The following is a 42,112-nucleotide window of genomic DNA, read 5'->3' on the forward strand; positions in this document are numbered from 1 at the left end:
CTTGGTGGATACGCTACTACGTAATCACCAACTCTATATGCCACCGAAGGAGGCTAAAGAGACTGAATAAATAATTTTTATTCAATGCGCATATCCTTCTCAACCTAAAATTTTTAGGATTTTAGGCTAGTCTTATTTGAGTGCGTCTAAAAACAAGAAACATAGTGATAAATCAAATTAATTTATCCTTGACTTAATACCATTACGCTTTATTTATCGAGTTGATTATATTCTTCATCAGAAACCGGTTCACACCATTCACTTTCGCCTTTTGTGATAGCAATGTGTGAAAACCAACTGTCCTTGGTTGCTCCATGCCAGTGCTTTATCCCTTCATGAATTGCAACCACATCACCAGGTTTAAGCAACTGGGCCGTTTTGCCTTCTTCCTGATACCAACCTTCACCAGCCGTGACCAGCAAAATTTGAAAACCATTATGGTGAATGTGCCAATTATTTCGACAACCGGGTTCAAAGTTAACGTTTGAAACCCCAACATCAATGTTGTCATCCTTGGATACTAATGAATTTAAGTAACTGTTTCCAATAAAAACATCTGCGTACTGAGTATTTAATTTTCCAAAGCCGAATAAGTTATTTTTGACTTCATTTTCATTCTTTCCCATTGCGAATCCCTCCTTCATTTTTAATTGTACTGGTTATCAATTATGATTTAAAATACTTATATCAAATCAATTACAATGTCTAAAATGAATGGATGATTTTTATGGAAACACGTATTTTGAAGTATTTTTTAACCGTTGCCAAAATGCAAAATATTACCCGGGCCGCTCAAGAATTACATATTACCCAACCAACATTAAGCCGCCAGTTAAAGCAGCTTGAAGATGAATTGGGAACTCAATTATTGATTCGTGGAAAACGCGAAATCACGTTGACTGCCGAAGGAAAAATGCTCGAGCATCGTGCGCAGGATATTTTGACCCTCATCAACCAGACCACCAGTGAAATCCAAAGTTTTAATCACCATGAACTTAGCGGCACGATTAATCTGGGATACGTCGAAAGCAACGTTTCCTTCCTTGTTGACGATTTAATTGCCGAGTTTCAAGCCAAATATCCATTGGTGAAATTCCAAACTTACAGTGCGATTGGGGATGACATTAAGGATAAAATCGATACGGGAATTTTAGATCTCGGATTTGTGATCACTCCCATCGAAACCGCGAAATATAATTACCTCAGTCTCCCGATTTATGAACGTTACGGCGTTTTTGTTAATCAGACACATCCGCTTGCACATCAATCAACCATCACTGCCGATGACCTAAGAGACTATCCAATCATTTATCCTTGGCGGAACATTCTGCAAAACGAATTAAATGCAGTTGTTGGGCTCGATCCCCAAAAGCTGAATATTAAAATTACAGCGAATTTATCTCCTAATAGTTTGCCGTTAATCCATCAACACGATTACTGTATGTTGGGAATTGATAGTATTAATCGGTTTAACCCATATCCAGATATTGTTTTCGTTCCATTTGAAAACTATTTACAAACCAGCCACCGTTTGATTTGGCGGAAAAATCATCATTACTCTAACTTAGTAATGACCTTTATTGAGTTCGTTAAACAACATGTTTCACGTGAAACCCAGGCTAGTTATTAATCTCCTGCGCTGCAGCATGAACCTTTTGAATGCTGTTGATTACTAACGGGAAACCAATATATGGCAACATATTAATGATCATCCAGATAATCAGCGATTCACTGTTACCAGCCTTAAGACAGCCTTTAGCGTGCGCTTTAATTTGAAAGTCAACGTTCAGTGTAATTAACGCCATCAATTCATATAATTCGCGTTCGACCACCGTTAATGTTTCATGCTGATAAAAGTCACCAAAAAAGTGGCTTGTTAAATGGTCAGCGACAAAATCACCTGCTCCATCGGGAAGATCAGCAAGTAAGTTTCGAATTTCAGTCCCATAAATCTGAGCTTGAACTTCTTTACCAAATTGCGGATTATCTTGACGTTGCATTTGACGATTTGCAGGGATTACTTGATGCGCAACGGTCAACGCCGCCTGGACTTTACCAACCCCAACTACTGGTTCGAGTTGATAAATAACTTCCAAAATTTTTTCACTGTTTATTTCCTGATCAATGGCCACTTGAACATGCGACTTGATTTGTTCTGGAATTCCTTGAACGGTGAATGCAATAATTGGAAGCATCGCTTTTTGTTCTTTTGAAATCGGCGTTTGGTCAAAGTCTTTCAAATAGTTATTCAAAATTGCATTGAATTGTTGATCCATTTTCATTTCTATCCCCTATCCTTTCTTAATTAGGCTATGTTAAACTATATTGTGTTTATTTACACTGTGTAATTTAAATCACAATTTCACAATAATTTACACAGTGTAAATTGTCAATTAAAATATAGGAGAAGATCTTACAATGACATTTCAACGTGCACGCAACGACGAACAACGGCAAATTCGAATTAACCAAATCACAACGGCAATGATTGAACTGATGGAAGACTTGCCATTCGATAAAATCACAATGAAAAAATTAGGCGAAAAACTATCTTTTACTCGTAACAATTTATACCAGTACGTGAAATCCAAAAATGAAGTGATCCTGCTGATCATTCAACAGGATTTTGTTGAGTGGGCCAATACCCTTCACGATAATCTTCAGCCACTTAAGACCCCAACCCTGAGTGCCTTTTGCAAGGTCTGGGTTCAAGCTGCCGTTAAGTACCCGCGGATTCTTCACTGGTTCCCTTTGCTTGGAGAGTTAATTGAAAAGGACGTTACGCTTGAAAAGTTAATTCCATTTAAAAAAAGTTATTTTAAAATTTTAGAAGCAGTAAAAAAAGACATTATCAAAGTCCTTCCCAAACTGGATTCTGCACAAGCTGAACGGCTCGTATACTTTCATTTAAGAGTGCTTCCCCATCTTTTCCACCTTTACAATGAATCAAGCGTTCAAAAGGAAGCAATTAAACAAGCCGGCTATCCGGGACCACAAGGAAGCTTTGAGGAACAAGCTGAAATTGAAATTCAAATTTATGTAAATGGACTTTATAATACTGAAATTAGTTAGAAAAAAGCGCGGAGATGAAAAATTCCATCTTCGCGCTTTCTTATTAATTATTAATTCTATTTCATTAATACAACATGCAAACCGGCAGCTAAAATTCCACCAACGATTGGACCTACCATTGGAACCCAAGCATATTTCCAATTAGCGGTTCCCTTATTTGGAACTGGCAAGATCGTATATGCCAACCGTGGACCCCAGTCACGCGCCGGGTTAACCGCAAAGCCGGTCGTGCCACCAAGCGCCATCCCAATTGCGGTAATGATCAAACCAACGATCAATGGCTTTAATCCTTGAGTAAAGTTGCCTAAATCAAGCAACGTAAAAATGAAAATGAATGAAGCGATCAATTCGCTAAAGAAATTAAAGACTGGACTGTCAATTGCGGGAGCCGTTGCAAAAATTCCAACTGAATTGCCATCTGCTTCATCTTTTGAAGCCTTAAAGTGTGGGTAGTATTGAATTAAAACAAGTGCTGCTCCGACAAATGCTCCCAAAAATTCACCAATTAAATATGGCAACACTTGACTCCATGGGAACAAGCCGCAAATTGCAGTTCCTAACGTAATGGCCGGATTAATAAAGCCTTTTGAACCTAACGTTCCGGCAACGTAAACCCCAAACGTGATTCCAAGACCCCAGCCAAGGGATACAAAAAGCCAATTTTGACCCCGACTGAAGGTCCCCTTTAAGTTGATTCCAGCACCGACGCCGCAACCAATGGCGGTCAAGATCATCGTGCCGAAAAATTCACCGATAAATCCATGCATAATCTCCTATGCCTCCCAATTTAATTTTGAAAATCAATTCTCAATTTCAAGAACTGAAATTAATTTTCACAACATAAAAGATTATAGCTTTTTGTTTCAGAAAATTCGATCAATCACCCTTTTCTTAAACAACTTTAAGAAATTTAATCAGGTATGATAAAATAAAAATAATCAAATCATAGTAAATGGGGAATAATAATGAGTTTTACAATTTATTTAACCCGTCATGGGCAAACAATTTTGAATAAATATCGCCGCTTTCAGGGATGGTGTGACGCACCCTTAACTGATCAGGGAATTGAAGATGCCAAGAAAGCTGGTCAACGGCTTAAAGACGTTCAGTTTGACTTTGCTTACAGTAGTGATTCACCCCGCGCAATCCAAACCCGCGACATGATCATCGCTGAAAATCAATTTAAAGCGCCTGAAACGCACGAATTACCAAACTTCCGGGAACAATCCTTTGGCTACTTTGAAGGCGCTGATTCCGGCCATATTTGGACAATGGTGGGCCTTCCGCACGGGTGTAAAACGTATTATGAGATCTTAGATAAACTGGGAGCCGCTGCGACCCGCGATCTTCTTCACGAAGCTGACCCATGGGGCGACGCCGAAGATGACCAAACTTACTGGAACCGAATCGCAGCTGGTTTCGAATACCTTAAAGAACATCACGGGAACGGTGAAACATTGCTTCTTGTAAGCCACAGCTTGACGATTCGGACAATTGTTGACCACTTCGCGCCGGAATACAATGCAACCGTCAACGGTCCTAAAAACGGATCAGTAACCAAACTGGTTGTTGATGACCACGGCAAAATTTCAGTTGAATATTACAATCATTACTAAAATAAGCACGCAAATTGCGTGCTTATTCTTTTACCACCGAACCGAAATTCGTTGATTTTCATGTTTATCGTTTTTAATTTCATCAACCAATGCCCGCGCGTAATCGGCATAACTGATTTCGCTCTTGCCATTTTTATCAAACGATAAATTATCACCCGTTACAATTACATAATGTCCTTGAGATTCATCGGTCGGTTTAAAGTTAACCGCCGGACTAACATACGTCCACCTTAAATCCTTGCTTATCCGTAAATTATCAAAAGCAACACTCATCGCCTTTGCTACTGGCCGTGCCTTTTCAGGGAAATTCTTCGTATCTACTAATTGCATGTTCATTTCTGGATCAGCAATCAAACTGCCTGCCCCACCAACTACAATCAACCGAATATCTGTTTTTTGCAAAATCGAAATTAAATGTTGCATTGATGAAACGTGAAGACCAACCGCATCTGCATCCCAAGTTCCAAAAGCATCAACGATCACATCAAAATCCTTTACATCGTCAGTTGTTAAATCAAACAAATCTTTTAACAATACATTTTGAGCTGCGGTTTGATTTTCATGCCGAACAATTGCGGTCACGTCAAATCCTTCTTCAACGCACCGTTTAACGATTCGCCGGCCAGCCCGTCCATTGGCGGCGATAACTCCAACCTTCATTTTAAGTCCCTCTTTTCATTCATCTCTATATCAACCATTTTAACTGATATCTTCAAATTATGAAAAGATAAATTATTCAAACATTAATTTTAAAGTCTTGCCAATTCCATCATGATTGTGATCAGCAACCGTGATCTGATCCGCATATTCCTTGATCTCATCACGAGCATTCCGCATTGCCACTGCCGTCCCGGCAACCTTAAACATTGACAGGTCATTTTCTTCATCACCAAAAACGATCACGTCTTTCAAATCGACGTTTAACCGCTGAGCAAGATGATGAACCGCATTCCCTTTACTTGAATCTTGCGGTAAAAACTCAAGAAAAATCGGACCGCTTCTTACAATCTGAAATTCGTCAAAATACTTTGCCGGAATTTGTTTTGCAACCGTGGTAATCCTATCCGGTTCATCAGTCCATAGACATTTCTGAATATTCTCCCCTTCTAAAAAATCGTAATTATCAGTTTCAAACGGTACCAATTGACTGTCGCGAATATCCTCCAATGCTTGGGCATTCATTTGCGAACTGACTGCATATGATTTCTGGGATGCGGCAACTAAAGTATCGCCGACCCTTAGTTGCTTCGCCAACTGATCAGCTTCAATGGCTTGATCAGCTGACAAATAATGGGCATCAATTGATTTCATCGTTGCTAAGTCAAAGACGTTGCCCCCGTTAAAAGTAATTGCATATTCATCCGGCATGGCCCACAATCCAAGCGTCATTAAGTAATCCTTTAAGCCATTGATCGAGCGTCCGGAACATAAAACAACTCGATGTCCTTGAGCAATCAACTTTTTTAATTCATGTTTGGTTTCCGGCATGATCTCCTTTTGGTCATTTACCAACGTTCCGTCAATATCCGTTACGATCAGCTTCTTTTTCATAACCATCCTTCTCTTTTGAAATCGTTTACAATTAATTTAACATTAATGGATTTCAATCTCAAGATTCAAAAAAGAGGTCGTGACTCACGTCACAACCTCTTAGTAGAAACATAGTCAATTAATTAACTTCATTTGCAATTGCTTGTTCAACTGCACTCTTTTCGGCTTCAACCAAATCAACTTTTCCTTTGATCAAGTTGACATCCATTTCAATTTCACGTCTCAATCCTGGAGTGTCCAATTTTGGTTCGTAGAATGCTTTGAATTCATCATACCGTTGCTTTGTGTAGAAGGTATTAGCTGTCACGGTTACGTAAGTATGGAATTCCATGTCGCCACCCAATGTGTCGATCAACCAATCCCAATTATCACGCATCCAATCCCATGTAGCTTGTTGAGCTTCGCTGTTACCAAGCAATCCAACATACCATTCACGCAAATCTTGCGGCTTAATTGTGTCAGCATCCTTGAAGCATTCAAGAATTTCTTGAATTGCAGCTTTATCAGATGTTGCAGTCAATGCAGTGCTTAAGTCGCGTTGATAAATTCCATCGCTTGTCTGCCGGTATTCGTTCAATAATGTCTTGATCAAGTCTTCGTTACCGTAATTTGCAACTTCACTCATCATGACATATGGCCGAACGCTTGCTGGAATCGTTGCAATGTGATCTTTGTGAGCTTCAAACATTGCGTGGGCATCCTTGATGGCCTTTTCGTTCTTTGCATACAAAGCAGCCTTCACGATTGTTGGCCGGCCTAATACGGCATCGTTATCGTCATCATCTTTTGATTCGATTCCAAGAGCAGCGTACTTGGCAGCACTTAATTCATTAAATAATGTCCGTAAGTTCTTTTCGTCTTCTGAACCTGGTTTAACAAATTTCTTCAAGTCATCAGCAATTTCAAACAATGCGTCATTTACAATGTATGACTTGTTCTTTGTAAAGTGGCTCATCAATGGAACAAGGGCTGAGTATGAAATTTCGCGACCCTTAGCCAACAAGTGCATATCTTGCAATAATTCGCGTTGACTGATTGCATCCAATTCATCAATGTGATCCAAAATGTCGTTTAACAATGTTTCATCGTACTTAACGATAAAGTGTGAGTTGTTGCCGACATTCAAAACAAATGGCTTATTGCCGTTCTTTTGCTTCAATTCAGCATAGTTTCCAAGATCAAGGGTTTGATCCTTCATTAATTCTGGAACAGTTTCATAGTTGCTGTTCAACGGAATTTGCCATTGCCGACCTTCATCCTTGCCTTCGCCAATGAAAAATTGTTTTTGTGATAATTGAAGGTTGCCATCAACGATCTTTGCCGTTACAACTGGATAACCTGGTTGGTTCAACCATGACTTCATTACTGCACTGACGTCCATTCCAGAAGCATCGCCAAGGGCTTTCCATAAGTCGTCCCCAACCGCATTACCGTATTTATGAGCATCAAAGTAATTCTTCAAGCCCTTCCGCAATGCGTCATCGCCGATCATTGAACGAACCATAACTAACATCCGTGAACCCTTAGCGTACACGATCGCACCATCAAAGATTGCGTCAATGTCAGCGGGATCTTCAACTTCAACGTGAACAGGTTGAACGCCGTCAATTGCATCCCGGTTTAATGCCATTGGAACTTCCTTTTCTTGGAAGACTTCCCACATGTGCCATTCAGGATGAATTGCATCGCTTGAAACATATTCCATCATGTTAGCGAAACTTTCATTCAACCATAAATCATCCCACCACTTCATTGTGACTAAATCACCGAACCATTGGTGAGCTAATTCGTGGGTAATATCCGTTGCATTGTGTTGCTTAACACTTAATGAAGCATTCTTCGGATCCAATGTTAAGAAAGCTTCCCGGTATGTGATCAGGCCCCAGTTTTCCATGGCACCGGCTGAAAAGTCCGGTAATCCCAATTGCCATGAATGCGGAAGCGGATATGGTGTTTCATAGTACTTTTCATAAAATTCAAGGGCATTCTTGGTGATGTCCAATGCAAAGTCAAGTTCGTCTTCCTTGTGAGCTGGTGAAGCGTAGACCCCGATCTTGATTCCATCATCGGTCTTGGTGTGTTTGCTTACCATTTCACCAAATGCAAAGGCGATCAAGTATGATGACATCCGCTTCGTCGTTTCAAAGTAGTGAACCCCGTCCTTGCATTCCTTTTCAGGCATGTTGGCTAAAATTGTTTCACCTGGTTTTTCATCATATTTGATTGCCAGGTCCCAAGTTGCCTTTGCTTCCGGCTCATCAATACATGGAAATGCTTGCCGGGCAGCTGTACTTTCAAATTGAGTTCCGACAATTTGTTTCTTTTCACCATTAACTTCGTAGTATGACGGATAAATTCCCATCATTGTGTCCGTTAATTGAGCATCAAATTCAATTTTAACCGTTGTTTCGCCGGTTTGACCACAGTTAACGGCAACGGTTTCTGCCTGATCATCAACGTTAAAATCAACGTCTTCGTTATTTACCTTAACGGCTGTAATATTCAAAAACTTCTCATTAAATTTGATATTTGGCTTAACCGCTTCGCCTTCCATGGTTACTTTCCCATTGAAAGTCTTTGTTTCACGGTTAATGTCTAAATAAACATCATAATGAGTTGGTTTGAATAGGTCGTATAAATGTTCTTTTTTGGTCATTTAATCACCCCATCATATTTAAGTTGAACATTTTACCAACTACTTTGAGTATATGCCACATCAAAATATTTTTAAAGAAAATATTGTAGGCTTCAATTCCTAATTTGCAAGCAATCAGGTCCCTTTTATTCTTTGATTTAAAAAACATCCTAAAAATCATCTTCTAATTCTTAAAAAAAGACTAAACTATTTCGGAATTTAACTTTTTTGGATTATGTTATATTATATTGTGTATAAGAGAATTATGAGGGAGACAAAAAGGCAGTAAGTTTTATTTCAAAAATAGAACTTTTTACAAAGCAAAGAACAATGAAAAAGAATAAATTATTATATGGAATTCGTCAGATATTCCTTGGAATCGCCTTTATCATTGGACTTGTTTTGCTTTTTAATAAACCAATCACCAATTACCTGATTGAAAATTATCATCCGGTCATCTTCGGTGATGAGGTTCGAACTGAAAAGAAAACGAAAGCACCATATGATTGGGCGAGCGTTAAACCGTTAAATCTTTTTGCCGTTGCGAAAGCACGGGCATACCACCCACAAATCAAAGTCGTTGGTGGAATTTATAATCAAAAACTTGGGTTAAACGTTCCGATTGTTAATGGGGTCGATCAAACAATCTATTCGTTATGTGCTGGTACCCTTGAACCAAATGAAAAAATGGGTCAAAGCAACTATTCAATTGCTGCGCACAACGTATCATCAAGTAAAGATGCGTTATTTGCCCCAATCTATCAAAAGGCAAAAGTCGGTGATACATTGGACATCACGAATTTCCATAAGGTATACACCTACAAGATTTATGCCAAGGCACCTGTTTCACAGCATAACAACACAATTCTTGAAGATTCAAGTCAACCAAACTTGACCCTTGTTACGTGTGGGAACGCTAACCAAAATTCAAAACAACGGTTTGTTTACCAAGCAAAATTAACAAAAACAAGTAATTACAACGATGTTCCTGCCTCAACCAAGGCATTTTTAAATGAGAAATACACCCTTAAATCATCAAGATGGAATATGATTTATCTGCACATGTTGGGAACAGGAAAACATCAGAAATAATCATTTAAGCGGGCAGTATGCCCGCTTTCGTTTTTTTTTACGAGATGTAAAAATAATTTTATATAAAATTACAGCCATAAGGGGGATTTTTCTTTATGATTGGAGGATTTGAGCTTTATTATCCAGTCATCATGTCTTTTGTTTGGATAATCGGCGCAATTTTCTTTAACTATTGTGAACGAACATTTACGAAATTAAGATCTAAAAAGCAGAATAACGGACCTTCCGTTGAAGTTTTCATGTCGTGTTATAACGAAGAAGCCGTTCTCGAACGTTCGATCGACTCCCTCGAACAAATCACCTATCAAAACTACCGTGTGGTTTTGATCGATGATAAAAGTTCTGATAACACCCTTCAAATTATGCAAAAACTTGCGCAAAAGTACCCAAATATTGAGATTAAAGCCCAAAAGAAAAACATGGGCAAGGCTGCTGCCTTAAATCGTGCCTTAAGCGAAAGTAAAGCGGATTATATTTTGTGCGTTGACGCAGACACAATTTTTAAAAAAGATTCATTAAGTTATCTTGTTGCTGTCCTTTCTGCTGATCAACGAATTGCGGCGGTTACTGGACGTCCAATTGTCAAAAACGTTTCAACGTTAATGGGTAAACTTCAATTTCTCGAATACATTTTAAACATTGACATGATCAAACGCTCACAGTCGTTTTTCCTTGGCCATATCATGACAGTTTCCGGAGTGTTGACCCTTTTCCGGCGTTCAGCCCTGGAAGACGTCGGCGGCTGGAGCACGGAAGCAATGACCGAAGACATTGACGTTACATGGAGGTTATATGATAAAGGTTACTATTGTACCTATCAACCGCGGGCACTATGCCAAATTTACGTTCCCGAAACCGTTCGCGGATTTGTTAAACAACGTGTCCGGTGGGGCCGCGGCGGCCTTGAAGTCTTACGGGACCACTTCAAGATGATTCCAAACCTTTCATGGGGCCAGCGTTTCTTAGCCCTCGATATGTGCTTTAGTTATGCATGGGTTTTCCTCGTTTCATTTGCAATTTTCAAAATCTTCTTTGAATTTATTTTCGTTAAGAACTTACGAATCAATCTTGGAATTTTAGTAGCCTATTACGGCGTGACTCTGCTATTTTATGGTTTTTCTAAATTATTTAATTGGAAAAACACTTATATTAAGTACAAGAATTACTGGCTTTACTTACCATTTTTCTTCTATGCTTATTGGTTAAACAACATTGTCGTTGTCTTTTCCGCATTCTATCACTTATTTGATTCTGTAAAATTTGCTGCATGGGGAGCGTCTGATCGGGGGAAGATCAAATGATGGCCAAACTCAAAAAAATATTTGAATTTTTATATTATATCATTGGAAATATTATCCAAATATTCATTGTCGTTGTATTCGTTGATTTTCTTTGCCATCGGTTTAAGGAATGGATGATTGATTTTTACGTTGCAACAAATTGCAATTACCGAACCATCGACTCAATGTTTGTTATTTTACTTGTTTCAGCAATTTTAATCATCGCTTTTGGAATTGCACGTTATATTTGGTTTAGATTTCGTTATTTAAAAAGGAATAAACAATTGAAAAGAAAGAGTAAGATCAATGAAAAAAATTAAGAACTTTTTTCAACGAAGCTGGCATTGGATTTTTATTGTTTTATGTTTAATTGTTATTGCTATTTCTGGATGTACAGAATATAAAGATTATCTTCAGCAACAGCATGTTGATCGAGAAGTCAGCAGTGGTAAACTTTCGAACCAGCAATTGCATGAAAATGGAATTTTAGTTTTGTGCTATCACCGGGTTGTAAATAATCGGCTGTTTGCAGATCATTTTGCTCTTGCCTTATCAAATAATGACCAGTTGCATGAATACAGCATGCCTGTCAATAAATTGAAATATCAAATTGAATATTTAAAAAAACATCATGTCAGAATTATTCCGGTAGCGACTGCTGTTGAATTAATCAAACAAAATCGTCCTTTGAAGCATAAATACGTCGTTTTAACCTTTGATGACGTTGACGAGACGCTTTCAACAAATGCCTGTCCTGTGCTTAAAAAACTTGGAAACATTCCATACACTGTTTTTATCGTTACCAGCAACACTGGAAGATATGATAACGGGACCCGTTTTGCAACATGGCACCAGCTTCGAAACGTCTTGCATAGTTCAAATGCAACCATTGGCGTTCACACTAATAATATGCACTATCTCGTAAAAAATAAACCAGTTTTAAAGTATGCTCGAAATTACAATCGGTTTAAGAAAGATTACCAAAAATCTGAAAAAATCATCAAAAAGCATATTGGTCATAAAACACCCTACTTTGCCTATCCATATGGGGAAGGAACGCAACGGGAGCAAAAATATCTCGTTGATCATGGCATGACCACCTTTTCACTCGATAATGGAATCGTAACGCCGGGTTATGATTTAAATCAGCCGCTTCCACGAACAATGGTTGATGACCATTCATGGAATGATGTAATAAAGAAATGGGTGGATACAAGTGCAACTAATTAAAAAGAAGTTTCATTTGCTTATCAAAACCATTAATTGAATCATCAATATCGGAATCATCACCATCATCAGTACTTGTTTTTACCGTCTAAATCAAATTACTGGGTATGCTGGTGATGATTTTCTTTATCATTTTATTTATCATGGTGAATGGCCAACCAAACATATTAGTGCAATTCACAACGTTTTTGAGTGGATTCAATCAGTTATTAACCAAACTCAAATGTGGAACGGACGGTTTATTGCTCAGGGATTAGTTCAGCTTTTTATGCAGTTTCCAAAAGAAATTTTCAACATTGCTAATCCAATTGCATTCATTGCAGTTGGATTACTGATCAATTTGCTTGTTCGGCGGAAAATTCGTGAAGTTAATCCGATTTATCTATTATTAACGTATTGTACAATGTTTTATTTTCTTCCCGACTTTGAACGAGCCGTTTTATGGCTTTCCGGAAGTTTCAATTATCTTTGGATGCCATTGATTTATCTTGGATACTTTTGATTTTTACGTTGGCAGTAATTCCGCGAAAACATTCCGGAATCTTCACCTTTTTTATCATTATTCTTGCCTTCCTGACTGGAGCAACAAATGAAAATATCGGTCCTATATTTATAATATTAACGTACTTCTACTATGCATCTTCATCTAATTCTGAATTTCGACAATGTACTTATCCATCAACCTTTAGTTGCATTGCCGGATTTATTATCTTAATTACCCACAATACTGGTGAAGCGGCCTCAGAAAAAGGACGTGCATTTCAAATTAGATTAATTATTGAACAATTAGTCCAGTATGATGGGATTTTATTGACAATTGCACTTAGTTTAATTCTCATTTTGTCGATTCAAAATCATTTTCGCCGAATTGACTTAAATAACGACATCCTGATTGCTGAATTATTAACCGCTAGCGCCCTTGCAAGTGTTGGTGCGTTGATCTTATCCCCGCAGATTCCGCCGCGAACCTATTTCGGAAGTGTAATTCTGTTAATTACTGCTTGCCTGGTTGGATTAAACCGCCTTGTTCAACTAACTAAAATCACGTGGATCATTCCAATTGGATGTGCATGCGCCATTAGCGGCGTTGCTTTTCAACGGTATGTTGATGTTTACCCGCCACTTGTATCAAACTATGAACGGTTCTATACGGCCGAACAAGCCGCTTTAAATGCTCAAAAATATCATCGAAATGATATTTACGTTCCTGGGCCTGCAATTACAGTGCATATCATGAAACGGCATATCTTGAAGCTGGAAACGAAACTGATATGCTTTGGGAAAATACATGGATGGCGAAATACTATGGCTTAAGACACGTTTATTTGGATAATCAAACGCCAATCAAACCAATTCCTGCAAGTCTAAAAGAATATCCATGGATTATCAGAAAAATTCAAACTTTAATTCATTAGATAAAAAGGAAACCGAATTATCTTTTTTCAGCTTCCTTTTTTATAAAACAAAAAAACCACGTGCTTTCACACGTGGTTCTCTTAACGTTTCATATAATAGATCAGAGAGTCAATGAATAAGTAGATAACTGTTATGTTATCAGTTTGCTGTCAGATTAGTGACGACGCTTTAATTCTGCGAAGCCAAGACCCATAGCAGCAGCCAAAGCACCCATACCTGCTACAGCTGCAACATTGCTTGATGTTTCACCTGTTTGTGGCATTGTGTTCTTTGATGATTCTGACTTAGCTGATGTTGTCTTAGCAGCTTCGCTTTCACTGTATGTGTATGTGATTGGTGCATTGAAGTTTGCTGATGACTTCTTAGCAGCCTTTTCTTCGCCGCCGACAAACTTAACAGCTTTCTTAGCTTCAGCCTTCTTAGCAACTGGAGCAGCCTTCTTTTCTGATGAAGCAGCTTTTGGCATATTAGGAACATCTTTCTTAACATTACCATTATTATCAAAGATAGTCATTCCAGGTCCTAATGTATCTTTGTTTGTGTTTGTTGAAGGCTTTGCTTCATTGCCTTTGTTTGTGTTTGTTGAAGGTGTTACTTCAGCAGGACCGTTTTGAACATCGTTAGGGTTGTCAGCTGGTTGTGCTGAGTGGTGCTCATTGTTTGTGCTGTTGTTTGAAGGTGTTACTTCAGCTGGGCCGTTTTGGATATCATTAGGATTATCAGCTGGTTGTGCTGAATGGTGCTTTTGTGGCAATGCAGCAACCATGTCGCTGGCTGTCTTAAGAGCATCATTTGCATTTGTAACAGCTTGTTGTGCCTTTGTTAAAGCACTCTTGGCGTTGTTCATTGCAACTTCGTCCCAGTGTTCGTTTGCTTCAGCTGTGTTCAAAGCATTTGCTGTGTCTTTGTATTCTTTCTTTGCCTTGTCGAATGCTACTTGTGCCCAGTGAGCATTTGCATTTGCTGTGTTCAAAGCATTTGCTGTGTTCTTGTATTCATCTTTTGCTTTGTTGAATGCTGTTTGTGCAGCATCAGCAGCCTTCTTAGCAGCTTGTTCTTTGTCTTGAGCATTGAGCAATGCTGTTTGAGCGTTGTCAAATGCCTTTTGTGCAGCCTTCTTGCCCTTAGCTGTTGTAGCATCGCTTAATTCTTCGCTGGCATTTGTCAAAGCATCGTTAGCATCTGAAACAGCTTTTTGTGCTTCAGCTAATGTAGCCTTCTTAGCGTTAAGTGCGTTAGCTGTTGTCATGTAGTCTTTCTTTGCTTTGTTGAATGCTGTTTGTGCTTCTTGAGCAGCAGCTTTCTTTGAGTTCAAATCATTAGCTGTGTTCTTGTAGTCATTCTTTGCTTTGTTGAATGCACTTTGAGCATTAGCTGTTGTCTTCTTGTCTGCATTGTACTTGCTTGATGCAGTGTTGTATGACTTTTGTGCAGCTTGTTCTTTGTTTTGAGCATTGATCAAGTCGCTTTGTGCTTGACTGAATGCTGCATTTGCTGTATCAGCAGCTTTTTGGCTTTCAGTTTCTGATGAAGCTGATGAATCTTTTGATGAAACTACAGCACTTGATTGTGTGCTTGAAGCCTTTGATGAAGCTGTTGAACTAGCTTTAGCTGATGATGTTGAACTAGCCTTTGCTGAACTGTTGTTTGCTGATGACTTCAATGCAACTGTGTTTGATGACTTAGCTGCTGAAGTTGTTGCAACTGAAGCAACGTGGCTTTCTGAATTGTTTGATACATGGTTTGCAGCAACTGTGTCAGCATTTGCTGATAAACTACCAGCTGATAATGCTAAGGCACCAACACCTGCTGTAACCATTAATGATGAGACCCACTTACTACCCTTTTTGTAAGTCTTTACACGAGAAACTTCAGACATTTTTTCCATCTTACGTTTCATTTAACTCAACTCCTTAAAATAAATCCTCATAGAGGTTTAACAAGTAGAACTGTTAAAACCTTTATGTAAAATAGTTTTGCTTAACGTCATCAATATAAGCCAAAATTCACAGAATCGCAACCCCCCCGAAAATCTTAACAATTTTTATTTATTATCCGAACTCTTTCGAATATTACATCATTGTTACAAGTAACCACTTTCAGAAGTTTTTCATTATTTTGAAAAAACTAGTCCGTGCAAATTACTGGTTATGCCAATAAATTCACGCTTTTTTCTTCTTGTCATCAAAGTTACAATGATTGTTTCCATAACATTTCATTTATATTATGTTTCGGGACGTCATTAATAATCTTTAACAATTTCTCAAAATTATCTTGATTACCTTAAATCTTCTCCGTTTGATTTAATTACTTTTTGATACCAATAAAATGAATCTTTCTTCATTCGTTTAAGGGTTCCTTCCCCTTGATCGTTTTTATCGACGTAAATAAAGCCATATCGCTTGTCCATCTGTCCTGTTCCAGCTGAAACAAGATCGATGCAGCCCCATGGAGTATAGCCCATTAAATCAACGCCATCGAGATTGACCGCTTTTTCCATTTGTTCGATGTGTTTTCTAAGATAATCGATTCGGTAACTGTCATGAATCGCTCCATCAGCTTCAACCTTATCAAATGCGCCCATTCCATTTTCAACGATGAAGAGCGGTTTGTGATAACGGTCAGTTAAGAAGTTCAATGCCCAACGAAGGCCTTTTGGATCGATCGTCCATCCCCAGTCAGTCGTCTTTAGATACTTGTTGGGAACAACTGCCTGATCAATATCATGCAAATCATCAATCTTTACCTTACTTGCTGATACGTTTCGGGAAGCATAGTAACTAAAGCCGATATAGTCAACCGTTCCTTCCTTAAGAACGATCCGATCTTCGGCGGTGATATCTGGACGGAAACCATTGCGCTCGATGTAAGCTTCAATCGCCCTTGGATACTCGCCATTGCATTGGACATCTGAGAACCAGCTTCTTAACTGGTTAGCTCTTTGAGCAAGCAGCATATCATCTGGATTAGAAGTATCTGGATAATATGGCGTAAAATTAATCATGCAACCAATTTGGAAATCAGGATTGATCCTCTTACCTTCCTTAACGGCCAAAGCACTTGCGACTAATTCATAGTGCGCTGCTTGGAACATTGCAGCTTCTGGATTTTCTTGTTCATCGACAAAGTAACCCGAATTTGTCATCGTTAAAAATGGATTGTTGAATTCAGATTGATTATCAATTTCATTAAAGGTCATCCAATATTTAACTTTATCCTTATATCGGTTGAAACATGTCGTCGCAAATTTGACGAAGAAATCTATCGTCTTCCGGTTAGTAAATCCGCCATATTCTTCTACTAAATGATATGGCATTTCAAAGTGCGACAATGTAATTACCGGTTCAATTCCGTATTTATGGCATTCATCGAATAAGTTATCGTAAAACTTTAACCCCGCTTCGTTTGGTTCCGCATCATCCCCATTTGGAAAAATCCGTGTCCACGCAATTGACGTCCGGAAGCACTTAAATCCCATTTCAGCCATTAATTTAATATCTTCCTTATAATGATGGTAAAAATCAATCGCTTCGTGGTTGGGATAATTTTTCCCTGGAAGAACCCCATGCGTAATTTCCCGTGGTTGGGTTGCTGAGCCGACCGTCATAACGTCGGCAACCGAAACGCCCTTTCCATCTTCATTCCAGGCCCCTTCTAATTGGTGCGCAGCAACCGCTCCACCCCATAAAAAGTCTTTTGGCAATTTCATTTCCATTTCAATTCCTCCAATTCTTTATGATTACATGGTTACCTTATCATAAATTTATCCATTTTAAAATAGCGCTTACATTTACGCAAAAAAATAAATCGCAGCTCATCCTGCGATTTATTCTTCCTATTATTTTATTCTTCACCATAGAAATGCGATTTATCGATCAAACTCATTGACTTTCCGATCTTCTTAACCAATTCAGGCGCATCCAACGCCTTGGTCTTTAAGATCACAAAGTGGGCCTTACTGCGGTCATCAGCGATTTTATCCATAATTGCAAGCATCTCCTGCTTATTAGTTGCAACGCTGACATCCATCGTATCTTCGGTAATTCCCATTGCAGCCGGAATCTTAGTATAATCCCAAACCGCAATATCATTATACTTTGCATGAGCTCCGTGAATGACCCGTTCGATCGTGTAACCATCATTGTCAACCAGGAAGATGATTGGCTTCAAGTGATGCCGTTGAATCAAGCTTAATTCTTGAATCGTCATTTGAGCTGAACCATCACCGATCGACAAGATGTGCCGCCCTTCAGGATCAGCAATTTGACTTCCTAAAACTGCTGGCAAAGTATAACCAATTGAACCCCATAATGGTTGGGCTTCAAAGTCAACGCCCTTCTTCAAATTCATAAACGAAAGACCATATTGTGAAGTTCCCGTCTCGGTATAAATCGTGTCATCCGGTTTCATAAAGTTCTTAAAGGCATACATGTATTGGGATAAGTTTAATTCCTGATCATCATTGTCTTCATATTTTACATCTGGCGTCACGTTATTCAATCCGGTACTTTCAAAGTCAAATTGATAATCAAAGTTTTCAAGATTCTTGATCAAGTTATTGATATTAACGCCCCGGCTCTTTTCACCAAAGAAATCAGTATTATCGCAATTCAAAACAACCGTTTCTTTTTGAGTGAAGCATTGGGTAAAGCTTCCGGTATTAACGTCGATCAGCTTGCTTCCAAAGACGATTACCAAATCGCTTTGATCAACATAGTTTAAAACCCGCTTGTCGCCGTAGTTCGGGTAGTATGTTCCAATAAAGTATGGATTCTCTTCATTAATTGAAGACTTTCCTAACAGCATTGTTGCAACCGGAATGTGCGTTTGGTTGATCAAGTTTTCAAATTCCGCCTTTGCCCGGAACGTCATAATTTCGTTCCCCGCCAAAATAACTGGCCGCTTTGCCTTTTTCAATTCATCAACTAACCGTTGAGCAACCCGCTTGTTATGATCCGTATTTTGAACGGTTAAATTCAGCGGTGCACTCGGAGCGTCGATCATACTGTGAGCAACATCCAATGGAAGGGAAATGTAGACTGGCCGCCGTTTGATGATCGCCGTTGTCAATGCCCGGTCAATTTCAGCGCCCGCATTTTCAAATCCTAAAAGGGCTTGGGTTTCTGTAAATTGCTTATATGCCCGGTATGAACGTTTAAAGTTTCCGGTTGCATCGGTATGGTGCATTAATTTCTTATTTTCTTGAACCTTCGTTGTTGGTGCCCCGGTAATGGCGATCACTGGAATATGTTCAGCATAACTGCCGGCAATTCCATTGATTGCACTTAATTCACCAACATCAAACGTTGTGATCAAAGCGCCGACACCCTTCTTCCGGGCATAACCGTCAGCCGCATAGGCCGCATTTAATTCATTACAATCTCCGATCCAGTTAACTGATGAACTCTTTTCAACATCATCTAAAAATGATAAGTTGTAATCCCCTGGAACCCCAAAGATATCATCTACTCCGATTTCATGAAGCCGTTCGATCAAATAATCGATAACCGTAACTTTTTTCATGACAGATTCCTCCTATTTCAAATTATCAGTTACTACTGACCTCTCTTATATACCAATAATTATATTCTATATTTTGCACAATTGATTTCTTTACGCCTTTATGATAGCGTCTTCATCTATTGGAAATTTTAATTAAAAAGGTTTGACACAATTTGTTGTCAAACCTTTTCCTTATTGATCTTCGCGTTTCATCCGCGCCTTTTTCCGTTCATGGCGAATCAGCGCTTCTTGCTCTTCAACTTTTAAATACTCATCGCGATTGAGTTTTCCTGGATTTAATTCCTGAATCTTCCCTGTCGCATCGTAAACGACCCATTCGCAAAGGTTGACGATGTGATCCCCGATCCGTTCTAAGATCCGTGCAACCATCAAGTAACTCATCGCTGCCACTGCAGTATTCGTTTCACGTTTCATGATTTCAACGATCATTTGGTAAATATGATAGTATTGTTGGTCGATTTCCGGATCCATCGCCGCAATCTTCCGGGCTTCAGCTTCATTGTCCCGAATTGATGCATCCAGTGACTGTTCCAACATGTTGCGAATATCCGCCGTTAAGTTTGAAATCAACTCTTCGATTTCCGGGATCCGGTTATTGCCTTTTAACCGAATCGTTTCCCGGGCAATAATAATTGCGTGGTCACCGATTCGTTCCAAATCAGAACTTGCCTTTAAAATGCTGATAATCTTCCGGAATTCATGTGCAACGGGTTGTTGAAGGGCAATCAGATTCAATGCCCGTTCTTCGAGTGAAATTTCATTATTATTAATGGTTTCATCGCGGACGATGATTTTCTCAGCAAGCTGCTGATCATGTTCAATAAATGATTTAGTTGCCTGATAAATCTGTTCACTGATGTCAATTCCCATCTCGTTGAAACGCCCATTCAGTTTTTTCATTTCATCGTTAAAAATTTCCTTTACCATCCTGATCCTCCTTAACCAAAGCGGCCATTTAAATAATCATCCGTCAATTTTTCTTTCGGTGTTAGGAACAATTCCTTGGTTTTGCCGGGCTCGATCAAATCACCGTTTAAAAAGAAAGCTGTGTTATCTGAAATTCGCGAAGCCTGCTGCATGTTATGCGTCACAATAATGATCGTATAGTCTTTTTTTAATTCAACCAATGTATCTTCAATTTTAGCATTTGAAACCGGATCAAGCGCGCTTGTTGGTTCATCCATCAAGATAACTTTCGGCTGCACGGCTAGAACCCGGGCAATGCAGATTCGCTGTTGCTGCCCACCTGAAAATGCCAACGCATCCTTTTTCAAATTATCCTTAACTTCATCCCAAACCGCGGCTTTTCGTAAACTTTCTTCAACGATTTGATCAATTACCTGTTTATCCTTAATTCCCTTTAATTTTAATCCAAAAGCAATGTTATCATAAACCGATAACGGAAAGGGATTCGGTTGCTGAAAGACCATTCCAACTTCTTTGCGGAGTTTAACAACATCCATTCGCGGGCTATAAATATCTTCCCCTTGAAGCTTAAAGCTCCCGGTAATCGTAACATTCTCAATCAAGTCATTCATTCGATTCAAGCATCGTAAAAAAGTTGACTTGCCGCATCCCGAAGGACCAATTAAAGCCGTGATCTGATTTTCATCAAATCCAATGTCAAAGCCATGCAAGGCTTCCTTTTTCCCATAATATAAATGAACATTTTCCGCCGTCATGATCTGCGTCATTGAAATGCACCTCCTAGCCAAAGTTCCCCGAAACGTAATCTTCGGTCATTTGCACGTGCGGCGCAGTGAAAATCTGCGATGTCTCGTCAAATTCAACGATCTGCCCCAGATTAAAGAAAGCCGTATAGTCACTGCTACGGGAAGCCTGCTGCATATTATGCGTCACAATAATGATTGTGTACTTCTGCTTTAATTCCTGCAATGTATCTTCCACTTTCCGCGTTGAAACCGGGTCAAGTCCGCTCGTTGGTTCATCAAGTAATAAAATATCGGGTTCCATTGCAATTGCCCGGGCAATACATAATCGTTGCTGCTGTCCGCCTGAAAGCTGTTTGCCGTTTTTATCAAGCGAATCCTTGACTTCATCCCATAATGCAACCGCCTGAAGGCTTTCTTCGACTTTTTGATCCAAAACGGATTGATTTTTAACCCCATGATACTTCAGCGCATACGTAATGTTTTCCCGAATCGACTTATAAAACGGATTCGGGTGTTGGAATACCATTCCGATATGCTTTCGCAACTCATAAATGTTGATTTGGTCGTTATTAATGTCCAATCCGTGATACAAAATTTGCCCTTCAACCCGGGCGATCCCATCATTCATTCGATTCAATGAACGTAAAAAAGTTGACTTACCGCATCCTGAAGGACCAATCAAGGCCGTGATCTGGTGTTGAGGAAACTCAATCGTTCCTTCGGCAAAGGCCTTTTTATCGCCGTAATAAACTGCCAGATCTTGCGTTCTCAATGCAACCGGCGTTTCAATTTTTTTAATGTATTTTTCTGTAATTTCCATCATTACCGTTCCTTATCTGTTGCCGTTAATTTCCGATAAACCACGTTTCCTAACCACCGCGCGCCAAAATTGAAAATCAAAATCACAATGATCAAGACGGCTGCTGAGCCGCTTGAAACTTGATGGGCATCGGGTAAAATCGATTCTGTATTGACCTTCCAAATATGAACCGCCAACGTTTCTGCTGGGCGGAAAATATTCAAGGGACTGGTTGGCGAGAATGGGTTCCAATTAGCGTAATTAATAACTGAATTACTTTGTCCAGCCGTAAAGATCAATGCGGCAGCTTCCCCAAAGATCCGGCCGGCACTTAAAATCACGCCGGTTAAGATTTTGGGCAATGCACACGGAAAAACAATTCCCATAATCGTTTTCCATTTTGAAATTCCAAGAGCAACTCCCGCCTGCCGCTGATCAAGGGGAACTGCCCGAAAGGCGTCTTCAATACTACGGGTCAATAACGGCAAGTTGAAAAAGGTGAGGGTAATTGCCCCGGAAATAATTGAAAATCCAATTTGGAACTTAATTACAAATAATAAATAGCCAAATAATCCCACAACGATCGATGGCAATGAGCTTAAAAGTTCGATGATCGTTCGTAAAAGACTCGTAAACCAGTTATCCTTCGCATATTCGGCAAGGTAGATCCCAACGCCCAACGCAATTGGAAATGAAATCAGCGTTGTTAAAATCAAAATGTATACCGAGTTAAAAATTTGATCCCGGATCCCGCCGCCAGCTTCAAATGACTGACTTACGCTCGTTAGAAAATGCCACGACATTCCTGGTAACCCAGTGATCAAAATATATCCGATCAGGAACAGCAAAAGAATTACTAGTAATCCAACTGATCCATAAATAACATGTTTCGCAATGCGACTTGTTTTTTTCGGATTCATTACTTAATTGCTCCTTTCCGGGTAATTACCCTGATCAACAAGTTGAAGACCAGTGACATCAATAATAGAACCAATGCCAGTGACCATAATGCATTATTTGAGACCGTTCCTAAAACCGTGTTTCCCATTTGACTGGTCAACTGACTAGTGAGCGTTGCGGTTGGGGTTCCAAGTCCTTTCGGCATTAAAACGGCGTTTCCAATTACCATTTGCACCGCAAGGGCTTCCCCGAAGGCTCGGGTCATTCCAAAGATGATCGCCGTTAAAATTCCTGGAAGAGCAGCCCGTAAAACAATTTTATAAATTGACTGCCACTTAGTTGCTCCCAATGCTAAGGCTGCTTGCCGATAACTGACTGGAATTGCCTTTAAACTGTCAGCCGTTAGTGAAATCACGGTCGGTAAAATCATTACGAATAACACCAACGTCCCGGCTAAAATTCCAAATCCCGTGCCGCCAATTAGTTTACGCACTAACGGCACAACGACCATTAATCCGATATAGCCGTACACAACGGATGGAATTCCGACAAGCAGTTCGATTACCGCCCGTAACGCTTTGGTTTCTTTCCGCGGCGCATATTCAGTCATAAAAATGGCAACCCCGATTGCGAACGGGGTTGCAAGGATCGCTGCTAAAATCGTGACTAAAAACGAAGTCACGATCATTGGCAAAGCGCCTACCTGGTGATGCCCCGGATTCCACTGTTTGCCCGTTAAAAACTGAGTTAAACTTAGATGATCTTGCGTAAAGGTGGCCGTTCCCCGATTGACAATGAAGTATAAAATTGAAACGATCAAAACAATGATCAGGCTCAAGCAAGCGTAACATAAAATTTTCCCTCGCCAATCTTCAGTTGTCTGCTTTGATTTGCTGAGTAATTTTTGTTTAATGTCATCCATTTATTGGCCCTCCTTTACCGGCGTAACTTTGCCATCAATCGATTTTTTGACCTGCATATCATGAATACTGATATATTTCATTTCTTTAACCATCTTGCGTTGAACAGGAGCTGAAAGCATATATTTCAAAAATTTCTTGGTTTCGCCTGTCGGCTGTCCCTTGGTATACATGTGTTCATAAGACCAGATTTTCCATTTATTCGTTGCGACATTTTGCGTTGTCGGCTGAATTCCATCAATTTTTAACGGATGAATTCCCTGACTTCGAAGATATGCAAATGAAATATAACTGATTGCCCCCGGGGTGTTGGCAACGATCTGCTGAACTGTTCCGTTTGAATCCTGTTCCTGCGCATTCATCATTTCTTGGCCATTCATCACATCATTTTCGAAAGTAACGCGCGTCCCGCTTCCCTTTGAACGGTTAATGACCACAATTTTCTGGTTTTGACCCCCAAGCTGTTTCCAGTTAGTGATCTTTCCTTCAAAAATTGCCCGGAGTTGCTGCATCGTCACGTTTTTAACCTTTACTTTCTGATTCACGATTGGCGCGATTCCCGCTACTGCAACCTTATGATCGACCAGTTCATTTGCCCGGATTCCGTTTTGCTGCTGAGCGAAAACATCCGAATCACCAATCTGAACGGCACCCTCCTGAACCTGACTTAATCCGGTTCCTGAACCGCCGCCTTGAACGGTAATGTTGCCGTCATGTTCCTTTTCATACTCGGTTGCAGCCTTTTCAACAAGCGGCTGTAAGGCCGTTGAACCGACAACCGTGATTTTATTTTGCGTCTGGTTACCACACCCGCTCAAAAGTAACAGCAGTCCCCCAAGCAAAAATAACTGACTAAACCTTTTCCTCTTCACTTTCCGTCCCTCTTTCCGTTCATTAAGCTTACTTTTAATGTACCGGAGAGATGTAAAGTTCAAATCGATTTCGTGTAAAGGCAATGTAAATGTTTTGTAAATCATTATGATTTTAGCGATTCATATGGAATAATAATGATAGATATTGAGTGGAGGTGAACTTTGTGCAGGAGCGGCTGATTTTAGTTACTAAAAAGTTACCATTGTTTATGAAATTAAATACCTACTGCAACGACCATGGGTGGATGGTTTATAATACCACGGATCCAGAAGAAACCCTTGATTTTATCAATCATCGGCACGTAGCCGGGATCATTTACGACCTTGATGCCGCTTCGCCGGAGGGCACCCTTTCCCTTATTAAAAAGATTCGGGAATCATTTAATAGGCCAATCTTAACGTTGACTGCTAAAAAAGATTTTGAGTATGAAATGAAACTTTTTGGGTTGCACGTTGATGATTACATTGTTGAACCGTATGAGTACGAAGAGATCATTGTTCGAATGCAGCAATGTCTTTGGGGCCGAACCATTCAAACTTCCCAACAACCGCCAGAATTGATCGATCAAAAGGTTGATGTTGATGATTCCTTGATTGCAGAATACATTGCCCCTGAAGAACTTTCTTCTCATCCGCATCATCATCACAACCATCTTCAACTTGATGACCTTTTGCTCGACATTGATCATTACCGGGTTTTAAAGAACAATGAAGGCCTTGGATTAACGCCGAAAGAATTTAAACTCCTTTATTTTCTTGTTAAAAATAGAGGACAGGTTATTTCACGTGAACAGCTACTGCGTGGCGTTTGGAATTACACCGATGATTTAGGGACTTCCCGAATCGTTGATATTCACATCAGTCATCTTCGCGATAAAATCGAACCGGATCCGCACCACCCGAAATACATTAAAACGGTTCGCGGATTTGGATACACCTTTGAAGGGCAAGAATTGAAAATTGTTAAGGATAATAGGAAGGTGTGACAAAACGTTAAAAACGAGCGTGGTGGAAGCAGAAAAACGAACGAATCGCGCCAGCATAGATTCGGAGGTTTTCGAACTTCCACATAGCTCGTTTGTTTTGGAACCCGATTATGCAGATATAGCAAAGAGGTTGCGACTTATGTCACAACCTCTTTGTTTCATGTGAAACTCGTTTTTAATCTGTAAATTTAACGGCTGTTCCGTATGCTACAACGGATTGCATATCGCCACCGATCGAACCGGAATCAAACCGCATCATAACAACTGCATCGGCACCAACCTCGATTGCCTCTTGCTTTAACCGTTCGATTGCTTTTTCCCGTGATTCATGAAGCATATTAGTGTATGCCTTGATTTCACCACCGACGATATTTTTCATGCTTGCACCAAAGTTGCTGAACATGTTTTTCGATTGCGTTGTCACTCCAAAAACTTCCCCAATAACTTCATATGAACGTCCCGGAATATTTTCCGTTGTTGAAATTAAAATCTCTTTGCTCATTCTTTTTCCTCCTCTAAAAGTTGATTAAATTTTACCAGATCAGATGGTAATTTGCACGCTAATTCTTTCAGAAAATATTTAAGTTACTCAGTTATTTTTCACAAAGGAATTTCGTCAATTTGAAAATCAATTTTTATTTTTACATAAAAAAAACTCCGCAGATTAAACTGCGGAGAAAAAAGGAGTATATTTTATGAAATCTCAAAGGGGAAGCTTGAGTTTCATGATTTGTAATCAACTACTTTTCAGGGGAGAAAAAGTAATGAAAATGTTTCGGCCTTTTCTATCAGGCTATGAATATAATCTACAACCAAATTGTGAATTTTTTGTGAAGATTACGTCGTGTAACGCCTTTTAAAGTTTAAGATTTCATTAAGAAAACAGATTTTCAACCTCTTTTTTAATTTTTCAGCAATTTACATCTTTAACGGTTCAACTGTAAACCATTTCACTAAGTTTTTTAATCCACGCCTTCCATCAACGTGTGAATCTTCTTTACAAAGAAGACCAGGAGAATTCCAAAGATAATACTTACCGCCCCGATTGCAAGGAAGTATGGAACTTCAGTTGCTGACGAATAATATTTAACAATTTGAGAGTTAATTGCTTGCCCGGCTGCATCTGCTAAGAACCACATACTCATCATTTGGGACCGGAAAGCTTTCGGGGCTAACTTCGTTGTCACCGATAATCCAATTGGCGAAATCAACATTTCCCCAATTTCAACGATGAACCATGAACCGACTAACCAAAACGGACTGACACGCCCTTGCGTTCCGTCTAAGATTCCTGGAAGAGCCATCCAAACATATGATAATCCGGCAAAAATCAGCCCGGCAGCGAATTTTCCTGGCGCACTCGGCTGCTTCTTCCAATGATTCCATAGCCATACAAACAGCGGCGTCAAAATCATGATAAACAACGGATTAAGTGTCTGGAAATTCGAAGCTGCAAAATGCCAGCCCCCAATATGTAAAACAGTCCGGTTTTCAGCAAAGAGCGCTAAAACCACTGATCCTGATTCTTCAATTGCCCAGAAAATCGCAGCCGCAATAAATAACGGAATATAGGCGCGAACCCGTGAGCGTTCAACCTTCGTAACCTTTTGGCTGCGAAGCATAATCACAAAGTAAACGATCGGAAGGGCAACCGCAATCACCGTGATCAATGTGATGACATTTTCAATGTTTAATGCATGGAATGCGGCCATGATTCCAAGAACCACCGCAAGGGCGATCACGCCGATTACCGACCCACGAACAACGTTTTTTAAACTTTGCTGATCAATGGGATCTTTCGGATGCAAACTTGAATCCGATAAATATTTTTTCCCTTCAAAATAATACTGAACCAGGCCGATGAACATTCCAATTGCGGCTAAAGCAAATCCGGCATGGAAGTTCATGTTTCCTGAATGCCCAAACAAGTTTGCCACAAACGGAACCGCCCATGGTGCAATCGCTGCTCCTAAGTTAATTCCGAAAACGAAAATGTTAAATCCCGCATCCCGGCGCCGATCGCCTTCTGAATACAGATCACCGACCATGTCAGAAACATTTGGTTTCAATAATCCTGTTCCAATTACGATCAACGCAATTGAAGTATATAGGGCTGCCTGACCGAATGGGAGGGACAATGCAATATGCCCGAACATAATGAAGACCCCGCCGATAAAAACGGTCTTGCGGCTTCCCCAAACGCGGTCACTCAACCAGCCACCGACAACCCCAGCCATATATACAAGCGAACCGTAAATCGCCATGATCGAAGCAGCTGTTCCCTGATCAATTCCAAGGCCGCCCTTCGAAATGGCAAAGTACATATAAAATAGTAAAATCGCCCGCATTCCATAGTAGCTGAACCGTTCCCATACTTCAGTTGAGAACAGGGTTGCTAGGCCGCGCGGCTGTCCAAAAAACTCTTTTTGTGGTTGATTTTGTTCTTTCACATCAATTCTCCAATCTTTCTGCCTTTTTAAACAACAATTTGTATATTTTTGATTTTACCAAAAAGATTAGATTTTAACAATATTAAAATTAAAATTAAATTAGTAAAATGGACAGATATCCCGTAATTATCAGCTTTACAAAATTAATTATTATCTAATTTTTAAGCATACAAAAAAGGCATGCCATCTGACATGCCTTTTTACTCGCTTTTAACGAATTATTAGTCTTCAGCAACGAATGGTAATAAGCCCATGATCCGTGCACGCTTAATAGCTGTTGTAAGCTTGCGTTGGTTCTTTGCGCTTGTACCTGTTACTCGACGAGGTAAGATCTTACCACGTTCTGAGATGAAACGACGTAATAAGTCTGTATCTTTGTAGTCAATGTATTCAATGTGGTTTGCTGCGATGTAGTCTACCTTACGGCGACGACGACCGCCACGACGTTGTTGTGCCATGTTGATTTCCCTCCTTGTTAATTAGAATGGTAAATCATCATCTGAAATATCAATTGAATTTCCATTATCTGCAAATGGATCATCATTGGTTGAAGCATCCTGACCGTTGTCATTGGCGCTTCCTAAGTTACCAGTTTGGACATTTCCATTGAAAGTTCCACCCTGATTTGCGTTTCCACTTGGATTTGGATTACCAAATGGATTTCCGTTTCCAAATGATGAATTATTATTCATCGGAGCGCCTTGACCTTGTGCTTCTTCAGGATGTTCCCGACGATACTGTTCTGATTGAGCCTTTGTTTCCAACAATGAAAAGTTGTCAACAACGACTTCTGTTACGTATACCCGAACTCCTTGTTGGTTTTCATATGAACGCGTTTGAAGCCGACCTTCAACCGCCACCATTGAGCCCTTGTGGGTAAAGTTGGCAAAGTTTTCAGCCGCCTTCCGCCACATTACACAGTTAATAAAATCTGCATCCCGGTCACCATTTTGATTTGTAAACGGCCGTTCAACAGCAACTGTAAAGCTTGCAACCGCAGAGCCGGATTGAGTGTAACGTAAATCAGGATTCTTTGTTAATCGACCAACGAGAACTACTCGATTAATCACGGTCATGACCTCCTTTATCGTTTTTCAATATTAGTCTTCACGCTTTACGATCATGTGACGTAAAATACCGTCATTGATCTTTGAAAGACGATCAAATTCGTTGATTGCATCTGCGTTTTCAGCGTTAACGTTTACGATGTGGTACATACCTTCTGTGTAACCGTTAATTTCATATGCAAAACGACGCTTTGACCAATCCTTTGAATCAATAATTTCAGCACCATTGTCCTTCAAAACGTTGTCAAAACGTTCAACTAATTCATTCTTAGCTGCTTCATCAAGTGAAGGGTTGATGATGTATGTGATTTCATAATGTGTCATAGTGTTTGCACCTCCTTATGGACTTTTGGTTCTTTTCCAAAAATGGTAAAAGAACAAGGTATTACAAGTTATAAGTTTATCATTTAAGTTTTCGATTTGCAATAAGAATCGTAAATTCCGTTACAAATATATATTCGCAAATCAAGCTGCTTTTTTGAACATTGAAAAATTTAAAATTCATATATCGTAATAAAAAGCGGTTGTGCCAACTGACACAACCGTTTTTTACTGCTCTTATTTGTCTTGTTCTTCATTTTCTTGATGAGCAAGTTCGCGATCAGCTAAATCTTGAACCCCGTGCTTCATCAAATCATGTTCGTTTTCACCATCCATTGATGCATCCGCGTCTGCATGCGTTTCTTCATCTGATTGCTCTTCATCGTCTTTTGGTTCCGGATCAACCTTCGCAATCGTTGATACCGTTGAATCATCTTCAAGATTAATCAAATGAACGCCCAACGTTGACCGCCCTGTTTGAGATACATCCGCAACGTTAAACCGAATCAAGACCCCTTTATTGGTGATCACCATGATATCCTCATCGCCGTTGACGATCGTTAATCCAGCTAATGGTCCGTTCTTTTCGGTGATATTCGAAGTTTTAATTCCTTTGCCACCCCGACCTTTAATTGGATATTCGCTAACTGGTGTCCGTTTTCCGTATCCCTTTTCAGAAATTACGAAGACGTCGCTGCCTGGAACAAGGATATCTGATCCAATAACATAATCGTTTTCGCGCAGCCGAATTCCACGAACCCCGGCTGCTGACCGGCCCATTGACCGAACTGTATTTTCGTTAAATGAAACTGCATATCCTAAGTGCGTTCCGATAATCATGTTTTGATTACCGTCTGTCAGCGAAACGTTGATCAGTTCGTCGCCATCGTGCAGGTTAATGGCTTTCAATCCGTTCTTCCGGATATTTTCAAAGTCTTCAACCGGCGTCCGTTTAACGGTTCCTTCCTTCGTCGTGAAGAAGAGGTATTTAGCCTGGTCGTCATTATCATGCGGAATGTTGATTACCGTTGCAATCTTTTCGCCGGCATCAATATTCAACAGGTTGATTACCGGGATTCCCTTTGCTGACCGGCCGTATTCAGGAATTTCGTAGCCCTTCATGCTGTAAACTTTCCCGAGATTCGTAAAGAACAACAACCGGTCGTGAGTTGAAGTTGTAACCAGATGTTCAATAAAGTCATCATCGTGAACTCCCATGCCTTGAACTCCGCGGCCACCACGCCGTTGAGCTTTGAAGTCGCTTGTTGGAAGCCGTTTGATGTAACCATTGTGAGTCAAGGTGATTGCAACTGATTCTTCTTCGATCAAATCTTCGTCTTCAATACTTGTGACTTCACCGACCATCAATTCAGTCCGCCGTTCGTCACCGTATTTAGCTTGAATATCAAGTAATTCTTGATAAATGATGTCGTTGATCCGGTCCTTGCTTGCCAAAATATCTTCATAATCAGCAATGGCCTTCATTGTCTTGTCGTAATCGGCTTCAACCTTATCGCGTTCCAAACCGGTCAACCGAACAAGCCGCATATCCAAAATCGCTTGGGCTTGCTTATCGCTTAATTCAAATTCATTCATCAAGCGGTCCTTTGCGACATCGCCGCTTTCAGATTTCCGGATAATGTCAATGATTGCTTGAATATGATCCAATGCGATTCGCAATCCGGCTAAAATATGAGCCCGGGCTTTGGCTTTCCGCAAGTCAAATTCCGTCCGCCGCCGAATAACTTCAACTTGGTGCTTCAAGTAGTATTGCAAAATTTGCTTCAAGCTCAAGATCTTTGGGGTGCCATCAACAATGGCAAGCATATTGAAACCGAATGACGTTTGCATCAGCGTCATTTTGTATAAGTTATTCAAAACAACCGATGCACTTACATCCCGCCGAATGTCAATTGTAACCCGCATTCCGTCACGGTCAGATTCATCATGGATCGCCGTGATTCCATCGATTTCCTTTTCCCGGGCAAGTTCTGAAATTCGTTCGATCAACCGGGCCTTATTTACCATGTACGGTAATTCGTGAATGATAATTTGCTGTTTGCCGTTCTTTTGTTCTTCAATGTCGACTTTCGCCCGCAAAACAACCGTTCCGCGACCGGTTTCATAAGCTTTCCGAATGCCTGACTTTCCCATTACGATTCCGCCAGTTGGAAAATCTGGTCCGGGAATTGCTTCCATCAAATCAGCCGTTGTTGCATCCGGATTATCCATCAAAATATGGATTGCCGAAATAACTTCTGATAAGTTATGCGGCGGAATGTTAGTCGTCATTCCGACTGCGATCCCGGTGGCCCCGTTAACTAGCAAGTTTGGAAAACGTGCTGGTAAAACTTTTGGTTCCCGTTCAGTTCCATCATAGTTTGGTTGAAAGTCAATGGTATCTTTATTGATGTCCCGCAGCATTTCAGTAGCAATCTTGGACATCCGGGCTTCAGTATACCGCATTGCGGCAGCCCCATCACCATCAACAGAACCAAAGTTTCCGTGACCATCAACTAACATGTAACGGTAACTAAAATCTTGCGCCATCCGAACCATTGATTCGTAAATTGCCGAGTCGCCATGCGGGTGGAATTTCCCCATAACTTCCCCAACAATTCTGGCTGATTTTTTATAAGGCTTGTCGGGTGTAACGCCAAGTTCGCTCATTCCATATAAAATCCGACGGTGAACGGGTTTCAAACCATCACGAACGTCCGGCAATGCCCGTGCAACTAAAACACTCATTGCGTAGTCTAAAAATGACGTTTGCATGACGTTTGAAAGGTCAACGTCTTTAACACGATCTGGTAATTCTACCAAAACAGCTGCCTCCTCCTAGAAAATTATTTTTTATCGATCTTTTCACTTTTAAGATTAAACGTCCAAGTTATCAACGAACGTTGCATTTTCTTCGATGAATTGCCGCCGCGGACCAACCTGGTTCCCCATCAGCATTTCAAAGATTCCGTTTGCTTCTTCAGCATCTGATAATTGGACTCGTAACAGCCGCCGCTTTTCAGGATCCATTGTTGTTTCCCATAATTGTTCGGCATCCATTTCACCAAGCCCCTTGTAACGTTGGATAACTGGCTTTGGTGAGGCCGGTAATTGAGCTAAAACTTCGTCTAATTCTTCGTCTGAGTCAATGTACCGGACCATCTTTCCTTGCCGAACTTGGTACAAAGGCGGTTGGGCAATGTAAACATAACCCTTTTCGATCATTGGGCGCATAAACCGGTAGAACAATGTTAACAGCAATGTCCGAATGTGAGCCCCGTCGACATCGGCATCCGTCATGATGATCAGCTTGTGGTAGTTTGCCTTTTCAACGTCAAAATCTTCACCAAATCCAGTCCCTAAAGCCGTAAAGAGGGAACGAATTTCTTCATTGGCTAAGATTCGATCAAGGCTGGCCTTTTCAACGTTTAAAATCTTTCCCCGAATTGGAAGGATTGCCTGGGTCAACCGTGAACGGCCCTGCTTAGCTGAACCGCCGGCTGAATCCCCTTCGACGATAAATAATTCTGAAATTTCAGGGTCTTTGCTTGTATTATCAGCTAACTTTCCTGGAAGATTTGAGATTTCCAATCCATTCTTCTTCCGGGTAACTTCCCGGGCGCGCTTAGCAGCGACCCGCGCCTTCGATGCAAGGATTCCCTTATTAACGATTTCCTTTGCAACCGTCGGATTTTCAAGCATAAATTTACTGAAAACTTCACTGAAAATCTTATCTGTTGCCGCCCGCGCATCGGAGTTGCCAAGCTTTGTCTTTGTTTGGCCTTCAAACTGCGGGTCAGGGTGTTTAACTGAAACAACGGCCGTTAATCCTTCGCGGACATCTTCCCCTGAAAGGTTGGATTCATTATCCTTCAAAAGGCCTGTTTTCCGTGCATAATCATTTATAACCCGGGTTAACGCTGTCTTAAATCCTGATTCATGCGTTCCCCCTTCGTATGTATGAATATTATTCGTAAAGGTTAATAGGTTAGAGTGGAAATCGTTGGTGTATTGCAATGCAACTTCAACGGTGATTCCCTTTTGAACCCCTTCAACGTAAATTGGTTCAGGGAAGATAACTTCCTTGCCCTTGTTCAAATATTCAACATAGTGCTTGATTCCACCAACGTAATGGAATTCTTCGTGAGTTGGTTCTTCCGGCCGCTTATCATCGATCGTGATCTTAAGCCCCTTATTCAAGAAAGCTAATTCGCGGATTCGGGTCGTCAATGTTTTAATATTGTAAACCGTTGTTTCGGTAAAAATATCTGGATCCGGCACAAAGTGAACCGTTGTTCCGTGTTCGTGGATTCCGGTCTGACCGATCACATGCATTGCTGTATTAACTTTCCCTAATTTAAAGTCCATTGCATAAATATTCGGGTCGCCTTCCCGGGTAACCTGAACATCAAGGAAAGTTGACAACGCATTAACAACCGAAGCACCGACCCCGTGAAGGCCCCCGGATACCTTATAGCCGCCACCGCCGAATTTCCCGCCGGCGTGCAAAACCGTAAAGACCGTTTCTAAGGCTGGCCGCCCAGTCTTCTTCTGGATATCGACCGGAATTCCCCGACCATTATCCTTAACGGTAATACTGTTATCCTTTTCAACCGTTACGTTGATTTCAGTTGCAAACCCTGCAAGGGCTTCATCGATCCCATTATCAATGATTTCCCATACAAGGTGGTGTAACCCTTGTTCACTTGTTGAGCCAATGTACATTCCGGGACGTTTCCGGACCGCTTCCAGCCCTTCTAAGACCTGAATTTGACTGGCATCATATTCTTTGGCTTTTTCTTCTTTGATTTCTTCTTGCAGTTCTTTATCTTCCGCCATGCATATCACTCCTTATTCGCGGTCTTATCTTGTTTCGTTGGATAGAACACTTCAGTTTTCAAGGTTGCCTGTTTTTCAGGAATAATTTGGCCATCACAAATGTGAAAAATCCGCGGTTCCTTGATCAAATTCCGGGCAACATCGCTTAATCCTGGAGTTGTTAAAAATGTCTGAACCTTGTCTTGAATGGTTTTTAAAAGGTGAGTTTGCCGCGCGCCATCAAGTTCTGATAAAACATCATCAAGCAGCAAAATCGGATACTCGCCGGTTTGATTCTTCATTAAATCGATCTCTGCCAGTTTGACTGATAATGCCGTTGTCCGCTGCTGTCCTTGTGAACCGTACGTTTGAACGTTCTTATGGTTGATCAAAAACCGAACATCATCCCGATGCGGTCCATAAAGAGTTGTTCCTTGGAAAATTTCCTTGGATTGATTTTGCCGGTATAAATCCATCAATGCTTCTGAAAGTTCAACCTCGGTCAACGTGGATGCATCCTTAACGGCACTTGAATACTCAAAGGTTAAGTTTTCCCTTCCCTGGGTAATACTTTGGTGAAGTTCCTGCGCATACCCTTCCAACTCGCTTAAAAATTTAACCCGTTGGCTGATAATTGCACCGCCAACCGCTGCAAGTTGTTCGGATAAAACTTCCAGGTACAGCTGATCTTGAGCTTCATGGCTTTGCAGCTGTTTCAAATACCGGTTACGCTGTTTTAAGATGTCCCGATACTGGGTCAAATCATGCAAGTATTTCGGTGAAACCTGGCCAAACTCCATATCGATAAAGCGGCGCCGAACAGTTGGGGCACCCTTTACCAAAGCAAGATCTTCGGGAGCAAACAAAATTACGTTCAACTGACCGAGATATTCGGATAGCCGGGCCTTTTCAAGATGGTTGGCCTTCGCCTTTTTACCGTGTTTTCCAATATCCAATTCCAACTTTAATGAACCGAGTTCGCGCTGAACGGTTCCCTTGATTTGAGCAGCATCCTTGCCGAATTCAATCAGCTCGCGGTCATTATTGGTTCGATGACTGCGAGTCATTGCTAACACGTAGATCGATTCTAGCAGGTTAGTCTTTCCTTGCGCATTTTCCCCGATCAAAACATTGATTTGCGGTGAAAATTCAACCTGAGCTTCATCGTAGTTTCGAAAATGATGGAGGTTTAATTCCGTTAACTTCAATTCCTTAGCGGCCCGCCTTCATGACATACGTCTTGCCGTTGGGAAGTTCGACTTTATCATCCGGATAAAGTTTCCGTCCTCGGCGATCATCAATTTCACCATTGACCTTGACGTTATTTTCACTCAGATACCACTTTGCCTGTCCACCTGATGAAATTTCATCAGCAATTTTCAACAATTGGCCTAAGGTAATGTAAGGTGTTTTCAGATTAACGGTTTCCATTCGTCAAACCTCCTTCAAAAAACCAGTCTAATACTTAATAATTATACCCTTTTTTGGATGCAAAAACAATTTAACTCGCGATAAAATGCGTTTTAAGCTCTTTTAACGTCATTGAGTGGGAATCCATTAATCAATGGTAAAAATGCTTATTTTGAATTTTAAGCATAAAAAACGAGATTACCATCTTGGTAACCTCGTTCAAATTTAATTATTTTTGACTTTCACGCACTCCGCGCCGTTCAATTTCTTCAAGTGTGTGCCCCTTTGTTTCCGGAACTTTAAAGATCACAAAGGCAACGGCAAGCAAACAAATTACGCCAAAAATCGCGAAGACCGTTTCCTGTGACATCGAAGCCGTCATTAATGGGAAAATCAATCCAACTGCAAATGCTCCGACCCAATTAAACGCTGAAGCCGTTCCGGCAGCCTTGCCCCGAATCGCAAGTGGGAAAATTTCACCAACAATGACCCACGTTAACGGAGCCCATGTAAATCCATAAAAGCCAACGTAAATACATAAGAAAATAATCGTGATTAATGGATTAACGTGGCTAAACATGGTATTGATCACGGCTGGCAAAATGAATGCTAATCCCATTCCGGTTCCGCCAAAGATCAATAATGTCCGGCGATTAAACTTATCCGCAATTGCTAGAAAAATAAATGATGATAATACTAAAATCAAGCCTTCAATTACCGGCCACATTAAATTTGAAGCGGCTGCATGGCCCGTTGCCTTGGCAACGATCAATGGGATGTAGTAAAAAATAGCATTCACTCCCATAAATTGTTGAAAGGCTGCAACGCCGACGCCGGCAATTATCAAGTAACGGTATTTGCCCGTAAACATCTTGCTTAATTTCTGCTGGTCTTTACTTTGATCTTCAACGTTTTTAATATTTTGAATATCTTGAATTTCTTTTTCAGCCTGCGCACATGGTTGAACAAGTTGAAGAACTTGCCGGGCTTCATCGATTCGGTCATTTCTTACTAAATACCGTGGTGATCCCGGAAGATTTAAACTTCCTAAAAATAAGATCAACGCCGGAACAGCTGCCATTCCTAACATTGTCCGCCATGCAAACGTTGCCGGGAGATATTGCAAAAAATAATCAACGACGTATGAAAGCAACGTGCCCAGGGCAATCATTGTAAAGTTAATTCCGGATAATCTTCCCCGTGACTTGGCGGGGGTCATTTCCGACATATAATTTGGAACCGTTGCGGAAATCATTCCAACCGATAGCCCCAAGAAAACTCTGACTAACGACAAGTAAATATATCCGTTCCGCGGTGCAAATGCTGAAAGCAGTGATCCTGCAATGAAAATCAGTGCTGAAAACGACAATACCCGTTTCCGCCCAATCTTATCCGTTAAATGGCCCGCAAGCATCCCGCCAAAAATCGCACCAAACATTAAGGATGAAGTAATACATCCTTCCCAAAATGCGGAGTGCATATTCCAGTCGATCTGCAAAAACGGCAATGCTCCGGTCATAACTCCAATATCATAACCAAATAGGATTCCGCCAAATGAGCCGAAGAAATAAATATACTTTCGCGGCACTTTCTTTACCGTATTCATTGATATGCTCATCCCTTTTCAATTTATGTTTTGCACAACCTATTATTACAAAAAATTTACAATTAATTTTACAAAATGTAATTGTAAATTTTATTTTATCGTTTGTCACGAATTTTGCTTACAAAAAGTAAAAGACAGTGATTCAATCACCGTCTTCTCCGCTTTAATTCATTCAATTAGTATGTTCGAACTGGCGTAATCAATTGAATAAAGTCTTCACTGTCTTCCGTCGGCATCAATGTAAATGGCCGCAATGGCAATGTTAAGGATAACTTAACTTCGGCTTGCCCAAAGGCTTGTAATGCCGCTTTCATGTAATCTGGGTTAAAGGAAATTTCAATATCGTTTCCAGTTAATTTATCAAATTGTAATTCTTCTTCAATATTTCCGACTTCCGGTGAATTACTTGATAAAACTGCGGTTTGATTTTCGCTATTTAAACTTAATTTAACAACATTATTCCGTCCTTCATGGGATAACAATGATGCCCGTTCGATCGCATGAAGCAAGCTAACCGCATTTAATTCAATTTCAGTTTCTGAACTTTGAGGGATCAGGCGGTCCGTATCTGGATACATCCCTTCAAGAAGCCGTGAATAAAATGCTGTATTATCAAAATTAAATAAAATTTGATTTTCAGCAATTTGAATTTCCAAACTGCCAGTTGAATCTGCAATCATCCGTGAAAGTTCGACTAATGAACGTCCTGGAACAATAATGTCATAATCAATGTCTTCAGCGCCTGACAATTTTACCTTGCGTTGACTTAACCGATGCGAGTCCGTTGCAACTGCATGTAATTCTCCGTTTTTAATTGTCAAATGAACACCGGTCAATAACGGACGGCTTTCCTGAGTCGATACTGCGATAACGGTTTGATTAATGACTTGTTTCATAATATCTGCTGGAATCGTCAATTGTTCATTCGTATCGATTTCAGGTAAGTGTGGATAGTTATCAGCGTCAACCCCGTTAACTTGGTATTCCGTTTGACCAGATGTAATGGTGGCTTGGAAATGATCATTAACTTCAATTGTAAATGTACTTTCTGGAAGGCGTTTGATAATTTCACTAAAGAACCGTGCTGGTAAAACAATTGATCCTGGTTCATCAATCAGTAATTCGTAATTGCTGTCATCCGTTGAAATTTCATTTTCAATTGAAATATCAGAATCGCTTCCGGTTAATGTAATTGAATTTTCAGTTGCCGTGATTTTTAATCCAGTTAAAATTTCAATTGCGGTTTTAGAAGAAATTGCTCGTTGAACATCGGTTAGTTTCTTAATAAATGCATTACGCTTAATTGTAAATTTCATAAGTAAGCTAGCTCCTTAATTAATATATATAGTAATTATTAATTAGTAATAGTACTAGGCCCTGTTATTCCTGTGGAAAACTTTTGAAAAGTGATGATTTCCCTATGTTTTCCTTGTGGATATGTTGTGGATAAAAAATCTAATTGATTCACATTTGTCCACAATTAGACCTGTAACTGATCTTTGATTTCTTTGATATCGTTTTGAAGATCTTTATTTGTTAAAAGTTCAGTTTGAATTTTTTCATGCGCATGAATTACGGTTGTATGATCTTTGCCGCCGAATTCTTGACCAATTTTCGGAAGGGATGCATCCGTCAATTCCCGTGAAAGATACATCGCAATTTGCCGCGGCATAACGATCGATTTAACCCGTTTCTTGCCTTTAAGGTCGGTTACGGTAACGTTAAAGTATTTCGCGACTTTATTTTGAATAATTGGGATTGTAATTTCCTTGGTTGCTCCCTGACCAACTAATCCGCGGAGGGCTTCCGCAACCATGCTGGTCGTAATCGGGGCGTCCGTCATTGACGTAAAGACTTTGATTCGTGATAACGCCCCTTCCAAATCACGCACACTAGAATCAAAATGACCAGAAATGTAATTTAATGCTTCATCTGGAAGATCTAATCCAAGCGACTGCGACTTTTCGCGCAAAATCGCAATTCGGGTTTCAAAATCCGGAGGTGTAATGTCAACCGGCAAGCCCATCTTGAACCGGGTAACCAACCGGGTTTGAAGGTTTTGAATTTCATTTGGCAACCGATCAGCTGTAAGAACGATTTGTTTATTATTTTGAAAAAGGGTTTCAAATGTATTGAAGAACTCTTCCTGCGTTCCGACCTTATTTGCCAGGAATTGGATATCGTCAACGAGTAAAAGATCAACGTTTCGGTATTCATCCCGGAATTCAGATTGGTTTTTTAACTGAATCGAATTAATAAAGTCGTTTGCAAACGCCTCGCTTGAAACATACTTAACTTTCGCTGTCGGATCGCGTTGCAAAATCGTATGACCGATAGCCTGCATCAAGTGGGTCTTACCTAATCCGGCACCCCCGTAAATGAAAAGCGGATTATAAACCCGTCCTGGATCTTCGGCAACGGCCAATGCAGCGGCATGCGCCATTTTGTTTCCATTCCCAACAACAAACTTTTCAAACGTATAATCACTGTTTAATTGATTGTTATGAACGAAGTTATTATTAGAAGCTTTTTTTGGTGATGCTGCCGGGATCGGCTCCTCAGCTTCAGTGTTTAGGGTATTCTCAGCTGCTTGATTCGATGGTTCATCGTTATCATCTGCTGCGGAACGAATTACGATATTGATTCGGCGGCCAATTGCCGGTTCAAGCAAGTCAATGATCGTTTCACTGATATTTCGTTCCCAATATTCTTTAACCATTTGAAATGGGACCTCAATGACAAGGGTGTCATTTTTAAACTCGATAGGTTTGGCCGGCTTGATCCAAGTATTAAACGCAATATCGTTGAATGAGCCGTGCAAACCGTCGAAAATAATTTTCCATAAGGAATCGAGTTCTGGTTCAAGCACGAAACTGCCCCTCCTTTTATAAAAAATTTATACGTCCATTGTAGCATTAAAAAAAATAGTTTTCCACAGGTGTGAAAAATAAAAAAATTCAAATTCACGGATGTTAGTTTAATTATCCACAAGCAATTGTTTTCTGTGGAAAAAAGAAGCTGATTTAGCCGTTATTCACGGAATTTTTTTTAAAATAAAACTTAATAGATCAATGGTTTGTGAACTTATCCACAAAATTATCAAAAAATCACAAATTTCAAATTCACGGGATGTTAATTGTGGATATGTCTGTCTAAAAAGCTGTGATTTGATTTTGGGCAATTCACAATTATTCCAAAAATATAAGGGACAAATCGGGGATAACAAGCGACATGGCAAAGCTGAAAAATCGCCTCGGTTTGGAAAAATCGCTTTTCAACTTAAAATTTGTATGTTAAACTTACAAAGTAAGTCTGTTTGAAGACTATTTTGATACAACAATTTAGATAGTTTTGACATCTAAAAATAAGGAGGTGGAATTCATGAAGAGAACATACCAACCTAAGAAACGTCACCGTCAACGCGTACATGGTTTCCGTAAGCGTATGAGTACAAAGAACGGTCGCAATGTGTTAGCACGTAGACGCCGTAAAGGCAGAAAAGTATTGTCTGCATAGATCACTGGACCGTCAGTGGTCTTTTTTCTTATCTAAAGAGCATTCGGATAAGTCCATTTAGGAGATCGACAATGAGAAAATCATATCGCGTCAAAAAAGAAGCAGAATTCCAAACGGTTTTTACGAAGGGTAAGTCATGTGCGAATCGCCAATTTGTCGTTTATATGCTTGAAAAACCGGGACAGGTTCATTTTCGGGTCGGCATCTCAGTTGGGAAAAAGATTGGGAATGCCGTTGCGCGAAATTGGGTCAAACGTCGGATTCGGCAAACGTTAACGGATCTTAAGCCGCAATTGAAACAGGACTGCGATTTTCTTGTAATTGCGCGGCCGACAGTTGCGTGGATGTCAACGGCAGAAGTAAAAAAACATTTAAGTCATGTTTTACGGTTAGCAAAGGTTTTGCCTGCAAATAACAAAGCGAAAAGTGAGGAATTACAAAAGTAATGAAACGACGTACAAAAAGAAACGTTGCGATCCTTGGCACTTTATCACTGGCCTTGCTTTTAGGCGGATGTACAAGTAATGCGCCCATTACATCTCATAGTACAGGGTTCTGGGACCACTACATTATTTGGAATTTCGTCCGGGCTATTCGGTGGCTGAGTAATTTCTTTGGCCACAACTACGGCTGGGGAATCGTGGTCTTTACAATTATTGTCAGAATTATTATCTTACCGTTGATGTTCTACCAGATGAAGAGTATGCGGAAGACCCAAGAAATTCAACCGAAATTGATGGCATTGCAAAAGAAGTATCCTGGAAAGGATCCGGAATCAATGCAAAAGTTAAGCGAAGAGCAGCAAAAACTTTATGCTGAAGCCGGAATCAATCCAATGGCAGGATGTTTGCCAATGCTGATTCAAATGCCAATTTTGATTGCCTTGTATCAAGCAATTTGGCGGTCACCAATCTTAAAGAATGGTGATTTCTTATGGATGCACTTGGGTGAAAAAGATCCATACTACATTATGCCGATTTTGGCCGCAATCTTTACATTCTTAACTTCGAAATTATCAATGATGGGTCAGCCGGAAGGAACAAACAACATGATGAATAACATGATGTTGTACTTCATGCCGATCATGACTGGTTTCATTGCTTTTAATTTACCGTCCGCATTGTCAATCTACTGGGTTGTAACGAACGCATTCTCAGTAGGTCAGACATTGTTACTTCAGAATCCATTTAAGATTCGGCGGGAACGCGAAGAAAAAGAAGCGGCTGAAAAGGCCCGGAAGAAACGGCTTGAAAAAGCTAAACGGAAAGCTTATAAGAGTAAACGGAAATAGTTGCAAAGCTTATAACAGCAACCGCGTGTGTGCGAGGTTGCTGTTTTTTTGTTATGTCTTTAGACCTGGTT

40 protein-coding genes are annotated in these 42,112 nt (G+C 40.3%); 13 read left to right on the top strand and 27 right to left on the bottom strand.

Features of this window, described 5'->3' with window-relative positions:
- Positions 1-209: 209 nt before the first annotated feature.
- On the bottom strand, positions 210-626 hold the full coding sequence (locus A3O17_RS02530) for a cupin domain-containing protein (RefSeq protein ID WP_064212558.1): 417 nt from the start codon (positions 624-626) through the stop codon (positions 210-212).
- Positions 627-727: 101 nt separating this feature from the next.
- On the opposite strand from A3O17_RS02530, the gene A3O17_RS02535 reads away from it, so the two are divergent.
- Complete coding sequence (locus A3O17_RS02535; RefSeq protein WP_064212557.1) at positions 728-1,630, top strand: LysR family transcriptional regulator; 903 nt, start codon at positions 728-730, stop codon at positions 1,628-1,630.
- On the opposite strand, the gene A3O17_RS02540 is transcribed toward A3O17_RS02535, so the two are convergent.
- Positions 1,620-2,282 carry a carboxymuconolactone decarboxylase family protein gene (locus A3O17_RS02540; protein WP_064212556.1) on the bottom strand — a complete coding sequence of 221 codons (663 nt, stop codon included), beginning with the start codon at positions 2,280-2,282 and terminating at the stop codon, positions 1,620-1,622. The genes A3O17_RS02535 and A3O17_RS02540 overlap by 11 nt on opposite strands.
- A 136-nt stretch (positions 2,283-2,418) precedes the next feature.
- Between A3O17_RS02540 and A3O17_RS02545 the strand changes: the two genes are divergently transcribed.
- Positions 2,419-3,072 carry a TetR/AcrR family transcriptional regulator gene (locus A3O17_RS02545; protein WP_064212555.1) on the top strand — a complete coding sequence of 218 codons (654 nt, stop codon included), beginning with the start codon at positions 2,419-2,421 and terminating at the stop codon, positions 3,070-3,072.
- A 56-nt stretch (positions 3,073-3,128) separates the two neighbouring features.
- On the opposite strand, the gene A3O17_RS02550 is transcribed toward A3O17_RS02545, so the two are convergent.
- Positions 3,129-3,839 carry an MIP/aquaporin family protein gene (locus A3O17_RS02550; protein ID WP_064212554.1) on the bottom strand — a complete coding sequence of 237 codons (711 nt, stop codon included), beginning with the start codon at positions 3,837-3,839 and terminating at the stop codon, positions 3,129-3,131.
- A 198-nt stretch (positions 3,840-4,037) separates the two neighbouring features.
- Between A3O17_RS02550 and A3O17_RS02555 the strand changes: the two genes are divergently transcribed.
- Positions 4,038-4,688: a histidine phosphatase family protein gene (locus A3O17_RS02555; RefSeq protein WP_064212553.1), complete on the top strand. Its 651-nt coding sequence runs from the start codon at positions 4,038-4,040 to the stop codon at positions 4,686-4,688.
- 30 nt (positions 4,689-4,718) lie between these two features.
- On the opposite strand, the gene A3O17_RS02560 is transcribed toward A3O17_RS02555, so the two are convergent.
- The 3 genes from A3O17_RS02560 to A3O17_RS02570 form a co-directional block, all read right to left on the bottom strand.
- Positions 4,719-5,348, bottom strand: a complete 630-nt coding sequence (locus tag A3O17_RS02560; RefSeq protein ID WP_064207548.1) for an NAD(P)-dependent oxidoreductase — start codon at positions 5,346-5,348, stop codon at positions 4,719-4,721.
- A gap of 72 nt (positions 5,349-5,420) precedes the next feature.
- On the bottom strand, positions 5,421-6,239 hold the full coding sequence (locus A3O17_RS02565) for a Cof-type HAD-IIB family hydrolase (protein WP_064212552.1): 819 nt from the start codon (positions 6,237-6,239) through the stop codon (positions 5,421-5,423).
- A 118-nt stretch (positions 6,240-6,357) separates the two neighbouring features.
- Positions 6,358-8,895, bottom strand: a complete 2,538-nt coding sequence (locus A3O17_RS02570; protein ID WP_064212551.1) for a M1 family metallopeptidase — start codon at positions 8,893-8,895, stop codon at positions 6,358-6,360.
- A 309-nt stretch (positions 8,896-9,204) separates the two neighbouring features.
- Between A3O17_RS02570 and A3O17_RS02575 the strand changes: the two genes are divergently transcribed.
- The 6 genes from A3O17_RS02575 to A3O17_RS02600 all read left to right on the top strand — a co-directional run bounded on the left by A3O17_RS02575 (position 9,205) and on the right by A3O17_RS02600 (position 13,787).
- Positions 9,205-9,966 carry a class A sortase gene (locus A3O17_RS02575; protein WP_064207545.1) on the top strand — a complete coding sequence of 254 codons (762 nt, stop codon included), beginning with the start codon at positions 9,205-9,207 and terminating at the stop codon, positions 9,964-9,966.
- Positions 9,967-10,061: 95 nt separating this feature from the next.
- Complete coding sequence (locus A3O17_RS02580; RefSeq protein WP_064207544.1) at positions 10,062-11,267, top strand: glycosyltransferase family 2 protein; 1,206 nt, start codon at positions 10,062-10,064, stop codon at positions 11,265-11,267.
- Positions 11,267-11,566 carry a hypothetical protein gene (locus tag A3O17_RS02585; RefSeq protein WP_064212550.1) on the top strand — a complete coding sequence of 100 codons (300 nt, stop codon included), beginning with the start codon at positions 11,267-11,269 and terminating at the stop codon, positions 11,564-11,566. Before A3O17_RS02580 ends, A3O17_RS02585 begins: the two co-directional genes overlap by 1 nt.
- A complete protein-coding gene (locus A3O17_RS02590) occupies positions 11,553-12,476 on the top strand; it encodes a polysaccharide deacetylase family protein (protein ID WP_064212549.1) in 924 nt (307 codons plus the stop codon). Before A3O17_RS02585 ends, A3O17_RS02590 begins: the two co-directional genes overlap by 14 nt.
- A 94-nt stretch (positions 12,477-12,570) precedes the next feature.
- Positions 12,571-12,975: a DUF6056 family protein gene (locus A3O17_RS07975; protein WP_263850123.1), complete on the top strand. Its 405-nt coding sequence runs from the start codon at positions 12,571-12,573 to the stop codon at positions 12,973-12,975.
- The gene (locus A3O17_RS02600) at positions 12,915-13,787 is read left to right on the top strand and encodes a DUF6056 family protein (protein ID WP_155729648.1); all 873 of its coding nucleotides are present in this window, start codon (positions 12,915-12,917) and stop codon (positions 13,785-13,787) included. Before A3O17_RS07975 ends, A3O17_RS02600 begins: the two co-directional genes overlap by 61 nt.
- A gap of 256 nt (positions 13,788-14,043) precedes the next feature.
- Here the strand turns inward: A3O17_RS02600 and A3O17_RS02605 are convergent, their stop codons facing one another.
- The 9 genes from A3O17_RS02605 to A3O17_RS07860 form a co-directional block, all read right to left on the bottom strand.
- On the bottom strand, positions 14,044-15,789 hold the full coding sequence (locus tag A3O17_RS02605) for an LPXTG cell wall anchor domain-containing protein (RefSeq protein ID WP_064212547.1): 1,746 nt from the start codon (positions 15,787-15,789) through the stop codon (positions 14,044-14,046).
- A 378-nt stretch (positions 15,790-16,167) separates the two neighbouring features.
- Entirely contained in the window at positions 16,168-17,604 is a 1,437-nt protein-coding gene (locus A3O17_RS02610) for a 6-phospho-beta-glucosidase (RefSeq protein WP_064212546.1), read from the bottom strand.
- A 128-nt stretch (positions 17,605-17,732) separates the two neighbouring features.
- A complete protein-coding gene (locus A3O17_RS02615) occupies positions 17,733-19,412 on the bottom strand; it encodes an alpha-keto acid decarboxylase family protein (RefSeq protein ID WP_057827186.1) in 1,680 nt (559 codons plus the stop codon).
- 171 nt (positions 19,413-19,583) lie between these two features.
- A complete protein-coding gene (gene phoU, locus A3O17_RS02620; RefSeq protein ID WP_064212545.1) occupies positions 19,584-20,339 on the bottom strand; it encodes a phosphate signaling complex protein PhoU in 756 nt (251 codons plus the stop codon).
- A gap of 11 nt (positions 20,340-20,350) precedes the next feature.
- The gene (gene pstB, locus A3O17_RS02625; RefSeq protein ID WP_064212544.1) at positions 20,351-21,106 is read right to left on the bottom strand and encodes a phosphate ABC transporter ATP-binding protein PstB; all 756 of its coding nucleotides are present in this window, start codon (positions 21,104-21,106) and stop codon (positions 20,351-20,353) included.
- Between the two features lie 13 nt (positions 21,107-21,119).
- Positions 21,120-21,908: a phosphate ABC transporter ATP-binding protein PstB gene (pstB, locus tag A3O17_RS02630; RefSeq protein WP_064207534.1), complete on the bottom strand. Its 789-nt coding sequence runs from the start codon at positions 21,906-21,908 to the stop codon at positions 21,120-21,122.
- Complete coding sequence (gene pstA, locus A3O17_RS02635; protein WP_064212543.1) at positions 21,908-22,804, bottom strand: phosphate ABC transporter permease PstA; 897 nt, start codon at positions 22,802-22,804, stop codon at positions 21,908-21,910. The genes pstB (A3O17_RS02630) and pstA overlap by 1 nt, the downstream gene beginning before the upstream one ends.
- Positions 22,804-23,706, bottom strand: coding sequence for a phosphate ABC transporter permease subunit PstC (gene pstC, locus A3O17_RS07855; protein ID WP_064212542.1), 903 nt, complete (start codon positions 23,704-23,706; stop codon positions 22,804-22,806). The genes pstA and pstC overlap by 1 nt, the downstream gene beginning before the upstream one ends.
- Complete coding sequence (locus A3O17_RS07860) at positions 23,707-24,576, bottom strand: phosphate ABC transporter substrate-binding protein (protein ID WP_064212541.1); 870 nt, start codon at positions 24,574-24,576, stop codon at positions 23,707-23,709.
- 164 nt (positions 24,577-24,740) lie between these two features.
- Here A3O17_RS07860 and A3O17_RS02650 point away from each other — a divergent pair, with 164 nt between their 5' ends.
- A complete protein-coding gene (locus A3O17_RS02650; RefSeq protein WP_064212540.1) occupies positions 24,741-25,562 on the top strand; it encodes a winged helix-turn-helix transcriptional regulator in 822 nt (273 codons plus the stop codon).
- Between the two features lie 175 nt (positions 25,563-25,737).
- Here the strand turns inward: A3O17_RS02650 and A3O17_RS02655 are convergent, their stop codons facing one another.
- The 12 genes from A3O17_RS02655 to dnaA all read right to left on the bottom strand — a co-directional run bounded on the left by A3O17_RS02655 (position 25,738) and on the right by dnaA (position 40,103).
- Positions 25,738-26,064: a heavy metal-binding domain-containing protein gene (locus tag A3O17_RS02655; protein ID WP_064212539.1), complete on the bottom strand. Its 327-nt coding sequence runs from the start codon at positions 26,062-26,064 to the stop codon at positions 25,738-25,740.
- A gap of 460 nt (positions 26,065-26,524) precedes the next feature.
- The gene (locus A3O17_RS02660; protein WP_064212538.1) at positions 26,525-28,012 is read right to left on the bottom strand and encodes a peptide MFS transporter; all 1,488 of its coding nucleotides are present in this window, start codon (positions 28,010-28,012) and stop codon (positions 26,525-26,527) included.
- Between the two features lie 221 nt (positions 28,013-28,233).
- Positions 28,234-28,470: a 30S ribosomal protein S18 gene (gene rpsR / locus A3O17_RS02665; RefSeq protein ID WP_057827196.1), complete on the bottom strand. Its 237-nt coding sequence runs from the start codon at positions 28,468-28,470 to the stop codon at positions 28,234-28,236.
- A 21-nt stretch (positions 28,471-28,491) separates the two neighbouring features.
- Complete coding sequence (gene ssb / locus A3O17_RS02670) at positions 28,492-29,082, bottom strand: single-stranded DNA-binding protein (protein ID WP_064212537.1); 591 nt, start codon at positions 29,080-29,082, stop codon at positions 28,492-28,494.
- A gap of 30 nt (positions 29,083-29,112) precedes the next feature.
- Positions 29,113-29,403, bottom strand: coding sequence for a 30S ribosomal protein S6 (rpsF, locus tag A3O17_RS02675; RefSeq protein ID WP_057827198.1), 291 nt, complete (start codon positions 29,401-29,403; stop codon positions 29,113-29,115).
- A gap of 234 nt (positions 29,404-29,637) precedes the next feature.
- Positions 29,638-32,175: a DNA gyrase subunit A gene (gene gyrA, locus A3O17_RS02680; RefSeq protein WP_404802687.1), complete on the bottom strand. Its 2,538-nt coding sequence runs from the start codon at positions 32,173-32,175 to the stop codon at positions 29,638-29,640.
- 102 nt (positions 32,176-32,277) lie between these two features.
- Complete coding sequence (gyrB, locus tag A3O17_RS02685) at positions 32,278-34,239, bottom strand: DNA topoisomerase (ATP-hydrolyzing) subunit B (RefSeq protein ID WP_064212535.1); 1,962 nt, start codon at positions 34,237-34,239, stop codon at positions 32,278-32,280.
- A gap of 5 nt (positions 34,240-34,244) precedes the next feature.
- Complete coding sequence (recF, locus tag A3O17_RS02690) at positions 34,245-35,426, bottom strand: DNA replication/repair protein RecF (protein ID WP_064212534.1); 1,182 nt, start codon at positions 35,424-35,426, stop codon at positions 34,245-34,247.
- A 4-nt stretch (positions 35,427-35,430) separates the two neighbouring features.
- Positions 35,431-35,649 carry a S4 domain-containing protein YaaA gene (yaaA, locus tag A3O17_RS02695; RefSeq protein ID WP_057827203.1) on the bottom strand — a complete coding sequence of 73 codons (219 nt, stop codon included), beginning with the start codon at positions 35,647-35,649 and terminating at the stop codon, positions 35,431-35,433.
- A gap of 208 nt (positions 35,650-35,857) precedes the next feature.
- Complete coding sequence (locus tag A3O17_RS02700; protein ID WP_064212533.1) at positions 35,858-37,234, bottom strand: sugar porter family MFS transporter; 1,377 nt, start codon at positions 37,232-37,234, stop codon at positions 35,858-35,860.
- A 176-nt stretch (positions 37,235-37,410) separates the two neighbouring features.
- Positions 37,411-38,550 carry a DNA polymerase III subunit beta gene (dnaN, locus tag A3O17_RS02705; protein WP_064212532.1) on the bottom strand — a complete coding sequence of 380 codons (1,140 nt, stop codon included), beginning with the start codon at positions 38,548-38,550 and terminating at the stop codon, positions 37,411-37,413.
- A 164-nt stretch (positions 38,551-38,714) separates the two neighbouring features.
- Positions 38,715-40,103, bottom strand: a complete 1,389-nt coding sequence (gene dnaA, locus A3O17_RS02710) for a chromosomal replication initiator protein DnaA (protein WP_064212531.1) — start codon at positions 40,101-40,103, stop codon at positions 38,715-38,717.
- Between the two features lie 512 nt (positions 40,104-40,615).
- Between dnaA and rpmH the strand changes: the two genes are divergently transcribed.
- The 3 genes from rpmH (at position 40,616) to A3O17_RS02720 (ending at position 42,041) form a co-directional block, all read left to right on the top strand.
- Entirely contained in the window at positions 40,616-40,750 is a 135-nt protein-coding gene (gene rpmH / locus A3O17_RS07765) for a 50S ribosomal protein L34 (protein WP_057827207.1), read from the top strand.
- Between the two features lie 71 nt (positions 40,751-40,821).
- Complete coding sequence (gene rnpA, locus A3O17_RS02715; protein WP_064208311.1) at positions 40,822-41,196, top strand: ribonuclease P protein component; 375 nt, start codon at positions 40,822-40,824, stop codon at positions 41,194-41,196.
- Entirely contained in the window at positions 41,196-42,041 is an 846-nt protein-coding gene (locus tag A3O17_RS02720) for a YidC/Oxa1 family membrane protein insertase (RefSeq protein ID WP_064208310.1), read from the top strand. Before rnpA ends, A3O17_RS02720 begins: the two co-directional genes overlap by 1 nt.
- Positions 42,042-42,112: the final 71 nt, after the last annotated feature.

Source organism: Ligilactobacillus aviarius, assembly GCF_001654615.1.
Lineage (GTDB): Bacteria > Bacillota > Bacilli > Lactobacillales > Lactobacillaceae > Ligilactobacillus > Ligilactobacillus aviarius_B.

Excerpts from the sequence above, each read along its gene's own strand:
- phoU (WP_064212545.1), bottom strand. The coding sequence starts at position 20,339 with ATGGTAAAGGAAATTTTTAACGATGAAATGAAAAAACTGAATGGGCGT.
- rpmH (WP_057827207.1), top strand. The coding sequence starts at position 40,616 with ATGAAGAGAACATACCAACCTAAGAAACGTCACCGTCAACGCGTACAT.
- A3O17_RS02700 (WP_064212533.1), bottom strand. The coding sequence starts at position 37,234 with ATGAATACGGTAAAGAAAGTGCCGCGAAAGTATATTTATTTCTTCGGC.
- A3O17_RS02655 (WP_064212539.1), bottom strand. The coding sequence starts at position 26,064 with ATGAGCAAAGAGATTTTAATTTCAACAACGGAAAATATTCCGGGACGT.
- A3O17_RS02585 (WP_064212550.1), top strand. The coding sequence starts at position 11,267 with ATGGCCAAACTCAAAAAAATATTTGAATTTTTATATTATATCATTGGA.
- A3O17_RS02570 (WP_064212551.1), bottom strand. The coding sequence starts at position 8,895 with ATGACCAAAAAAGAACATTTATACGACCTATTCAAACCAACTCATTAT.
- A3O17_RS02615 (WP_057827186.1), bottom strand. The coding sequence starts at position 19,412 with ATGAAAAAAGTTACGGTTATCGATTATTTGATCGAACGGCTTCATGAA.
- gyrB (WP_064212535.1), bottom strand. The coding sequence starts at position 34,239 with ATGGCGGAAGATAAAGAACTGCAAGAAGAAATCAAAGAAGAAAAAGCC.
- pstC (WP_064212542.1), bottom strand. The coding sequence starts at position 23,706 with ATGGATGACATTAAACAAAAATTACTCAGCAAATCAAAGCAGACAACT.
- rnpA (WP_064208311.1), top strand. The coding sequence starts at position 40,822 with ATGAGAAAATCATATCGCGTCAAAAAAGAAGCAGAATTCCAAACGGTT.
- rpsR (WP_057827196.1), bottom strand. The coding sequence starts at position 28,470 with ATGGCACAACAACGTCGTGGCGGTCGTCGTCGCCGTAAGGTAGACTAC.
- A3O17_RS02555 (WP_064212553.1), top strand. The coding sequence starts at position 4,038 with ATGAGTTTTACAATTTATTTAACCCGTCATGGGCAAACAATTTTGAAT.
- A3O17_RS02720 (WP_064208310.1), top strand. The coding sequence starts at position 41,196 with ATGAAACGACGTACAAAAAGAAACGTTGCGATCCTTGGCACTTTATCA.
- pstB (WP_064207534.1), bottom strand. The coding sequence starts at position 21,908 with ATGATGGAAATTACAGAAAAATACATTAAAAAAATTGAAACGCCGGTT.
- pstB (WP_064212544.1), bottom strand. The coding sequence starts at position 21,106 with ATGACGCAGATCATGACGGCGGAAAATGTTCATTTATATTATGGGAAA.
- A3O17_RS02565 (WP_064212552.1), bottom strand. The coding sequence starts at position 6,239 with ATGAAAAAGAAGCTGATCGTAACGGATATTGACGGAACGTTGGTAAAT.
- yaaA (WP_057827203.1), bottom strand. The coding sequence starts at position 35,649 with ATGGAAACCGTTAATCTGAAAACACCTTACATTACCTTAGGCCAATTG.
- A3O17_RS02545 (WP_064212555.1), top strand. The coding sequence starts at position 2,419 with ATGACATTTCAACGTGCACGCAACGACGAACAACGGCAAATTCGAATT.
- rpsF (WP_057827198.1), bottom strand. The coding sequence starts at position 29,403 with ATGACACATTATGAAATCACATACATCATCAACCCTTCACTTGATGAA.
- A3O17_RS02605 (WP_064212547.1), bottom strand. The coding sequence starts at position 15,789 with ATGAAACGTAAGATGGAAAAAATGTCTGAAGTTTCTCGTGTAAAGACT.
- A3O17_RS02550 (WP_064212554.1), bottom strand. The coding sequence starts at position 3,839 with ATGCATGGATTTATCGGTGAATTTTTCGGCACGATGATCTTGACCGCC.
- A3O17_RS02535 (WP_064212557.1), top strand. The coding sequence starts at position 728 with ATGGAAACACGTATTTTGAAGTATTTTTTAACCGTTGCCAAAATGCAA.
- A3O17_RS02540 (WP_064212556.1), bottom strand. The coding sequence starts at position 2,282 with ATGAAAATGGATCAACAATTCAATGCAATTTTGAATAACTATTTGAAA.
- pstA (WP_064212543.1), bottom strand. The coding sequence starts at position 22,804 with ATGAATCCGAAAAAAACAAGTCGCATTGCGAAACATGTTATTTATGGA.
- gyrA (WP_404802687.1), bottom strand. The coding sequence starts at position 32,175 with ATGCAAACGTCATTTTTAGACTACGCAATGAGTGTTTTAGTTGCACGG.
- A3O17_RS02610 (WP_064212546.1), bottom strand. The coding sequence starts at position 17,604 with ATGGAAATGAAATTGCCAAAAGACTTTTTATGGGGTGGAGCGGTTGCT.
- A3O17_RS02530 (WP_064212558.1), bottom strand. The coding sequence starts at position 626 with ATGGGAAAGAATGAAAATGAAGTCAAAAATAACTTATTCGGCTTTGGA.
- A3O17_RS02560 (WP_064207548.1), bottom strand. The coding sequence starts at position 5,348 with ATGAAGGTTGGAGTTATCGCCGCCAATGGACGGGCTGGCCGGCGAATC.
- A3O17_RS02590 (WP_064212549.1), top strand. The coding sequence starts at position 11,553 with ATGAAAAAAATTAAGAACTTTTTTCAACGAAGCTGGCATTGGATTTTT.
- dnaN (WP_064212532.1), bottom strand. The coding sequence starts at position 38,550 with ATGAAATTTACAATTAAGCGTAATGCATTTATTAAGAAACTAACCGAT.
- A3O17_RS02600 (WP_155729648.1), top strand. The coding sequence starts at position 12,915 with ATGGCTTTCCGGAAGTTTCAATTATCTTTGGATGCCATTGATTTATCT.
- A3O17_RS02580 (WP_064207544.1), top strand. The coding sequence starts at position 10,062 with ATGATTGGAGGATTTGAGCTTTATTATCCAGTCATCATGTCTTTTGTT.
- A3O17_RS02575 (WP_064207545.1), top strand. The coding sequence starts at position 9,205 with ATGAAAAAGAATAAATTATTATATGGAATTCGTCAGATATTCCTTGGA.